The sequence below is a fragment of the Amycolatopsis sp. NPDC006125 genome (assembly GCF_040614195.1).
GTDB classification, from domain to species: domain Bacteria; phylum Actinomycetota; class Actinomycetes; order Mycobacteriales; family Pseudonocardiaceae; genus Amycolatopsis_E; species Amycolatopsis_E tucumanensis.
In genome coordinates this window covers 1-55,330 of sequence record NZ_JBEXTZ010000007.1, presented here as the reverse complement: position 1 = coordinate 55,330, position 55,330 = coordinate 1, and the positions used below count along the sequence as shown (strand labels likewise).

Below are 55,330 nucleotides of genomic sequence, written 5' to 3'. Positions count from 1 at the left end.
TCGGGCGGCAAGGCCTGCGAGAGTCGATCTTCCTCGGCTTCACGCCGCTGACCACGCACGAGGGCCTGTCCTGGGCGCTGGAGGGCTGCCTCAACGACTTCGGCCTCGCCGCGCTCGCCGAGGAGCTGGGGCACACCGACGACGCCCGCTACTTCCGGCAGCGCGCCGCGCAGTACGTCAACCACTTCGACCCGGCCACCGGGTTCTTCCAGGGCCGTCACCGCGACGGCCGGTGGCGCTTGGCGCCGGAACACCACGACCCGGCCCGGTGGGGCTTCGACCAGCCGGAGACCAACGCCTGGAACACCGCGTTCTCCGTGCCGCACGACGGCGCAGGCCTGGCCGCGCTGCTCGGCGGCCGCGCGGCGCTGGAGTCCAAACTGGACATGTTCTTCGCCACCCCGGAGACGGGCCGCGTCCCGGGGTCCTACGGCGGGATCATCCACGAGATGACCGAGGCGCGGGACGTCCGGCTCGGCCAGTACGGGCACTCGAACCAGCCCAGCCACCACATCCCGTGGATGTACTGCCACGCCGGCGCCGCGGCCAAGACGCAGGCGATCGTCCGGGAGGTGCTGACCCGCTGCTACCTGGGCAGCGAGATCGGGCAGGGCTACCCGGGCGACGAGGACAACGGCGAGATGTCCGCCTGGTACGTGCTCGCCGCGCTGGGCCTGTACCCGCTGGCGCCGGGCAACCCGGGTTACGTGCTGACCGCGCCGCTGTTCGAGCGGGCCCGGCTGCGCCAGGAGAACGGGCGGACGGTGACGATCAGCGCCCCCGGCCGCGGGCCCTACGTGCGGGGCGTGACGATCGACGGCAAGCCGCACCACTCGACCTGGCTGCCGCACGCCGACCTGATCACCGCCGGCCACCTGGAGTTCGACGTCACGGAAACCCCCACCGGCTGGGGTGATCCACCGCCGTCACTGGGCGCGCACCCGCTGGCCGACGTCACCGGCGCCGGCAGCTGCGACGACGGCACCGACGTGACCCCGCTGTTCGCCGACACCACCGCCACCCAAGTCACGTTCCGCTCGCGCACCCCGGTGATCGAGTGCACCGTCGGCGAACCGGCGCGGGTCGAGCTCTACACCCTGACCTCCGCCGCCCGCGGCGGCGACCCGCGCGACTGGGTGCTGGAAGGCACCACCGACGGGGAGTCGTGGGTGCGGCTGGACGAGCGTCGCGGCGAGCGGTTCCGGTGGCGGCGGCAGACCCGCCCGTTCTCCATCGCCGAGCCCGGCACGTACCGTGCCTACCGGCTGCGGATCACCGCGGCGACCGGGCGGCGGACCGCGCTGACCGAATGGGAACTGCTCGGGGGCCGTGCATGAGGGTGTGGAAGGTGGCCCAGGACCGGCTGGTCGCCGCCGATCCGGGGCTGGTGCGGTTGCGGCTGGCCGGGATCGCGGTGGGCGGGATCGTGTTGTCGATCCTGGTGCTGCTCCTGCTCGGCCGCCCGATCCCGACGATCATGGTGGCCAGCATCGCGGCGATGAACTCGGCGTTCAGCGTCAACGACAAGACGCCGAAGGACCAGGCGATCACGCTCGTGCTGGTCATGCTGTGCGGGTCGGCCTCGCTCACCGTCGCCGCGTTCGGCGCCACCGCTCCCCCGCTGGACAGCGTGCTGTTCGTGCTGCTGATCTTCCTCGCGGTCTACGCGCAGCGGTTCGCGCCGCGCGGCACCGCGATGGGCGCGCTGTCGTTCTTCATGTTCTTCTTCGCGATGTTCCTCGCGATCCACCCGCGCCAGCTGCCCGAATACATCCTCGCCCTGGCGATCGGGCTCGCCGCGAACGCCGTGATGCGGTTCGCGGTGCTGCGGCGGCGCCCGGAGGGCGAGCTGCTGCGGGCCCGCCGCGCGTTCCGCGCCCGGATCAGCGCCGTGGTGCGGGCCGCGGCCGCGTGCCTGGCCAGCGGCGGCAGCGAGTGGCGGATCAACCAGCTGCGCAAGGCCGACACCCGCCTGCACGAGGCCGTCCTGATGATCGAGGACACCATCGGCGACCTGTTCGACGAGACCGGCACGCAGCTGCTGCGCCGCCGCCTGCTCGCCGTGGAGCTGGCCTGCCAGTGGCTCGCGATCACCGTGCGCCGCGCCGCCGAGGAGGGCGCGCTGCCGGAGGCGGTCCGCGACGACCTGATCGCGAGCCTGCTGCGGCTGGACTCTCTGATCGAGCGCGATCCCCGCGATCTGCCGGTGATCAGCGACACCGAGGAGTTCAGCAAGATGCTGGTCGCCGGCAGCCGGCTCGCCGAGCGCACCGAACCCGGCGACGAGGTGCGCCGCGCGATCGCCGAGCTGGCGCTGGCCGACGTCAACGCGCAGCGCGTCGCCGAGAAGGACTACTCGGCCGAGACCGAACTGCCCGAGGAGGAGACCGAAGAGGAGCCCAAGAAGGTCCTCGCCTACGACAACCGCACCCGCAGCGCGATCCAGGCGATGGTCGGCGGCGGGCTCGCCGTGCTCGGTGGCGAGTTCATCTCCGACTCCCGCTGGTACTGGGCGGTGCTGACGGTGTTCGTGGTGTTCCTCAACACCAGCACCGCGGGCGCGACGTTCGTGAAGGGGTTCCGCCGCGTCACCGGCACCCTGGGCGGGATCTTCGGCGGGATGCTGCTGGCGCTGCTGGTCACCGGCAACACGGTCGCCACGGTGGTGCTGATCCTGGTGTGCGTGTTCTGCCTGGTCTACGTGGCGCGGGTGTCGCAGCTGCTGATGGCCTTCTTCATCACCTGCATGCTGGGCCTGCTCTACAGCCTGCTCGGCACGTTCAGCGTCGAGGTGCTGTGGGTGCGGGTGGCCGAGACCGCGATCGGCGCGGCCGCGGGCCTGATCGCGGCGGTCCTGGTGGTGCCGGTGCGCACCCGCACCGTGATGGTGTCCGACATCGACGACGCCCTGACGGACCTGTGCGAGTTCCTGGCCGGCGCGGAGGCGCTGCTGTCCGGGCGGGAGAACGTGAACGTGATCGAACTCTCGCGCGAGCTGGACCGCTCGGTGGAGAAGGTGCGCACCACGATCGAGCCGCTGACCCACCCGATCAGCCTCGCCAGCCGCCGCGACTACGGCTGGTACGTGATGAGCACGCTGGAACGGCTGGCGTTCCGGGCGCGGCAGATCGCGGCCCGCTCCGAACCGGGCCTGCTGCCCGCCGACGACCGGCTGACCGCGGTGATCGAGCGGATCAGCCGCAACGTCGACGTGCTGCGCGACGCCCTCGACGGCGACGAGCGCGGGAAGCTGGTGCGCAACACCGCCGCGCCGGAGACCCGTGAGACGGACAACGCCCAGGCACGCTCCGTGCTCACCAGCCTGGGCCGCCTGGAGGCCGGGATCGTCGCGCTGGGCAGGGCGTTCGAGGTGCCGGTGGCCGATTCGACTCGATCGGTTCAGCAGAACGTGAGGCGACGCACCACGTCAGCGCAGGCAGAGGGCGATAGGGTCACCAGCACAAGCCAAGATTCCGTCCGCAGGAGTACGCAATGACCCAAGCCCCCGTCAACGTCACCGTAACCGGCGCCGCCGGCCAGATCGGCTACGCGCTGCTGTTCCGCATCGCGTCCGGTCAGCTGCTCGGCCCGGACACGCCGGTGAAGCTGCGGCTGCTGGAGATCCCGCAGGCGGTCAAGGCGGCCGAGGGCACGGCGCTCGAGCTGGAGGACGGCGCGTTCCCGCTGCTCGCGGGCATCGACATCTTCGACGACGCGAAGCAGGCTTTCGCCGGCGCCAACGTGGCGCTGCTGGTGGGCGCGCGCCCGCGCACCAAGGGCATGGAGCGGGCCGACCTGCTGGAGGCCAACGGCGGCATCTTCAAGCCGCAGGGTGAGGCGATCAACGCCGGCGCCGCCGACGACATCCGCGTCCTGGTGGTCGGCAACCCCGCTAACACCAACGCCCTCATCGCGCAGTCGCACGCGCCCGACGTCCCGGCCGAGCGGTTCACCGCCATGACCCGCCTGGACCACAACCGCGCCGTCGCCCAGCTGGCGAAGAAGCTGAACGCCCCGGTCAGCGAGATCAAGAAGCTGACGATCTGGGGCAACCACTCCGCCAGCCAGTACCCGGACATCTTCCACGCCGAGGTCGCCGGCAAGAACGCCGCCGAGGCCGTCAACGACGAGAAGTGGCTGGCCGAGGAGTTCATCCCGCGCGTGGCCAAGCGCGGCGCGGAGATCATCGAGGCCCGTGGCGCGTCGTCGGCCGCGTCGGCCGCCAACGCCGCCATCGACCACATCTACAACTGGGTCAACGGCACCCCCGAGGGTGACTGGACCTCGATGGCCGTGCCGTCCGACGGTTCCTACGGTGTGCCGGAGGGCCTGATCTCCTCGTTCCCGGTCGTCTGCAAGGACGGCAAGTACGAGATCGTCCAGGGCCTGGAGATCAACGAGTTCTCCCGCGGCCGCATCGACGCGTCGGTCAACGAGCTGGCCGAGGAGCGCGAGGCCGTGAAGAAGCTCGGTCTCATCTGATTTTCCTGGTGGTGCGCGGAGGGCCGGTTCCCTGACGGGGGCCGGCCCTCCGGCATTAGCGTGGTGATCATGACTGCGATCGATCCGCCGCGCGGGCTCGCCGAGCGGCTGCGCGACACCCGCGCCCGGCTGGAGGCCGACGTCGACCTGTGGGTGGCGACTTCCGGTGAGGCGGGCGTGCACCTGATCCCGCTGTCCTACCTGTGGGACGGCGCCGCGTTGCTCGTCGCCACCCCACGTGGCTCGCTCACCAGCCGGAACCTGCTGGCCGACGGCCGGGTGCGCCTGGGCCTCGGCCCGACGCGGGACGTCGTCCTCGTCGACGGCGTCGCCGAGCCGGTCGAGCCGGACGCGGCGGCGTGCGAGGCGTTCGCCGCGCGGACCGGGTTCGACCCGCGTGCGGAGACCCAGCCGTACCAGTACTTCCGGATCCGGCCGACGCGGGTGCAGGCCTGGCGGGAGGCCAACGAGCTGCCGGGACGCACCCTCATGCGCGACGGGCACTGGCTCGGCTGACCGGGCGGCGCTACCTTGCCCCGATGGGGAAGTTCATCACCATCGGCTACGGGGACAGCGCGGGCTACGAGCGGACCGCCGAGGAGGTGCGGACGGCCGCCCACGAGCACGACTCCCGGTTGCGCGCCGCCGGGGTCGAGATGGGGATCGCGGGCGAGCCGGTGCAGGTGCGCAACCACGACGCGGCCGGCACCCAGGTGACGCCGGGCCCGTTCCTGCGGTCGGACCTGCCGGTCGCCGGGTTCGCGATCATCGAGGCCGACACGCTGGAGGAGGCCACGCGGATGGTGGCCGGGACCCCGTGCGCGGTGGCGCACGGGGTGGTCGAGGTGTGGCCGCTCCAGGGCTGACCTCCGGCTAGTCGATGCCCTCGACGATGCGGAAGTCGCGCTCGACCCCGTCGGCGAGGACGGCCAGCGCCTCCTGGTAGGCCGCGCTCTCGCGCGCCGCGACGGCCTGCTCGAAGCTGTCGAACTCGACCAGGACGGTGCGCTCGGCGATCCCGGCGTCGTGCGCGACGACCCGGCCGCCGAGGATGAGGGGCCGCCCGCCCGCGGCCCGGACGGCCGGACTGGCCAGTTTGTTGTAGGCAGCCAGCTTTTCGGGGTCGGAAATGGTGCGGTACACGCTGACCCAGTAGCCCTTGGGCATGGAACCTCCAGTGTTGTGATGGGTGCTCTGACTTATGAGCGTCGGCGGGCGAGCGCGAGGCTGGTCAGCGTCGTGATCGCCATGGCGCCGATGCCGATCAGCGCCGCGGTGGTGTAAGCGCTGTCGTCGGGGAAGAGGAGGCCGGGGCCGGTGCCCGCGGCGAGGACGAGGCCGCCGAGGGCGCTGCCCAGGGAGTAGCCGACGCTGCGGACGACGTAGTTGAAGCTCATGGCGCTCGACGTCTCGCTCTTGGGGGTGACGGCCAGGATGACGCCCGGCATCGCGGCCGAGAAGCCGCCGACGCCGAAACCGAGCACGCCCATCGCCGCGAACAGTTCGGCCAGGTCCGACCGGGCCGCCGCGAACAGGGCGAACCCGCCGCCGATCACGACGGCGCTGCCGGCCAGGAGCAGGGGGTCGGCGATCCGCGTCCGCAGCCGCGGCGTGAGCTTGCCTGCGACGAACCCCAGCACCGAGAACGGGATGAGGACCAGCCCGGCGACGAAGGTCGTCAGCCCGAAGCCGTAGCCGGCGCCGGGCGGCGTCTGCGCGTACCGGGTGATGAGGGTGAGCAGGAGGTACATGCCGATCCCGCCGACGAACATGGCGAGGTTCGCCCCGGCGACCGCCGGGTGCCGCACCGCCCGCACATCCACCAGGGGCGTCCTGGTGCGCAGCTCGACGACGGCCCAGACGCAGAGCAGCACCACTGCGACGACGGCGAGTCCTGCCGCCACGGCGAGGTGCCGGCTCCACAGGTTCCGTTCGCCGGCCAGGAACAGCACCAGGAGCAGCGCGGCGGCCAGGACGATCGTGCCCGCCACGTCCAGGCGGGCGGAGCGGCCCGCGGGGGCTTCGGGCATGGAGCGCCACGCGGTCAGGAGTGCGGCGGCGGTGACGATCAGGCCGAGGCCGTAGGCGGCCCGCACCCCGCCGAGTTCGGCGAGCAGTGCGGTCAGCGGGTAGCCGACGCCGGCCCCGATGATCGAGACCACCGAGATCAGGGCGATCACGGCCGCGCCGCGCTCCTCGGGGAGGTGGTCCCGGGCCACGCCCATCATCAGCGCCGTGAGCCCGAGGCCGACGCCCTGGGCCGCCCTCCCGGCCAGCAGGCACGCGAACGGCAGCGGCAGCACGGTGAGCGCGCTGCCGGCGACGACGATCGCCAGCGTGGCGAGGATCGTGGCGCGCCGGTGCGGGCCGGCTCCGAGCCGGCCCAGGACGGGCGTGGCGACGGCGCCGCTGAGCAGCGCGACGGTCAGCGTCCACTGCGCGCTGTCGAGCGAGACGTGGAACGAGGTCGCCACGCTGGTGATGAGCGGTGTCCCGAGGCTGCCGACCGCCGCCACGACCAGAGCGATGAACATCAGGGCGGGGACCAGCAGCCGCGGCTCGGAACGCGCCGCCGGGAACGCCTTCACCGCGACCTCGCCCGGCCGATCACTTTTTCGACCCTTCGCGGTCCCGGCTTTCGAGCTCTGCCAGGTGCTTCAGCGCCGGAAGGGCCGCCACCAGCGCCTCGACTTCCTCGCCGGTCAGCTCGCCGATCAACCGCTCGAACGCGTTGACGCCGGCCTGGCGCCGCGTCCGGACGTAGGAGGCGCCGGCCTCGGTCAGGCACACCAGCGTGACCCGCTTGTCGGCCGCGTCGCCCCGCCGCTCGACCAGGCCGGCCTCCTCCATCACCCGGACCAGTGCGGTCATCGCGGGCTGGGTGACGCCCTCGATCGCGGCCAGATCGGTGATGCGCCGCGGGCCGGTCCGGTCCAGGGTGGCCAGGGTGGCGGCGGAGGTCAGGCTCATGTCCCGGGGCAGGCGTCTCACGGCGCTGGTGGCCAGGCCGTAGAGGGCGGCCCCGATGGCGGCAGCCGCGCCGGGAGCGGTGTCTTGACGGCTCACGGCAGAAGCATAGCATCTTTATATACATCGTTTATGTAAGTTGTCGTCCAGCCCACCTTTTCGTTGTGGGAGAAGGGATTTTGTGCCCTCTCCGGCTCGCGGATAGCGTCGGATTCATGGAGTGGAGCTTGAAGCCGGCCGAGGAGCTGGCTGCCGCGTTGCGTGCCGGTGCGGTGTCCTCAGTGGAACTGACCGACGAGGCCATCGACCGCATCGAGCGCGAGGACAAGGCGGTCAACGCGATCTGCGTGCCGGACTTCGACCGCGCGCGAGCCGCCGCGCGCGCCGCGGACCGGGCTCGCGCCCGCGGCGAGGACCGGCCGCTGCTCGGGATTCCGGTGACGGTCAAGGAGTCCTACGACGTGGCCGGGTTGCCGACGACCTGGGGCATGCCGCAACACCGGGAGTTCCGGCCCGCCGAGGACGCGGTGCAGGTTTCGCGGCTCAAGGCCGCGGGCGCGGTGGTGCTGGGCAAGACGAACGTGCCGTTGGGGCTGCAGGACATCCAGACCTTCAACGAGATCTACGGCACCACCGGCAACCCGTGGGACCACGACCGCACGGCGGGCGGGTCCTCCGGCGGATCGGCGGCGGCGCTGGCGTGCGGGTTCGGCGCGTTGTCCATCGGCTCCGACCTCGCCGGTTCGCTGCGCACCCCCGCGCACTTCTGCGGCATTTACGCGCACAAGCCGACGCTCGGGCTGGCGGCGCCGCGCGGCATGGTCGCGCCGCCGGGGCCGGCCTTGCCGGTCGACCTCGACCTCGCCGTCGTCGGTCCGATGGCCCGGACCGCCCGCGACCTCGCGCTCCTGCTCGACGTCATGGCCGGCCCGGACCCGCTGACGGCCGGCAAGGCGCACCAGGTGGCGCTGCCGCCCGCACGTCACGAGCGGCTGAGCGACTTCCGGGTCCTGGTGCTGGACGAACATCCGCTCCTCCCGACTGGGGCCGCGGTGCGGGCGGGCGTGCACCGGGTGGCCGCCGCGCTCACCGGCGGCGGCGCCCGCGTCGAATGGCACAGCGGGCTGCTGCCCGACCTGGCCGAAGCCGCGACGCTCTACATACAGTTGCTGATCTCCGGCGCTGTCGCGCGGTTCCCCATCGACGACGAGCAACTGCGAGCCCGCGTGGCCGGGCTGAGCGAGGACGACCGCAGCCTCGACGCCGTGCGGTTGCGCGCCATGGTGTTCAGCCACCACGACTGGTTGGCGGCGAACCACCGCCGCGAACTCCACCGCCACGGCTGGCGGCAGTTCTTCGCCGAGTTCGACGCCGTGGTCTGCCCGATCACGCCGACGCCCGCGTTCCCGCACGACCACAGCCCGAACCCGATGGAACGCCGCATCGACATCGACGGCGCCGGCTACCCGTACTTCGACCAGCTCGTCTGGGCCGGCGTGGCGACGATGCCCGGCCTGCCCGCGACCGCGATCCCGGCCGGCCGCTCCCCCGAGGGCCTGCCGGTGGGGGTGCAGCTCATCGGCCCGATGTTCGAGGACCGCACCCCGCTGCGCCTGGCCGAACTGCTGGAGCACGAGATCGGCGGCTTCCAAGCGCCGCGGTAGGGCGCCCCACCGGAGGGCCCGCCGCGGACGAGGCGCGCGGGCGGGCCCCCGGTCGGCCCTCCGGTCAAGTGCGCCGGGCGTTGATGAGCCAGTGTGCCGCGCCGTACAGCACGCCCCGGTCGGTGAGGTGGGCGGCGATGTCGGCTCTGAGCGCGTCGATGGCGTGGGCGCGCCGTTCGTTGTCGAGTTGGCGCAGCGCAGCGGCGAAGTTGCCGGTGATGAAGTCGAACGCGTCCTCGACATCGCGGCCGTAGTACATGGGCATGGACAAGTCCGTTATCTCGATGTCGGCGAAGCCTGCCTCGGTGAGCAGCTGACGCACTCGATCAGGGTCACTCAGCGAGAAGGGGGTCGGAGCCTCAGGTGGTGGCGGTGGAAGCTCACGGCCCCCGGACGCGATGGTGCGAAAGGTCCTGATGCCCTCGTTGCGGTCGAGCGCCTGCCACGTCAGCTGCACGAAGCGGCCGCCTGGCTGGATGGCGCGTGCGATGTTGGCGAACGCCGCCTGCCGGTCGCCGAAGAACATGGTGCCGTGCCTGCTGACAGCGACGTCGAAGCGCGACTCACCGAAGTCGTGGAGTTGCGCGTCCGCCTGGACAAAGGCCGCGTTGGTCAGCCGCTCCTCCGCTGCCAGTGCGCGCGCGAGGTCCAGCAGCGTCGACGACAGGTCGACGCCCAGCGCCGAACCTCCACGGGCGATGCGGGCCGCGTCACGAGTGACTTGACCGCTGCCGCATCCGATGTCCAGGATCGTGGAATCCTGCTGGATTTCGGCCGCCTTCAACAGTTCGCCGTGATAGCCGGACATACCCTCGTCGAAGCGTTCGGCGCGCTCGGTCCAGAACGCTCCATTGCCACCGTCCCAGGAGCGGAACTGATCGGTGTTGGACGAGTCGACGGTCGGCGTGTCGGTCACGGTCTCTCCCCCTGGCAGCAGTGACGGGGATCCGGCACGGCGCGGATCGCGAGGAACCCCGTCGGCTCGCGGCTGAGGCGTTCGAAACGTTCAGGGTCGAGCGCCTCAGCCGCGGGTGACGGGCGGGGTTCGAGCAGCCGCTCGACCAGGAACCCGGCCGCGCGCAGCTCCTCGCAGGTCTGCTCCAGCGGGGAGAGCCAGTAGCGGACCCGCCAGCCGCGGCTCCACACCTCCTCGACCACGCGCGGCTCGAAGTAGTTGCCGCCGTGCCGGAGCCAGTCGCCGAACGGGTGCTGCCGGGACAGCACCAGCGCCCCGCCCGGCCGGAGCACGCGGCGCAGCTCCCGCAGCAGCGCCACCCGGTCGTCGACGTACTCCACGGCCAGCGCGAACAGCACCCGGTCCACCGAGGCGTCCGGCAGCCAGTCGAGCGGCTCGGCGAGGTCGTGCACGCGGAACTCCCCGGCCGGGACGCGGCGCCGGGACAGCTCGACCATCTGCGGGCTGATGTCCACGCCGACCACCGCCGCGCCCCGCGCCACCAGCTCCTCCGCGTACAGGCCCGGACCGCACGCGGCGTCGAGCACCCGCAGACCGGCGACGTCCCCGAGCAGGTCCAGGCACGCCGGCCGGTCCAGGTGCGCGTTGTAGAAGCCGTCCCGCGCGTGGTCGAGGAACTCCTCGGCGAAGACGTCGTACTGCGCCTCCCGCCCGACCTCCATCACGCGCCGGTCAGGCCGCGGCGCGCCAGGAGCGGCGCGATCTCCGGGTCCCGGCCGCGGAAGTCGCGGAAGAAGCCCATCGGGTCACCGGCGCCGCCGCGGGAGAGCAGCGTGGCCCGGAAGTGGTCGCCGTTCTCGCGCTTGAGACCGCCGTTCTCCTTGAACCACTCCACGGTGTCGGCGTCGAGCACCTCACTCCAGATGTAGGAGTAGTACCCGGCCGAGTAGCCGCCGCTGAACACGTGCGCGAAGTAGGTGCTGCGGTAGCGCGGCGGGATCGCCGGCACCGCCACCCCGGCCTTCTCCAGCGCGGCGGCCTCGAACGAAGCGACGTCGCCGACCGCGTCCTCGGTGCCCAGCCCGTGCCAGGCCTGGTCCAGCAGCGACGCGGCCAGGTACTCGGTGGTGGCGAAGGGCTGACCGTACTGGGCCGACTCCTCCAGCCGCTCCACCAGGCGCTGCGGCAGCGGCTCACCGGTCTCGTGGTGCTTGGCGTAGTTGGCCAGCACCTCCGGCCACAGCATCCACATCTCGTTGACCTGCGACGGGTACTCCACGAAGTCCCGCGGCACGTTGGTGCCGGAGAACTTCGGGTAGCGCACGTCCGACACCAGCGCGTGCAGCGCGTGCCCGAACTCGTGGAACAGGGTGGTGACCTCGTCGAAGGTGAGCAGCGTCGGCTCACCGGCGGGCGGCTTGGCGATGTTGAGGTTGTTGACCACCACCGGCCGCTCGCCCAGCAGGTGCGACTGGTCGACGAAGGTGTTCATCCACGCGCCGCCGCGCTTGGAGTCGCGCGTGTAGTAGTCGCCGAGGAACAGGCCCAGTGGGCTGCCGTCGGCGTCGAAGACCTCGAACACCCGCACGTCCGGGTGGTAGACGGGCAGGTCGTGGCGTTCGGTGAAGCTCAGCCCGTACAACCGGCTCGCCGCGTGGAGGACGCCGTCGCGCACCACGCGGTCCAGCTCGAAGTAGGGCCGCAGCGTCGCGTCGTCGAGGTCGAACTTCGCCTTGCGGACGCGTTCGGCGTAGAAGGCCCAGTCCCAGGGCTCGAGCGTGGCGCCGGGGTGGTCCTGTTCGAGGTAGGTCTGCAGTTCGGCGGCGTCGCGGCGGGCGTTGGCCACGGCGACGGGCGCGAGCCGCTCCAGCAGCCCGACGGCGGCCTCGGCGGTGCGGGCGGTCTCGTCGGAGATCACGTACGCCGCGTGGTTGGGGTGGCCGAGCAGGGCGGCCTTCTCGGCGCGCAGCTGCACGATCCGCGCCAGCACGGCCGAGTTGTCGTTGTCGTTGCCGCGGTTGCCGCGCGAGATCGACGCGGTGAACAGCCGTTCCCGCAACGCCCGGCTCTCCAGCGAGGACAGCAGCGGCTGCGAGGTGGGCAGGTTCAGCGTGAGCAGGTACCCCTCGACACCGCGCGAGGCGGCGGCCTCACGCGCGGCGGCGATCGTGCCGTCGGACAGCCCGGCCAGCTCCGCCGCGTCGTCGACCAGCACGGCCAGGTCGTTGGTGTCGCGCAGCAGGTTCTCCTGGAACCGGGTGGACAACGTGGACAGTTCCTCGTTGAGCACCCGCAACCTGGCCTGCTGGCTCTCGTCGAGCCCGGCGCCCGCGCGCTGGAAGTCGGTGTAGGTGCGCTCCAGCAGCCACGCCGACTCCTCGTCCAGCCCCAGCTGGTCGCGCCGGTCGTAGAGGTCCTTGACGCGGGCGAACAGCCGCGGGTTCAGGTGGATGGCGTCGGAGTGGGCGGCCAGCTTCGGCGCGATCTCGGCCTGCAGCTCCTGCCGCGCCGGGTTGGTGTCGGAGGAGGTGAGGTTGAAGAACACCGACGAGACGCGCTGCAGCAGGCGGCCCGAGGTGTCCAGCGCCACGATCGTGTTCTCGAACGTCGCCGGCTCCGGGTTGCCTGCGATGGCCTCGATCTCCGCGGCGTGCTCGGCCAGGCCGGCCTCGAACGCCGGGCCGAAGTGCTCGTCGGCGATCCGGTCGAACGGGGGCAGACCGTAGGGCAGGTCGCTCGCCTGCGAGAACGGGTTGTCCGGTGTCATCCAGCGCGGCCCTTCTGTCCTGTCGACCCTCCGATCTCCGCGTCGGAGGACGTCTTCTTCTTCCTACCGCGCTTCGGCGCCGGCGGCACCACCCCGGCCAGATCCGCACTGTGGTCGTTGACGCGCACCACGAACGGCCGCACCTCGGTGTAGCGGACCACGGAGATCGACGCCGGGTCGACCACGATCCGCTGGAACGCGTCCAGGTGCTGCCCCAGCGCGTCGGCCAGGATGGACTTGAGCACGTCGCCGTGGCTGCACAGCAGCCAGACGGCGTGATCGCCGTGCTCGGCGGTGATCCGCGCGTCGTGCTCGCGCACCGCGGCGACCGCACGCGCCTGCATGCCTGCCAGGCCCTCACCACCGGGGAACACCGCGGCCGAGGGGTGGGCCTGCACGACCCGCCACAGCGGTTCCTTGACCAGGTCCTTCAGCTCGCGGCCGGTCCACTCGCCGTAGTCCACTTCGGACAGGCGCGGTTCGACGGTGCGGGTGAGGCCCCGCTCGGCGACGAGCGGGGCCACCGTGTTCTTGCAGCGCAGCATCGGCGAGCACACGACCTCGGCCAGCGGCACGCCGGCCAGCCGCTCCACGAGCGCCTGAGCCTGCGCGCGGCCGGTGTCGTCGAGCCCGACCTTGGGGGTCCGCCCGGCCAGCACGCCCGACCCGTTCGCGGTCGAGCGGCCGTGCCGGAGCAGGATCACGGTAGCCACGCCGCCAACCTACATGGCGGGACCCGCGTTCGGATCAAGGACGCCGGTGGCGACCAGCACGATGAGCAGTACGCCGAGCGCGATCCGGTAGATCACGAACGGCACGTAGCTCTTGGTCTTGATGAAGTTCATCAGCCACGCGATCACCAGGTAGCCGACGCCGAAGGCGACCAGGGTGGCCAGGATCGTCGGCCCCCACTGCGGGCTGTGCTCGCCACCGATGTCGGTGAGCTTGTACAGGCCGGAGGCGAAGACCGCGGGCACGGCCAGCAGGAACGCGTACTCGGTGGCGTCGGCGCGCGTGTAGCCGAGGAACAGGCCCGCGGTGACGGTGCCGCCGGAGCGGGACACGCCGGGGATCAGCGCCATGGCCTGGGCGAAGCCGTAGCCGAGACCATGCGGGACGGTGAGGTGGTCCAGCGTCCGGTACTGGCGGCCCACCCGGTCGGCGATGAGCAGCAGGATGCCGAACCCGATCAGCGTCGTCGCGGTGAGCCGCAGGTCGCGGAACGCGCTGTCGATGGCGTCCTGGAACAGCAGGCCGAGCACCGCGATCGGCAGCGACCCGACGATGATCAGCCAGCCGAGGCGGGCGTCCGGGTCGTGGCGCGCCTCCCGCTGGTAGAGCGAGCGCCACCAGGCGGCCAGGACGCGGCCGATCTTCTTCGAGAAGTAGAGGATGACCGCCAGCTCGGTGCCGATCTGGGTGACCGCGGTGAACGCCGCGCCGGGGTCGTCCCAGCCGGCGAGCGCCGCGGTGATGCGCAGGTGGGCGCTGGAGGAGATGGGGAGGAACTCGGTCAGGCCCTGGACCAGGCCGAGGACGAGTGCTTCGAACCAGCCCATGCTCACCGGGCCTTCGGGGAAATCAGTCGCGTTCGCACGGTGGGAGAGGCTATCGGCGGCGCGGATCACTCGATGAGCCGCCTTCGTCAAGTTCTTTACAGTACTTTCGTTACGCCCACCCGTCTCCCACCGCCACCCTCAACGGTGGCGCTCCGCGCCGCAGCTACGCCCGCCCGTCGCCCGCCGCCACCCTCAACGGTGGCGCTCCGCGCCGCAGCTACCCCCTCCCGTCTCCCACCGCCACCCTCAACGGTGGCGCTCCGCGCCGCAGCTACTCTCTGTGCATGCAGAAGCGACAGCTGGGCAGGTCGGGGTTGCGGGTCTCCCGGATGGCGCTCGGCACGATGTCCTGGGGCGCGGAGACCGACGCCGACGAGGCGGCCAGCCAGCTCGTCGCGTTCGTCGAGGCGGGCGGGACGCTCGTGGACACCGCCGACATCTACTCCGGCGGCGAGAGCGAGCGGATCCTCGGGGGCCTGCTGGGCGACCTGGTGCCGCGTGACGAGATCGTCGTGGCGACCAAGGCCGTCGCCCGGCGCACCGACGGGCCATTCGGCGGGGGCGCCTCCCGCGGCGCGTTGTTGTCCGCGTTGGAGGGGTCGCTGCGGCGGCTGGGCGTGGACCACCTGGACCTGTGGCAGCTGCACGCGTGGGACGACTCGGTGCCGCTGGAAGAGACGCTGTCGGCGCTGGACCACGCGGTGACCTCGGGCAAGGTCCGCTACACCGGGGTGTGCAACTACGCGGGCTGGCAGCTGGCCTCGGCCGCGGCGGCCCGGCCGGCCGGGCTGGTCGCCACGCAGGCCGAGTACTCGCTGGTGGAGCGCGGGGTGGAGCGCGAGCTGGTCCCGGCGGCCCGCCACCACGGGCTCGGCGTGCTGCCGTGGGCGCCGCTGGGCCGCGGGGTGCTGACCGGCAAGTACCGCCACGGCACGCCGGCCGACTCGCGGGGCGCGTCGGCCGAGTACGCCGGCTACGTCGAGCAGCACCGCACCGAGCGGGCGGCGCGGATCGTCGAGGCGGTCGCCACCGCGGCCGACGGGCTGGGGGTGTCGCCGCTGGTGGTGGCGCTGGCGTGGGTGCGGGACCGGCCGGGCGTGGTCGCGCCGGTGGTCGGGGCGCGCGACACCGGGCAGCTGACCGGGTCGCTGGCGGCGGAGGAGATCGCCCTGCCGGTCGCGATCTCCTCGGCGCTGGACGACGTCAGCGCGGTCGAGTTCGGTTACCCCGAGCGGGGCACGAAGTGACCGTGGGGTGGATGGCACGTGACGCGGCGGGGTTTTCAGGGGATGCTGGAGGCAACAGAGGAATGCGATCCGGAGGTCTTGTGCGCTCCTCCGCCACCGTCGGGACCGGTGTCGTGCTGGTCTGCGCCCTGGTGCTGAGCGGGTGCTCGTCGAAGTCCGGTGACTCCACCGACACGCTGCAGGTCGTGGCCGACCCGGTCGCGGCGACGGCGCCCGTGTCGCCCCAGCCTGCCGCCGCCCCCGCGGGCACCGTGATCGGCTCCCCCGAGGTCATCGCGCTGGCCGCCGACCCGGCCACCGGGACGCTGGCCGTCGCCGTGCCGGACGCCGTGCTGCTGTACCAGGCCGCTGACCTGGCGGCCGCGCCGGTGCGGGTGCCGGTCGCCGGGCGGGTCGAGCACCTGCGCGTGTCCGGCGGGGTGCTGCTGGCCACGCTCCCCGCGGCCGGGCAGGTCGCCCGGATCGCCTTGCCCGGCGGCGAGGTGAGCACCCTGGCCGTGGCCGGTCAGCCGGCCGGCGCGGTCGTCGAGGGCGACCGGACGCTGGTCGCGGTGCGGGACCGCAAGGCCGTGGACGTGTTCACCGGCGACCGGCTGACCAAGACGATCGAGGGCCAGCTCTACAGCGCCGACGACGTGCTGCAGGCCGGCGGGAACACCGTCGTGCTGGACGAGTTGCGCACCGCCGTGTTCTCGGTGGACGTGGACGGCGGCACGATCGCCGAGGGCCTGCGCGCCGGGGACGGCGCCACCAACGCGGTCGCGGACTCCTTCGGCCGGGTGCTCGTGGTCGACACCCGCGCCGGTGCCCTCCTGGCGTTCTCCACCGGCCCGCTGTTGCTGCGGCAGCGGTACCCGGTTCCCGGCGGGGCGTACGGCCTCGCCTACGACGCGCAGCGCGCGCTGGCGTGGGTGACGCTCACCGAGCGCAACGAGGTCGTCGGGTTCGACGTGCGCGGCGGCGAACCGGTCGAGAAGTACCGTTTCCCGACGGTCCGGCAGCCGGATTCGGTTACCGTCGAGGAGCGGAGCGGGCGGGTGGTCGTCGGCTCCGCGGCGGGAGAAGGGGTCCAGGTGATCCAGCCATGAAGCACCAGGAGGCGGTGGTCGACGAGGACTGGGAGTACCGCCGGTTGCAGTTGCCACCCGGCGTCTCCCGGCGGGCCGCGGCCACGCAGCTGTCCATCAACGCCGAGTACGGCGGGTGGGAGCTCTCGACGGTCCGGCTCTACTCCGACGGCACCCGGCGGGTGTGGCTGCGTCGCAAGCGGCAGCCGGCCACCGCCCTGCCCGAGGTCCTGATCTGACCCGAGCGGCGCCCGCAGCTGGGCGCCGGGCCCAGAGCCGCCCCCTCGACGGATGCGCTACGCGCGAAGAGCGGTAACGGGTGGGGCCCTCGTGTCGATCTCAGTGCTGCCCCTTGGAAGGAGCAGCATGTCCTCCTCGCCCGTTGTCCGTGTCGTGACCGCCGCCTGCGCCGGGGTCGCGGTGGCCGTGGCGTTGCTGGCGGTCTTCGCCGGGATGGGCGTGGCGCTGGTGGTGCTGCTGGGCATCGTCGCGCTGGTCACATGCGTCCCGGTGTGGTTCGCGCCGGTGTTGCTCGCCCGCCGCCGCGGTGTGGCCGACGTCCGGCCGATCGCGGTGTTCACCCTCCTGGCGGGGTGGTCCCTCATCGGCTGGGTCGCCGCGCTGATCTGGGCCGGCGCGGCGCGCGCGGAAGCCGGGCCCCGCCCGGTCGGGACCTAGCCGGCGAGTGAGCGGCCCGTCTCCGCGAGCGTGTCGCGGAGGATGCGCACGGCTTTGGGGCCCATGCCGTGCAGGGCGAGCAGCTCGGCCTCCGTCATGGCGGCGACCTGGTCGAGCGTGGTGATCCCGGCGTTGCCCAGTGCGCGGGTGGCGGGGCGGCCGATGGCCCGCGGCAGGTCGCCGCTCTCGCCCGCCACCGCCGCGGTGGCCGTGCGCGCGAGGTGTTCCGGGGCGTGCGCCAGCCAGGCGCGCCACACCCAGTGGTTGAGCTGCCGGCCGTCGATGTCGGCCAGCGGCACCCGCACCCCGCCGCTGTCCCGGGCGGCCGTCGGGTGCGCCGCCAGCAGCTCGTCCACCTCGGACGCGGGCAGCCACAGCGTCACCTGCTTGTCCACCAGCGCGGCGAACACCGCGCCGCCCACGGTGAAGGCGCCGCCGTCCTCCGTGGTTTCCGGCAGGGACCGCGCCGTTTTGCGGAGCTGCGCCGCGCTGGTCACGAGGCGCGGAAGAACCGGTCCAGCACGCGGGTGCCGAACTTGAGCGCGTCGACCGGCACCCGCTCGTCCACGCCGTGGAACAGCCCGGAGAAGTCCAGGTCGGCGGGCAGCTGGAGCGGCACGAACCCGAAGTTGCGGATGCCCAGCGTCTGGAAGGACTTGGCGTCGGTGCCGCCGGAGAGCATGTAGGGCAGCACCTTCGCGCCCGGGTCCTCGGCGGTGATCGAGGCGGTCATGGCGTCGACGAGCGCGCCGTCGAAGGTGGTCTCGACCGGCGGCAGCTCCATCCACTCCTTCTCGATGTCCGGGCCGAGGATCTCGTCGAGCTCGCGGTCGAAGGCCTCCATGCGGCCGGGCAGGATGCGGCAGTCCACGGCGGCTTCGGCGACCGAGGGGATGACGTTGGACTTGTAGCCGGCGGTGAGCATCGTCGGGTTGGCGGTGTCGCGCAGGGTCGCGCCGATCATGCGGGAGATGTTGCCGAGCTTGGCGACCGCGCCGTCGATGTCGTCCTCGGGGAAGTCCCAGCCGGTGATCTCGGTGACGCCGGCGAGGAACTCGCGCACGGAGTCGGTGAGCACGAGCGGGAACCGGTGCTGCCCGAGCCGCGCGACGGCGGCGGCGAGCTTGGTGACGGCGTTGTCGTGGTGGATCATCGAGCCGTGCCCGGCGGTGCCGCGCACGCGCAGCTTCATCCAGCGGATGCCCTTCTCCGCGGTCTCCACCACGTAGGTGCGGACGTCGTCCTTGAGGCTGATGGAGAAGCCGCCGACCTCGCTGATCGCCTCGGTGGCGCCTTCGAACAGGTCGGGGCGGTTGTCCACGAGCCACTGGGCGCCGTACTTGCCGCCGGCCTCTTCGTCGGCGAGGAAGGCAAAGATGATGTCGCGCGGCGGGACGATGTTCTCGCGCTTGTAGTGGCGGGCCAGCGCCAGCATGATGCCGAGCATGTCCTTCATGTCGACGGCGCCGCGGCCCCACACGTAGCCGTCCTGGATGGCGCCGGAGAAGGGGTGCACGGACCACTCGGAGGCGTCCGCGGGGACGACGTCGAGGTGGCCGTGGACGAGCAGCGCCCCGCGGCTGGGGTCGGCGCCGGCGAGCCGGGTGATGACGTTGTGGCGGTTGCGGCCGCCGGACTCCACGTACTCGATCTCGTAGCCGACCTCGGTGAGCTTCTCCGCGACGAACTCCGCTGCCGCCTTCTCCCCCACCAGCGTGTCCGGATCGCCGGTGTTGGTGGTGTCGATGCGGATCAGGTCGCTGGTCAGCGTGACGGCTTCATCGGCCGCGGTCTCGATGCTCACGCCGCCATTCCTATCATCAACGCTGTGGGCGATCAGCTGGAGCGCGCCCTCGGGCTCGCCCGCGACGTCTCGGGCCCGGAGCTGCTCGGCGTGTACCTCCACGGCTCGGCGGTGCTCGGGGGTCTCCGCCCGGCCAGCGACCTGGACGTCCTCGCCGTCACGCGGCGGAGCCTGGACCAGCGGCAGCGGCGGGCACTGCTGGCCGGCCTGCTGGAGATCTCCGGCCTGACCACCGCGGTGCGGCCGGTCGAACTGACCGTGGTGGTCCGGTCCGAGGTCAGCCCGTGGCGGTTCCCGCCGGTGGGTGACTTCCTCTACGGCGAGTGGCTGCGGGAGGAAATCCAGGCGAGCGGGCCTCCCCAGCCGGAACCGATGCCCCACCTGGCGCTGGTGCTGGCGATGGTCCTGGCGGGCGACCACCCGCTGGCCGGGCCGCCACCCGCCGGGCTCCTGGACCCGGTGCCGCATTCGGACGTGGTGCGGGCGAGCGTGGCGGGCATCCCCGAACTCGTCGCCGACCTGGACGGCGACACGCGCAACGTCGTGCTGACCCTCGCCCGTGTGTGGGCGACCCTCGCCACCGGGGAGATCAAACCCAAGGACGCCGCGGCGGACTGGGCCCTCGCGCACCTGCCCGCGGCACACCGTCCGGTCCTCGCGCACGCCAGGGACCTGTACCGGACGCGCCACTACGCGGAGGAGACCTGGAGCCCCGACCTGGTGCCGCGGGTGCGCCCTCTCGTCGACGAGGTGCTGGCCCGCATCGACGGGCTGCGGGGCTGAGTCACGGCCGGTTGCCGATGCCGGTGCGCACCTCCTGGATGCGGGTCGGGGCGTTGTCCGGGGTCAGCGGCGGCGTCGCCATGCCCGCGCCGGCGCGCAGCCCGGCGAGGAACTCGCCGATCGCTTCCAGGCCGTCGTGGCGCGGGGTCCAGCCGAGCTCGTCTCGGGCGCGGGTGGTGTCCATGATCGGCAGCCGCAGGACGGTGTCCAGCAGGCCCGGTGAGGCCGGCAACAGGTGGGCGTACCAGCCGGCGGCGACCACGCCGCGGATCGCCCACGTGGGCACCGGGACGGTGCGGGCGCCGAGCAGGCGGGCCAGCGCCTTGGCGTCGACGACCGGGTCGGCGGCGATGTTGAACGCCCCGCGCACGTCCTTCATCGCTGCCAGGCGGAACGCCTCGCCGATGTCGGCGGAGTGCACCGCCTGCACGCGCAGACCCGGGATGTCCGGGACGACCGGGATCAGCGACGGCCGGGCGAGGCTGCCGGGGAGGAACGGGCCCGCGAACAACCGCCGCTGGGCGGAGGCGGCTTCCCATTTGAAGATGAACGCCGGGCGCAGCCGCACCACCCGCACGCCGGGGTTGGCCTTCTCGAACCCGTCGAGGTAGCGCTCCAGGTAGGCCTTCTCCCGCGGGTAGGCGGCCGCGGGCCAGCCGTGGGTGGGCCAGCTCTCGGTGACCGGGCTGTCCTTCGGGCCCGGCGAGTAGGCCCCCACCGACGAGGAGTACACCACGGCGGGCACGTTCTCCCTGGCCACGGCCTCGAACACGCGGATCGCGCCGAGCACGTTGGACCGCCAGGTCAGCGCCGGGTCGTGGGTGGGCTGGAACAGCCACGACAGGTGGATCACCACGTCGGCGCCGCGCACCAGGTGGGCGATCTGGTCCTCGGCCAGGTCGGCGGTGCGCCACTCCAGCTTCGGCACGCGCCACTCCGGTTCGCGGCGGACCACGCCGAGGATCGAGGCCACGGCCGGGGTCACGGCTGAGCGCCTCGACGGTGCTGGTGCCCACGTTGCCGCTGGCGCCGGTGACGACGACGCGCAGGCCCTTGCTCGCTGGCGAGTTCATGCGGACGCGGATACCCGGCGCGCGTGGGCGCGAACCGTCGCGTTTGGTGCCGCCGGGAGCGGGGACACCTCGGGGCAGGTGAGGAAGGAGTGTGCGCATGGGACAGCCACGTCAGCAACAGGAACCGCCCGGCGTGACGGACGAGATGGAGCCGCGGCCGCGGGACCGGATGGCGGACTACACCGGGCGCGGGTTGCTGCGGGACAAGCGGGCGCTGGTGACCGGTGGTGACTCCGGCATCGGGCGCGCGGTCGCGATCGCGTTCGCCAAGGAGGGCGCCGACGTGGCGATCGCCTACCTGGACGAGCACGACGACGCGGAGGAGACCGCGGAACTGGTGCGCAAGGAGGGCCGCCGCTGCCTGCTGCTGCCCGGCGACCTCGGCTCGCGCGAGCAGTGCCGCAAGGTCGTGGACGAGACGGTGCGGGAGTTCGGCGGGCTGGAGGTCCTGGTCAACAACGTGGCCACGCAGCAGGAGCTGGACTCCCCCGAGGACCTGACCGACGAGCAGTGGACGCGCACGTTCGACGTGAACATCCACAGCTACTTCCGGGTGACGCACGCGGCGCTGCCGCACCTGGGCGAGGGCTCGTCGATCGTGAACACCGCGTCGGTGAACGGGTTGCGCGGCAACAAGTCCCTGATCGACTACTCGGCCACCAAGGGCGCGGTGATCGCGTGGACCTACGCGATGGCGCAGGCGCTGGCCGAGAGGGGCGTGCGGATCAACGCGGTCGCGCCGGGTCCGGTGTGGACACCGCTGATCCCGGCGACGATGTCGCCGGAGCACGTGGAGAAGTTCGGGCAGCAGGTGCCGATGGGGCGGGCGGCGCAGCCGGACGAGCTGGCGCCGTCGTTCGTGTTCTTCGCGTCGAACCAGTTGTCGTCGTACTACACCGGTGAGGTGCTCGCCGCGCTCGGCGGCGAGACGATGCCGGGCTGAGGAGGGAACATGCCGCAGGAGCCAGCGTCGGAGCAGCAGGAGAACCTGGAGCTGGACGCCGAGCCGAAGCCGCTGGAGGACCCGGTGAGCTGGCGGGTGCGCGACCCGGACCGGGCGGTCGAGCCGGACTCCGAGGCCGCGGCCGGGCAGGTGTCGGCGCCGGACCGGTCCAACGAGCTGGTCGACGCCGAAGGCACCGAGATCGGTGAGGACCGGGGCCGTCAGCGGCCCGCCGGGGGCGCCGAGCAGCAGGCGATGCGGGTGGAGGACGGCGAAGTTTGACGTACGGCCGTACCGGGAAGCCGTGGGGCAGGCACGAGAGGCGACAGGAGGTGCTCCGATGCCTGGACGTGAAGCCCTGCCCAGCACGCTGAAGCGGTCGTCGAAGAAGGCGCAGGACACGTGGGTGAAGACCCACGACTCGGCGGTGGAGACCTACGGCGAGGGGCGGCGCGCGCACCAGACGGCGTACGCGTCGCTGAAGCACTCGTTCGAGAAGGTCGGCGACCACTGGGAGGAGAAGGGCCGCAAGGGCCCGTCGGACAAGCAGGCCGCCCGGGGCGCGGGGCGCAAGGCGACCAAGACCGCCGGTGGTGTGGACGCCTCGGCCAGCAAGCAGCACCTGTACGACGTGGCCAAGAAGCTGGACATCAAGGGCCGCTCGTCGATGAACAAGAACGAGCTGGTCAAGGCGATCGAGAAGGCCAACAACAGGGAGACCGCGAAGGCTCGCCGGTAGCAGGTACTGGTTGGTGGAGGGCCCGGCGCGCGCCGGGCCCTTCGTCATGTCCGGGGTGGTGGGCCGGCGGCCGCCTGCAGCGGCGGCTAGCCCTCCGTGGAGCCGCGCGTGGCGGGCCGAGCTCGGCGAGATGCCGCCGGGTGGTGCCCGCTGAACCGCTTCCGGCGCGCCGCGCCCCTCTCACGCCGGGGTTGTGGACCTGCAGCCGCCGGGGGACAGCGGGACTTGCCCTCCTTCACGCCGGGGGCCTGCCGAGCGGACCTCGCTGGGCGCGCCTCGCGCCGTGACCTTCCGTCATCCGACCCTGCTGGACCGGAAGCCCCGCCGACCGGCCGGGGGTGCTTCGCGGGCGGAGCCGGGCGTGGCCCTCAGCGAGGGCGGCAGCCTCGTGCGAGGCCGGGGATCTCTTCGGACCGGGCCACATTCATGCCGGGGGCAGGGGCGGCCTGCCGAGCCGGTCGATGGTCTGGCGCGCGGGGCGCGGCACGCGCCAGTCGAGGCGGGTGCCTGCGCTGCGTTCGAGCTTGGCGAGCACCTGCCGCGCAGCGGCGAAGGCGGCTTCCTGCTCCGCGGGGGTGGCCGCGCCCTCGGCGAGTTCGAGCAGTTTGATGCCCTGGTTGATCAGCGCCCGCTCGTCGGTGGTGAACCGGGATGCGCGCAGCTTGTCGGCCGCCTCGCAGGCCGCTGTCCAGGCCTTTTCGGCGGTTTCGGTGGCCTCCACGTACTTGCGGGCCAGGTCGGTGGGCGGGTAGGTCTCGGTGTGCAGGGCCATCGCCTCGTGGAAGGCGTCGATGAACCGGCTGGTCGAGGGCACCGCCGGGTCGGCCAGCGCGGGCCGGCGCAGCACCTGCTTGGGGTCGGACTCGTAGTCGCCGTACTCCCCCGCGATCCGGGCGTACCGCTCGCGCGCGGCGTCCCACAGCACGCGCAGCGACGCGGCCGCGTCGGGGGCGTCGATGGACCGTCCGGGTGGACGGGCGGGTGCGGGGTGGGCGCGGGTCTGCCAGCGGTGGTGCATCGCGGCGCGCGAGTAGGAGGCGGCCAGCACCCAGATCAGCACCATGATGGGCCAGATGAACGCTCCCAGGTCTTGGTAGGGCATCGGCAGCTCCCTCACCACGGCGGCGCCCCGGCGCGAGCGCCCTGACTCCATGATGCGCCTGGTTTCGTGAGCGGTCCGTGTAGTGCGGTGGAATGCGCCACATCCGCCGCGCGCCCGCGCCTGGCACAATCCGGGGCACTTGCACGACGACGAGTGGGGAGCAGTGCCGATGGGGCCGCTGGCGGGGATCAAGGTGCTGGAACTGGCGGGCATCGGCCCTGGACCGCACGCGGCGATGATCCTCGCCGACCTGGGCGCGGACGTGGTGCGCGTCGAGCGGCCATCGGGTGGCCTGCAGGTGCTGCCGCCGGAGGCGCGGGACCACGTGCTGCGCGGCCGCCGCTCGATCGCGGCCGATCTGAAGACCCCCGAGGGCAAGCGGCTGGTGGAGCAGCTGGTCGAGAAGGCGGACGTGCTGCTGGAGGGTTTCCGGCCGGGCGTGGCCGAGCGGCTCGGTGTCGGCCCGGAGGACTGCTTCGCCCGCAACCCGCGCCTGGTCTACGGCCGGATGACCGGCTGGGGCCAGGACGGCCCGATGGCGAAGCGGGCCGGGCACGACATCAACTACATCTCCCTGACCGGCGCGCTGCACGCGGTCCGCGACACCGGCGGCAAGCCGATCCCGGCGCTGAACCTGGTCGGCGACTTCGGCGGCGGCTCGATGTTCCTGGTCACCGGGGTGCTGGCGGCGCTGGTGGAGCGCGCCAGTTCCGGTCGGGGCCAGGTGGTGGACGCGGCGATGGTCGACGGCGCGAGCGTGCTGCTGCAGATGGTGTGGGCGCTGCGGGCACAGGGCGCGTGGGCCGACGAGCCGGGCACGAACCTGCTGGACACCGGCTGCCCGTTCTACGACACCTACCGGTGCGCCGACGGCGGGTACATCGCGGTGGGGGCGCTGGAGTCGCAGTTCTACGCCGAGCTGCTCAAGGGCCTCGGCCTGGACGGTGAGGACCTGCCCGCGCAGGGCGACCGCTCCGGGTGGCCGAAGCTGCGGGAGCGGTTCACCGAGGTCATCGCCTCCCGCACCCGCGACGAGTGGACGGCGGTGTTCGCCGGGACGGACGCGTGCGTGACGCCGGTGCTGTCCTTCGCCGAGGCGGCGGAGAACGAGCACCTGAGCGCGCGCGGCTCCGTGCGGGACATCAACGGCGCGACCCAGGCCGCGCCCGCGCCGCGGTTCTCCCGGACGCCCAGCGGCGAGCCGTCGGCGCCGCCCACGCCGGGCGCGGACACCGAAGCCGTGATCCGCGACTGGGGTCTTCAGGCCTGAGCGGGCCGGGGCAGGCCGACCTGGTCCGGCACCACGCGGACCAGGTCGCGTAGCCAGGTCTCCACGTCGTCGGGCCACCACCGGCCCGACGGCAGCCGGGAGAGCGCTTCCCGCACCGCGGACGCCGTCGGCGCGGCCGGGACGACCCGGCTGGGCGCGGCCCCCGCGAGCACGCCCAGCCACCAGTGCTTCCCCGTGGGCGGCAGGGATTCCGGGTCGAGCACGACGTAGTAGTCAGGCAGCAGCGTGACGCCGCGGCGGAGGTCGGCGACCGCGCTTTCGATCGCGACCTCCAGTGCGCCGGCGGGTGCCTGCCGGTCGAAGAACCCGGCCCACGCCTGCGCGACCCCGGCGAGCGGGTCCCGGTCGTGCACCACGTACGCGGCGTGCGACACCAGGGCGCCCGCGTCCGCCGACGCCGCCACGTGCACGTTGGCCAGCCCGTCGAGCCCGGCCATGACCTTGTCCGCGCCTGCCCCGGCGAGCACGACGACGGTGCTGTTCGGCCTTGCCATGCAACCCAACCTACCGACGGAAGTCGTAGGCCGAACAGAGGTCTGGACCTCCTGCGGAAGTGTGGGCTAGGTTACAGCAGGGCGCTTAAGTTGCCCACGGCAACAAATCCGATGCGTCAAGGAGGACCACGGATGAGACCCCGATCTGTTCGCCGGAAAATCCTCTTCGCCGCGCTCGCCGCCACCGTCGCGCTCGTCTCCGGCGCGACCACGGTGTCGGCGGCGCCCGTCCAGCACCGCCCCGCCTACCTCGACGCGGGCAAACCGGTCCCGGTGCGGGTGGCCGACCTGCTGTCCCGCATGAGCCTGGACGACAAGCTCGGCCAGATGACCCAGGCCGAGCGCGGCGCCATCACCGACCCCGCCGACATCGCGACCCACCGGCTCGGGTCGCTGCTGTCCGGCGGCGGCTCGGTGCCCACGCCGAACACCGCCCAGTCCTGGGCCGACATGTACGACGGGTTCCAGCGCGCCGCGCTGACCTCTCCCCTGCGCATCCCCATCATCTACGGCGTGGACGCGGTGCACGGCCACAACAACGTCTACGGCGCGACGATCTTCCCGCACAACATCGGCCTGGGCGCGACCCGCGACCCGAAGCTGGTGGGCCGCATCGGCGACGCCGTGGCCGAAGAGGTGTCGGGCACCGGCGTGGACTGGGACTTCGCGCCGTGCCTGTGCGTGGCCCGCAACGACCGCTGGGGCCGCACCTACGAGTCCTTCGGCGAGACCCCGGAACTGGCCTCGTCGATGACCACGATCATCGACGGCCTGCAGGGCAGGTCGTTGTCCGACAAGGGATCGGTCCTGGCCACGGCCAAGCACTACGTCGGCGACGGCGGCACGACCGGTGGTGTGGACCAGGGCGACACCGAGCTCACCGAGCAGCAGTTGCGGGCCATCCACCTGGCGCCGTTCCGCGCCGCGGTCCAGCGCGGGGTCGGGTCGGTGATGATCTCCTTCAGCAGCTGGAACGGCGTGAAGATGCACGCCAACCGCTACCTGATCACCGATGTGCTGAAGGGCGAGCTGGGCTTCTCCGGGTTCGTCGTGTCCGACTGGCAGGGCATCGACAAGATCGACGGCCAGGAGGGCTTCACCGCCGAGGAGGTCCGGGCCTCGATCAACGCGGGCGTGGACATGGTGATGGTGCCCTACGACTACGTGAAGTTCATCGACACGCTGCGGGCCGAGGTGCAGGCGGGCCGGGTGCCGATGAGCCGCATCGACGACGCCAACCGCCGCATCCTGACCAAGAAGTTCCAGCTCGGGCTGTTCGAGCGGCCCTTCACCGACCGGCGCTACACCTCGACCGTGGGCAGCGCCGGACACCGGGCGCTGGCGCGGCAGGCGGTGCGCGAGTCGCAGGTGCTGCTCAAGAACGACGGCGGCGTGCTGCCGCTCGGCAAGAACGGGCAGAAGATCTTCGTAGCGGGCAAGAACGCCGACGACATCGGCAACCAGAGCGGCGGCTGGACGATCACCTGGCAGGGCTCGAGCGGGCCGATCACGCCGGGAACCACGATCCTGCAAGGGATCCGCGACAAGGCGCGTTCCAGCGCGGTCACCTACAACCGGGACGGCGTCGGCATCGACGGCAGCTACGACGTCGCGGTCGCGGTGGTCGGCGAGACGCCGTACGCGGAGTTCATGGGCGACCGGCCGGCGGGCATGGGTCTGGACGCGGAGGACCTGGCGACCCTGCAGCGGCTCAAGGATTCCGGGGTGCCGGTGGTGGTCGTGCTGGTGTCCGGCCGTCCGCTGGACATCGCCGCGGAACTGCCCGGCTGGGACGCGCTGCTGGCGTCGTGGCTGCCGGGCACCGAAGGCGGCGGCGTCGCCGACGTGCTGTTCGGCGACTACAACCCGACCGGGAAGCTGCCGGTGACGTGGATGCGCAGCGCCGCGCAGCAGCCGATCAACGTCGGCGACGGGCAGGACCCGCTGTTCCCCTACGGGTACGGGCTGCGCTACCGCCGGGGCTGACCGGTTCCGCCACGATTCCTGAAACCTATTTTCCACTGCTGGAAACCCTTCCCTTGGCGAATGGCCGGTCCTAGGCTCCTGCCATTCGTCAAGGGAAGGACCAGCGCGAAATGGCCTGCACCGACCGGGGCCGCCCGGTCATCGCCGGAGAGGCGCGCTAACCGCCGTGGACATCCCCCGGCTACGGGCGAGCTGGACCACCGTCGCCGAGCGCGGTGACGAGGTCCCGCTCTGGTTCTACGCCACGCTGTTCCTGCTCCGCCCGTCACTGCGGGACCTGTTCCCGGTGTCGCTCGCGTCGCAGCGAAAGCGCTTCGTCTTCGGGCTCGGGCAGATCGTCACCCACGTGGACGACCTTGACGCCGCGGTCCCCTACCTGCGCGGGCTGGGCCGGGCGCACCGCGAGGCTGGGGTGCGCCCGGAGCACTACCCGCTGGTCGGGCAGGCGCTGCTGGCCACGCTCGAGCACTTCCTCGGCGAGCGGTGGACGCCGGAGCTGGCCGCGGACTGGACCAGCGCCTACGCGGTCGTCGCCGAGGTGAGGACCAACGCCGAGGTGCGCGGCCGGGGACGGCAGACCGTGCTGCTCCCGCCGCCGGACACCGGAACCGGTCCGCAGCACGGGCTGACCGCGGACCGCGTGCGGGCCCGCCCGTTCCGGCGCGCGCCCTGGCACCGGCGGGGTTTCGACCGCGGCGACGTGCACGACTTCCAGCGGCGGCTGGCCGACGAGCTGGCCACCCGCGACCGCGAGGCGGCGCGCCTGCGCGCGGAGGTCGCGCGGCTGCGGGCCCGCGACGCGTCCGACGGCGTGCCGACGGTGGACGAGCAGGCGGTCGCGTTGCCGACGCGGGCGCAGCTGCTGGCCGAGGAGATCCTGACGAGCGCCGAGACCCGGCGACGGCGGCTGGCCGCGCAGGCGCACCGCCAGGCCGAAGCCGCCGCGCACGCCGCCGGCGAGGCCTACCGGGCGGCGATGGGCTCGCGGTGCACGGTGCAGGGCGAGGAGATGGAGCGTCGCCTGGCGTGGACGCGCACCTACAGCCACGCGCTCGGCATGCCGCTGCGGGTCGCCGAGGCTGCGTTCCGCATGCGGGAAACCGGCTGATCCTGGAAAGGAGACAGCGCCGGAACGCCAAGGCGCGACGCCCGACGCGACGCGAGTGCGGCCAGGCCGGGGTCCGTTGAGTGGCAGAGCGACCAGCGAAGAACCGCCCGGCGGTGGCCGTGCGCTCAGGATGCCGCTGCGGGCCGCGAAGCCGCCTTCCGCGTGCGGAAACCCGGCTGATCCTCGCGCGCCGCAACATCGGGCGCGCTGCCCGGCGCAACGCGGTCGCAGCGCCACAGCGGAGTCCGTTGAGCGGCGTGCGGAGCACCGCCTAGCGGTGGCCACGCGCTCGGCATGCCGCTGCGGGTCGCCGAGGCTGCGTTCCGCATGCGGGAAACCGGGTGATCCTGGGAAGAGCATGCAGGGATCCGGTTGATCCTGGCGCGCCGGCACCGTGGGCGCGGCGCGGTCGCGGCACCTGGGCAGGGCTCCTCGAGTGGCGAAGCGTTCTGCGGAGCAAGGATCAGCGGCGGCCCGCGCGGCTGCCCTGGTAGGCGGGCTCCCGCAGGCGGGACAGCCACTCCGGGTAGAGCCGCGCGCCGGGTGGGCTGTGCAGCATCGGGTCGAAGCTGGGGCGCTCGCCGTCGCCGAGGGGGGTGTCCAGTGCGATCCGCGCGACCGGGGTGGCCGGGCCGGTGAGCTTCGCCGCCGAGCAGGTGACCGTCACCGCGTCCACGTCGTCGAGCGCGGCGCCGTCCGGGCCGTCCACCTCGGCGAGGATCCACCGCAGCCCGGCGGCCACCCGGTAGGGCACGAGGCTGCTGAACACCGTCCGCCGCCACCCCGTCGCCGGCCTCAGCAGCACCCGCGCGCTCGCGCTGGCCAGGGTCAGGTCCCACGGCCCGTCGTCGGTCGGGATGCGCAGCGCCAGCCCGAGGATGTCGGGCATCCCGCGCGGCAGACCGGCCCCTTTGGACAGTCGCGCCACTACCGGCCCGCTGGGTGGCAGCGGCAGCTCGCCGGGGGTCAGGGTCTCCAGGGTGCCGCGCAGCAGGACACCGCGCGGGTGGAACACGCGCGCGTGCCGCAGCCGGGCCAGCGCGCCGAACACGGGTCGCACGACGGGAGGTGCCATATCGGGCGGCTACCCAGCCGCGGGCGAATCATCCGCCCCGCGGTGGGTAGCCGTACCGGACACCGACCGGAAGGGCCGTTGATGTTCCCCGCCGACTCGCTCACCTTCATCGGCACCGCCACCACCCTGGTGCGGCTGGGGCCGTTCACGGTGCTGACCGACCCGAACTTCCTGCACCGCGGCCAGTGGTCCCACTTCGGGCAGGGCCTGGTGTCCCGGCGCCGCACCGAACCGGCCGCGCAGGTCGCCGACCTGCCCCCGCTGGACGGGGTCGTGCTGTCCCACCTCCACGGCGACCACTTCGACCGGGTCGCCCGCCGGGACCTGCCCGCCGACGTGCCGATCCTGACCACCGAGCACGCCGCCCGCAGGCTGGCCAAACGCGGCTTCCAGGCCACTGTCGCCCTGCCCACCTGGGGCGGCGACACCTTCCGCGACGGCGACGCCCAGCTCACCGTTACCGCCGTCCCCGCACGCCACTCCCGCGGCCCGCTGAACCGGATCCTGCCGCCGGTCATGGGCAGCATCTGGGAGTACACCCCGCACCCGGGCGCGCCCATGCTGCGGATCTACGTCAGCGGCGACACGATCATCCACGACGACCTGACCGGGATCCGCCGCCGCTACCCCGAAATCGACCTGGCCGTGCTGCACCTGGGCGGCACCCGCGTCCTCGGCGTACTGGTCACCATGGACGACCGGCAGGGCGGCCGGATGCTGGAGCTGATGAACCCCACCCACGTGGTGCCGGTGCACTTCGACGACTACGGCAAGTTCACCTCGCCGGTGTCGAACTTCCTCGCCGAGGCCGCACGCCGCCACCCGGCCACCGACGTCCGGCTGCTCGCCCGCGGCGAGTCCTTCTCGCTGGCGAACCTGCTCAGCGCCCGCTCACCCGGTTGATCGCGTCCCGCTGCGGCTCCACCACGTACCGCGGGTCCTTCGTGGACTCCACACCGGCCTCGAACACCCCGAACCGCTGCAACGCGCTGCCGGCCAGCAGCGCCAGCCCGGACACCACCTGCACGACCCGGCTGCGCCGCCCGGCCAGCGCACCGGCCGCGCCGCCCAGCGTCAGGTACTCCGACCACTTCCGCAGCCGGTGCGCCTTGCCGGTGGTGTAGGCCTGCGAAACCAGCCCGAGGCGCTGGTCGACCACCTTCGACGCCACCAGCTCCGCCGCCGCGCCCAACACCGCCAGCCGTCGCGCCGGCCCCGCCTCGGCGACCGGCGCCCACACCATGCCCCACCCGGCACCGCTGGCCGCGGCCGACCCGGTGAACACGAACGGCAGCTGGCGGTGCGCCGAGTGCCAGGCGGGCACCGCGGTCTGCGACAACAGCACCGCCGTGTACGAGGCCACCCCGGGCGCGATCGCCGCCGCCGACAACCCCGCAGGCCGTGCCAGCCGACCCAGCAGACGGCCGGGCAGCGTGGCCCGCCACCGCCGCGGCACCAGCTCCGCCGCCCCGGCCACCCCCGCGCCCGGCCCGTAGGCGACCAGGATCCAGGTGCCCACGCTCATCGGCGAACTGGGCTTGGCCACCCGCAGCATGTGCAGGAACCGCTCCGGCCGCCCCAGATCCGCCACCAGCAGGTACATGCTCGCCACCAGCGCGCCCAGCGCCCCGGCGCGGCTCGCCCGCCGCAGCACCGGACGGCCGGTCAGGTCCGCCCCCGCGCCGAGCATCGCCGACCCGGCCGACAACCCGCCGGTGAACAGGTAGGCCGGGATCTTCCACTCCCACACCGGCGGCTTGAGCACCGGCCGCCCGTAGTAGGACCGGAACTCGGCCTTGGGCACCGCGACCTGCTCCTTCATCCCCTGCCCCGTCCGAAGAACACCGACACCGCGGCGGCCGCCAGCGCGGACGCGGCCATGCCGGCGAACTTCCACATCGACCCCGCGTCCCGCGTCGGCACCACCGGATCCGGCGGCAGACCGTACACCTCGGGCTCGTCCAGCAACAGGAAGAACGCGCCGTCGCCACCCACACCGTCGTCCGGGCTCTCCCCGTACAGCCGCGCCTCGGTCACCCCGGCCTCGTGCAGCGCGTCCACCCGCCGGGCCGCGCGCTCCCGCAGCTCGTCCAGCTGCCCGAACTGGATCGAATCGGTCGGGCACGCCTTCGCGCACGCCGGCTCCAGCCCGTCCCGCAACCGGTCGTAGCACAGCGTGCACTTCCACGCCCTGCCGTCGTCCTCGCGCCGGTCGATCACCCCGTACGGGCAGCCGGACACGCAGTAGCCGCACCCGTTGCAGATGTCCGGCTGCACCACCACCGAACCGAACTCGGTGCGGAACAGCGCCCCGGTCGGGCACACGTCCAGGCACCCGGCGTGCGTGCAGTGCTTGCACACGTCCGAGCTCATCAGCCACCGGAAATCCGTGCGGGCCTCCGCGCCGCTGCCCGCCCCGGGCAGGTCGAACGAGGGCAGCCCCAGGTCCACCGGCTCCGGCGACACCGCACCCGGCCGCTCCTGCTCCACGAACGCCACGTGCCGCCACGAGTTCGCGCCCAGCATCCCGGTGTTGTCGAACGACATGCCCAGCAGGTCGAACCCGTCGTCAGGCACCCCGTTCCACTCCTTGCACGCCACCTCGCAGGCCTTGCAGCCGATGCACACCGAGGTGTCGGTGAAGAACCCCATCCGCGGCGGGTGCCCGGAATAGCCGGCATCGCCCGCCACGTCGTCCAGCGGGCCGTAGAAGCTGTTGCTCATGACCGCTCCTCCGTGTGGGCGCTGTCCGGACGCGCCGTGGCGATCCGCGTCCCGGTCTCCACGGTGATCCCCGCCCGCGTGCGGTACTCCTCCAGGTAGGCCAGCAGCGCCGGGCCGCGCGGACGCCGCCCCGGCCGGATGTCGCAGGTGGCCACCTTGCTCTCCTGGATGAACACGTTCGGATCCACCACCACGCCCAGCAGGTCGTTGACCACGTCGCCGTCCACCAGCCCGGTGTGACCCCAGTGGTAGGGCATCCAGATCTGGTGCACCACCCGGTCCTCGATCCGCAGCGGCCGCATCCGCTCGGTCACGAACACCCGCGCTTCCACCGCCGCCCGGCTCGTCACCACGTGCGCCCAGTCCAGGTGCGCCAGCCCGCGCTCGGCCGCCAGCTCCGGCGAGACCTCCACGAACAACGCCGGCTGCAACTCCGCCAGGTACGGCAGCTGACGGCTCATCCCGCCCGCGGTGTGGTGCTCGGTCAGCCGCGCCGCGGTGAACACGAACGGGAACACCTCACCGTGCGCCTCCGGCGGCGACGGGTTCGACGGGTTGTCCACCCGCCCGTACACCTTGCGCGCCGGGTTGCCCTGCTGCCCGTACAGCGGGTTGCGCACCGGCGACTCGTGCGGCTCGTAGTGCGTGGGCAGCGGCCCGTCCAGCACCCCGTTCGGCGCGAACAGCCACGCCTTGCCGTCGGCCTGCATGATGAACGGGTCGTCCCCGCGCAGCGCGTCCGGACCCGACGCGCCCGGCTCCGGCCGGAAGTCCGGCGGCTTCGTCTTCTCGAAGTCCGGCACGTCGTGCCCGGTCCACTCGCCCTTGTCCGCGTCCCACCACACGAGCTTCTTGCGCTCGCTCCACGGCCGGCCCTGCGGGTCCGCCGAGGCCCGGTTGTAGAGCACCCGCCGGTTGAGCGGCCACGTCCAGCCCCACTCCGACTCGTACGGGCCCTGCTCGTCGTGCGGTTTGCGGCGCGCCGCCTGGTTCACCTCATCGGCGTACACGCCGCTGTAGATCCAGCACCCGCACGCCGTGCTGCCGTCGGCCTTGAGCTCCAGATAGCCGTTCAGCGCTCGGCCGGTGGTCAGGTCGACGCCGTTGATCCGCCGCAGCACGTCCTCGCCGGAGGGCTCGTCGCCGTGCTCCATCCGGTAGTCCCACCACAGCTCCCGCAGCGGCTGGTCCCGCTCGTCGGCCGAGGTCGCCAGCTTCTCCTTCAGGATCCGGCCGAGGTGGTAGAAGAACCACAGCTCGCTGCGCTGGTCGCCCCTCGGCTCGACCGCCTTGTCCCGCCACTGCAGCATCCGCTGCGTCTGGGTGAACGTGCCGGACTTCTCCACGTGCGAGGCCGCCGGGAAGAAGAACACCTCGGTGCGGCACTGCTCCGGCACGATCTCCCCGGTCTCCACCTCCGGCGAGTCCTTCCAGAACGTGGCGCTCTCGATCATCGCCAGGTCCCGCACCACCAGCCAGTCCAGGTTCGCCATGCCCAGCCGCTGCAACCGCCCGTGCGCCGACCCCACCGCCGGGTTCTGCCCCAGCAGGAAGTACCCGAACACCTTCCCGTCGATCATGTCCATGACCGTGCGGTAGGTGCCGTGGTCGCCGTTGATGCGCGGCAGGTAGTCGAAGCACCAGTCGTTGTCCGCCGTGGCGTGGTCGCCCCAGTACTCCTTCAGCAGCGACACCAGGTAGGCGTCGGCGTTGCGCCAGAACCCCTTCTGCCGGTCACCCCGCACCAGGTGCAGGTAGTCGTCGATGCTCTCGTGCGAGGTGTCCGGCATCGGCAGGTAGCCGGGCAGCAGGTTGAACAACGTCGGGATGTCCGTCGACCCCTGGATCGAGGCGTGCCCGCGCAACGCGAACACCCCGCCACCCGGACGGCCGATGTTGCCCAGCAGCAACTGGATGATCGACCCCGCCCGGATGTACTGCGCGCCCATCGAATGCTGCGTCCAGCCCACGCTGTACACCAGCGCCGCGGTCCGCTCCCGCCCCGAGTTCTCCGTCCAGGCCCGGCACACCTCTTCGAACACCTCGGCAGGGACGCCGCAGGTCCGCTCCACCATCTCCGGCGTGTACCGCGCGAAGTGCCGCTTGAGCACCTGGAACACGCACCGCGGGTGCTCCAGCGTCGGATCCGCGGCGATGTCGTCCGCCCCGCCCTCCAGCGGCGGCCCGCCCGAACCGTGCTGGTAGGGCGAGGACTGCTCCTTCGACCGGCTGCCCCGGCCCTCGCGCGGCCGTGCGCTCTCGTAGTGCCAGCTCGCCGGGTCGTAGGACCCCGTCTCCGGGTCGTACCCGCTGAACAACCCGTCCAGGTCCTCGGTGTCCCGGAAGTCCTCCCGCACCAGGAACGACGCGTTCGTGTACGCCCGCACGTACTCCCGGAACTCCAGCCCGTTGGACAGGATGTGGTTGATCACCCCGCCCAGGAACGCGATGTCCGAGCCCGCCCGCAACGGCACGTGCCGGTCGGCCAGCGCGCTCGTCCGCGTGAACCGCGGGTCGATGTGGAACACCTTCGCGCCACGCGCCTTGGCCTCCACCACCCACTGGAACCCGACCGGATGGGCCTCGGCCATGTTCGAGCCCATGATGATCACGCAGTCGGAGTTGACGAGGTCCTGCTGGTAGTCCGTCGCGCCACCGCGACCGAAGGAGGCTCCCAGACCGGGAACCGTGGCGGAGTGTCAAATACGGGCCTGGTTCTCGATCTGGATCGCACCCAGCGCCGTGAACAACTTCTTGATCAGGAAGTTCTCTTCGTTGTCCAGCGTCGCGCCGCCCAGGCTCGCCAGTCCCATCGTCCGCCGCAACGGGTTGCCGTGCTCGTCGGTGTCCTGCCAGCCCCGCCGCCGCGCGTCCAAAACCCGCTCGGCCACCATCTCCATCGCCGACGGCAGGTCCAGCTCCTGCCACTCCGTCGCGTACGGCGCGCGGTAGAGCACCTTCTCCTGCCGCTGCGGGCCGGTCACCAGCTGCTTGCTCGCCGACCCCTTCGGGCACAACCGGCCCCGCGAGATCGGCGAATCCGGGTTGCCCTCGATCTGCACGACGCGCTCGCCGGAGACGTACACCTTCTGCGCGCACCCCACCGCGCAGTACGGGCACACCGAGTGCACCACCCGGTCCGCGGACGCGGTGCGCGGCATCAGGGAGTGCGACCGGGCGGACTGCGCCGCGCTGCCCCGGCCCAGCCGGTCGGCGCCGGTCAGCTGCCGGTAGACCGGCCACGACCGCAACCAGTCACCCACGCCCATCGCTCACCTCCCGGCACGTCCCGCTTTCCCGCCCGCAGGGCGGGACAAACCCACGCGATCAATCTTCGTGCGTCGCGCGCCCCGCGTCCAGCCGGGAGTGGTACCGCTCGTGCGCCTCGCGCACCAGGTCCTCGGAGATCCACGCGATCGGCTCCACGTCCACCAGCAGCGGCTCGTTGTCCGGCCCGAAGTCGACCTCCTTGCCGGTCAGCACCCACGGCCGCGCCCCCTCCGCCTGCTGGTGCGCGTACTGCACGATCCGCCGCGCCAGCCAGTCCTCCACCGGCAACGACCACCAGCCCGGCGCGTTCAACGGGTTCACCGACACCCCGGGCATCTCCAGCCCGCTCTCGTGATCGGTGCTCGGGTGCTCCGCGTCGGCCTCCGGACCGGGCGAGTACCGCACGTAGACGACCGCACCGGGGATCAGCAGCTCCGCCAGATCCGCCAGCCGGCGCAGGGTGGGCAACGAGTCTTCGACCGCCATACCGCACACATGCCCCGCCACGGCCCCGCTTAACCGTGCACCGTGTACCGCGTCACCGCCTCGGCCGGGCGGCGCCGCGTCGCCGGCGCCGCGAACCCGTACCCGAACCGCAGCACCACCTGCGGATTCCCGGGCGCCGACACCAGCCGCGCCACCGCCGCCCGCAACGCCGGGATCTCCACCGGCTGCGACAGGAACGACACGCTCACCCCCGCCGTCGTCGCCCGCAGCAGCACCCGCTGCAACGCCTGCCCCGCCCGCAACTGGGCCAGCCGCGTGTCGGTGTACGACGACAACACCGCCACCAGCGGCTTGCGGTCGAACGGCCACTCCGGACCCGCCCCGGCCGCCGACGCCGGCACCCCGTCGTCCCGCGCCCCGTCCGACGCCGTCCACTGCCGCAGCTCGTCCTGGAACGCCAGGTCCTCCCGCTGCAGCCGCTCGGCCTCCCGCAGCAGCACCCCCAGCTCGTCCAGCTGCCCGGCCCGTCCCACGACCGCCAGGTGCGCGCCCTCCTCGGTCGCCGCCCGCACCAGCGCCTGCCGCACCCACACCGGCACCTCCCGCGCCGTGAACGCCCGCCGGTTGCTCCGCCGGTAGGCGATCGCGCGCGCCAGCGCCACGTCGTCGGGCGTCGGGGTCACCCGCCCCCGCGCCCACACCGTCGCCAGGTGCTCCGGCACGTCCCGCCGCGGCAGCAGGTGCACCACCGGGGTCCGGCCCGCGGCGCGCAAGGCCAGCCGCACGTTCAGCACCGCCGCGCCGCACGCCAGCCGCGCCTCCCGGCCATCCGGGTCGGCTACCTTCAGAATCCGGTCCGGGTCGAGGAACACCCCGATCCGGTCACCGTCCACCTCGAACCGCCACGGCTGGCTGTTGTGCGGCGACGGCGCGCGGACCGCCGCGTCGAGTGCGACCCGCACCGGGTCCTGGGCGAACGACATCTGGGCTCCCTGCCGCGAAGGGTCCAGGATCGCTCCACTCTTCACCGCCGCGCGGCTCCCCCACGAGGGCACGGTGTCCTCACCGATGAGGCCTTTGTGCCCTATCGGCGGTGAAACTCGCCCCGCGCCACCTCGCCTTTTGACTGGTGTTCTCCCAGGTGACATGCGAGTCTGGCTGCTATGCCCGGGACCGACGACTCCGACGAGGCCCCACCCTTGTCCGGGTTACGGGAAACGTTGTCCCAGTTGCGATTGCGGGAACTGCTCCGGGAAGTGCAGGACCGCATCGAGCAGCTGGTGCAGTCGCGCGACCAGATGGACGGCCTGCTCGAGGCGATGCTCGCCGTCGCGGGCGGTCTCGAACTCGACGCCACCCTGCGCCGCATCGTGCACGCCGCCATCAACCTCGTCGACTGCCGCTACGGCGCCCTCGGCGTGCTCAACCAGGACCGCGAAGGCCTCGCCGAATTCGTCTACGAGGGCATCGACGAAGCCACCCGCCGCGAGATCGGCGACCTGCCCACCGGCCACGGCCTGCTCGGACTGCTGATCCAGCAACCGAAACCGATCCGGCTGGACGATCTTTCCCAGCACGTCGCGTCCTCCGGGTTCCCCGCGCACCACCCGCCGATGAAGACCTTCCTCGGCGTCCCGGTGCGCGTGCGCAACGAGGTGTTCGGCAACCTCTACCTCACCGAGAAGAGCAACGGCCAGCCGTTCACCGAAGACGACGAGGTCGTCGTGCAGGCGCTGGCCGCCGCGGCCGGCATCGCCGTGGAGAACGCCCGCCTCTACGAAGAAGCCCAGCTGCGGCAACGCTGGCAGGAAGCCACCAGCGAGATCCGCGCCGAACTGCTCGCCGCCGCCGACCCCACCGACGTCCTCTACCTGATCGCCAACCGCGCCCTCGCCCTCGCCGGCGCCGACTACGCCTTCATCGCCCAGCCCGACGACCCCGACCTCCCGCCCGCCGACGTCACCCACCTGACGGTCACCGTCTCGGCGGGCCTGGACTCCGACCCGCTCATCGGCCGCGAGATTCCGATCGAGGGCTCCAGCTGCGGCGCCGCCTACACCGACGCCCAGCCGCGCCGCGTGGAGAACCTCGCCTACGACCTCACCCACGAGTTCGGGCCCGCGCTGGTCCTGCCGCTGCGCGCGTCCCGCGACTACGTCTCCGGCGTGCTGGTCACCCTGCGCAAGGCGGGCCAGGACCCGTTCGACGGCACCCAGCTCCCGCTCGCCGCCGCGTTCGCCGACCAGGCCGCGCTCGCCCTGCAACTGGCCGAGGACCAGCGCTCCATCAACGAGCTCAAGGTGGTCTCCGACCGCGACCGCATCGCCCGCGACCTGCACGACCACGTCATCCAGCGGCTGTTCGCCCACGGGCTGGCCCTGCAGAGCACCCACATGCGCTCCCGCAACCCGGACATCCAACGGCGGCTGGCCGACATGATCGACGACGTGCAGAGCATCGTCGCGGAGATCCGCACCGCGATCTTCGACCTGCACGGCGGCCTGCACGGCACCACCCAGCTGCGCAAGCGCCTCAACGAGATCATCGCCGAGGTCACCGGCGACACCGGCCTGCGCACCACGGTGCGGATGTCCGGCCCGATCGGCGTCGTCGGCAGCGACCTGGCCGAACACGCCGAGGCGGTGCTCCGGGAGGCGTTGTCCAACGCGGTCCGCCACGCCCGCGCGACCACCCTGACGATCACCGTCTCCGTCGACGACGACCTCGTCATCGACGTCGTCGACAACGGCACCGGCATCCCCGGCAAGGTCGCCCGCAGCGGCCTGCACAACCTCGCCGAACGCGCCACCCAGGCCGGCGGCACGTGCTCGGTGACCGCGCTGGACGGTGGCGGCACCCGGCTGACCTGGTCCGCTCCGGTGACTTAACCGGCGAAGTAGTGCCCCTCCTCGAGATCCGCCATGAGGGCGGGGTGCACCGGCTCCCAGCCGAGCAGGCGGCGGGTGTCCACGTTGGACAACGGGTTGTCGATGCTCATCAGCGGCGCGAAAGGCCCGAAGCGTTCAGCGGCATGCTCGGCCGGGACGCTGCGCACCGGGACCCCCAGGTGGCGGCCGATCGCCTCGGCGATGTCCCGCACCCGCACGCCCTCCTCCGCCGCTGCGATCAGTTGCGCTCCCGCGGGCGCCTGCTCCACCGCCAGCCGGTAGAGGCGGGCCAGGTCCAGCGTGTGCACCGCGGGCCAGCGGTTCGCGCCGTCGCCCAGGTAGCACGAGACACTGCTCGCCCGCGCGAACTTGATCAGCGTCGGCACGAAACCGCTCCGGTCCCGCGTGCTGTGCACCACCTGTGGCACCGCCACGAGCACAGCGCGGACCCCCTGCCCGGCCAGCCCGGCGATCAGCCGCCCGGTCGCGAGCCGCGGGTTCGCCGCGAGAACCTCGTCCGCCACGGCCGGCATCCCGATCCCGACGAGGGCCTTGCCCGTGCCCGCCAGCGCCTCGCCGAACGCCCGCGCCGCAGCCAGGTCGGCCGCTGCCGCCGCGGACCAGTCCCCGGCCAGCGCCGCGGCGTTGTCGAAGGCCAGGTGGACAACCGCGTCCGCGCCGGCCGCGGCCGCACGCAGCCCGTCGGTGTCCGCCAGATCGCCCAAGCGCACCTCGGCGCCCAGCGCCTTCACCGCGGCTGCCGAGGACTCCGAACGGGCCAGGCCCACGACCTCGTGCCCGGCCTGGAGCAGTTCGGTGACGACGGCGGAACCGATGTGGCCGCCGGCACCCGTGACGAAAACCCGCATGTGGAGCCTCCCGCTGAAAGTGATGTGACTGAGTACCGTCACTGTAGCGGAAGTGACGGTACTCAGTCACATCACCTAGGCTGTGCGCATGGGCCGCTGGGAACCGAACGCGCGCATGCGCCTGGTGCGCGCCGCCATCGACCTGTTCGCCGAGCAGGGCTACGACAAGACCACCGTGGCGCAGATCGCCGAACGCGCCGGCCTCACCAAGACCACGTTCTTCCGCCACTTCCCCGACAAGCGCGAAGTGCTCTTCGCCGGACAAGAAGTGCACGCCCGGCTCCTCGCCGACGGCATCGCCGGCGCACCCGCCGGCGCCACCCCGCTGCAAGCCGTCGCCGCCGCCCTCGACGCCGTCACCGCCACCTTCGTGCCGGAACAACGCGAGTTCGGCCCCCGCCTGCACGACGTCATCGCCGCCCACAAGGAACTGCGCGAACGCGAGGTCTTCAAACGCGCCGGTCTCGGCGCGGCGATGACGGAAGCGCTCACCGCGCGCGGCGTGCCGGACCCCGCCGCGAGCCTCGCCGCCGACCTCGGCGTCCGCGCCTTCACCCGCGCGTTCGAGCGGTGGATCGAACCCGCCAACGACCAGCCGTTCCCCGAGCTCGCCCGCCAGGCCCTCGGCGAACTCCGCACCGCGGCCGCCACCCTCGCCTGAACCCGCGCCCACGGGCGCGCCAGGGTCCTTCGGCCCTTACCGGCCGCCCCTGGCTCGGCGAGGCTGGGATCATGCACGCCTGGCGAGTGTTCCGGCCCGGGCCTCCGGGCACCCGCAAGTTCGAACTCCGCAACGAACCGGTGCCCGACGTCGGTGACCGCGAACTGCTGTTGCGCGTGCTCGCGTGCGGGGTGTGCCGCACCGATCTGCACGTCGTCGAGGGGGACCTGCCGGTGCACCGCACCGGGGTGGTGCCCGGGCACGAGGTCGTCGGCGAGGTCGCGGCCCTCGGCCCGCACGTCACCGGCTTCGCGGTCGGCGACCGGGTGGGCGCGGCCTGGCTGCGCGGCACCTGCGGGGAATGCGCTTACTGCCGCCGCGGCGCGGAGAACCTCTGCCCGCGCTCCCGCTACACCGGCTGGGACGCCGACGGCGGCTACGCCCGCTTCACCACCGTCCCCGCCGCCTACGCCCACCGGCTCCCCGGCGGCTACTCGGTCACCGAGCTCGCCCCGCTGCTGTGCGCCGGCATCATCGGCTACCGCGCGCTGCGCCGGGCCGACCTGCCCCACCACGGGCGCCTCGGCGTCTACGGCTTCGGCGCCAGCGCCCACCTGGCGGCCCAGGTCGCCCTCGCCGAGGGCGCCACCGTGCACGTCCTGACCCGCAGCGCCCAGGCCCGGCAACTCGCCCTCGACCTGGGCGCGGCCTCCGCGGGCGACGCCGCCGACCCGCCGCCGGAACCGCTCGACGCGGCGATCCTGTTCGCCCCGGCCGGCGAACTCGTCCCGCCCGCGCTGGCGGCGCTGGACCGCGGCGGCACCCTCGCGATCGCCGGGATCCACCTGACCGACGTCCCGCCCCTGAACTACCAGCACCACCTGTTCCAGGAACGCACCCTGCGCAGCGTCACCGCCAACACCCGCCGCGACGCGCGGGAGTTCCTGGACTTCGCCGGCGAGCACCACCTGCGGATCGTCACCACCGCCTACAGCCTCGACCAGGCCGACCAGGCGCTCGCCGACCTGGCGGCCGACCGGGTCACCGGCGCGGCGGTGCTGGTCCCTTGACGTCCGTCAGGTGACCTTGGTCCCTTGGGATCGGGGACCTAAGCCGTGTCGCGACGGACCGGGCTTCCGTAGCCTGGGAGGGTTCCGTGTGGCGAAGGGATGGCGGAATGATCAAGGTCTTCCTCGTCGACGACCACGAGGTCGTGCGCCGCGGTGTCGCCGACCTGCTCGAGGCGGATCCGGCTTTGACAGTGGTCGGCGAAGCGTCCACCGCCGCGCAGGCGCTGTCCCGGATTCTGGCGCTGCGGCCGGACGTGGCGGTGCTGGACGTCCGCCTGCCCGACGGCAACGGCATCGAGCTGTGCCGCGAGCTGCGTTCCCGGCTGCCCGAGCTGAACGTGCTGATCCTGACCTCCTACACCGATGAGGAGGCGATGCTCAACGCGATCCTGGCCGGTGCCGGCGGGTACGTCATCAAGGACATCCAGGGGCTGCAGCTCATTTCGGCGGTGCGCGACGTCGGCAGTGGACGATCGCTGCTGGACACCCGCGCGGCCGCGACCCTGATGGCGAAGCTGCGCGCGGACGCCGTCGAGACCGGCCCGCTCGTGGCGCTGAGCGACCGCGAGCGGACGCTGCTCGGCCTCATCGGCGAAGGCCTGACCAACCGCCAGATCGCCGAGCGGATGTTCCTCGCGGAGAAGACCGTGAAGAACTACGTCTCCCGCCTGCTGACCAAGCTGGGGCTGGAACGGCGGACCCAGGCCGCCGTCCTTGCGACGAAGCTGCGGGAGGGCAGGCGGGTGACGGGTGAAGAATGAATTCGCGAAAAAGCCGCACCGTATAGGGCGTTATACACCCTTGTGCTGTTCCCGGCGCTCCCGCTCCTCGCGCTCCCGGTAGGCCTCTTCGGCGAAGTACCGCCGCATCGCCGACTCCGCCATCTCCTCCGTCGTGTGCCGGCCCGTCCGGGACGCCGCGGTCACCCGCGCCTCCCGCGCCGCCTTCCGGCTCTCCAGGTCGTTCATCGTCCACTCCTTCCCTGGCCGAGCGTCTCCCATTCGCGCGCCCACGCCGCCGCGCGGACCCGGTCGAGCGCGAGGTGCACCGCCAGCACGACGAGCGTCAGCACCAGCACCACGCCGAGCCACCCGAGCAGGCCGACGCTGAGCGCGATGGTCAGCGCGTTGAACGCCGACAGCGGCGGCGGCACCGGCTCCCCCGCCCCGTCGACCCAGATCGGCAGCCGCGCGCCCTGGTCCGTGCCCGCCGGGACGCTGACCGGGCCGCTGCGCTCGGTCCCGTCCGGCAGCCGCCACAGCGCGGGCACCTCCGCCACCTGCACCGCGGGCCCGCCGGCCACGAAGGACCCGGCGTCGGCCAGCACCACGGCCGTCACCTGGGTCCGGTCGGCCTGCTGCGCCCGCGCCAAATCGGCGTGGCGGACGTACACCTCCGACACGAGGACCCCCGCCACCGGCACGGCGACCACCGCCAGCAGGATCGCCGTCACCAGCAGGCGCGCCTCCCAGCGGTCCCACGGGCGCACCAGCGGACCGCCCGGGTGGATCAGGCGCCAGAACCGGGCGGGCCACGACTCGGGTGCGGGCGTCACCGGCCTGCCCCCGCCCGCACCGCCCCGGTTCCGCCGCACATGTCCCGAGTCCTTCCACCACCCGGCTCAAGCGTGACGTCCGCGCGGCCGGAGGTGAAGGGCCGTTGGTCCCTTGGACGCGGAACCGGCGGCGCGCGGGCAGACTGGGGTGGATGCGCGACACCGGCACCGCTCCCCCGCTGACCCGCCGCACGGCCGTCCTCGGCGCCGTCGCGGTGCTGGCCGCGGCCACGACACTGGCCAACCGCGTGCTGCCCGGCTGGGCCTACCCCCTGTGCGGGGCGGTGACCGCGGGTGTCCTCATCGGACTCGCGCGCCTGTCCGGCCGCGGGTTCGCCGAGCTCGGCCTGTCCCGGCGGCAGTGGCGCCGTTCGGCGGCCACCGGGGGCGTCGCGTGCCTGGTCGTCGCGGCCGGCTTCGGCGTCGCCCTCGCCGTGCCGGCGCTGCGGCCGCTGTTCCAGGACGGCCGCGTCGGGCAGCACCCGCCCGCCGAGCTGGTGTGGCTCGCGCTGGTGCGGATCCCGCTCGGCACCGTGCTCGTGGAAGAGGTCGCCTTCCGCGGCGTGCTGCCCGCCTTGCTGGGCGGCGGCGAACGCTGGCGGTGGCGGCCCGTCCTCGGCGCGTCCGCGTTGTTCGGGCTGTGGCACCTGCTGCCGTCGCTGGCGTTGCGCCGCAACGCGGGCGTCGACGCGGCCGTCGGCGCCCTGCCCCTGCCGGTCCTGTCGGCGCTGGCGATGCTCGGCGCCGCGGTGGCCGGTGTCGCGCTCTGCGCGCTCCGCTACGCCGGGCGCGGGGTGCTGGCCCCCGCGCTGGTGCACCTGGCGCTCAACTCGGGCGGGCTCGTGCTCGCGTGGTTCGCAGGCCGCGCCGGTTAGGGACTTCCGGCCCTTGGGCGGCGACCACGACGACGAGGACAGTGGGGCCAGTCGAACTAGGAGCGTTCATGCGGCACCCCGGCCAGTGGAAGATGGACATCGGACTGGACGAGATCGGGGGTGTGACGCGCGCGGAAGTCCGGCTCGGCGGCACCGACGGCACCCGGTTCACCGGCATCGGCCTCGTCGAGAACGGCCCGCGCGGGCTGCACCTGCCCGGCATCGCGGCGGAGCTGGCCCTCGCGCGGGCCCTGAGCGACCTCACCGAGGAACTGCTCGAGGCGGTCGCCTCGGACATCGACACCCAGTTCACCTTCCCCGGGCCGCGCGTCAACTAGCGCTGTCGAGGACGACCGCAGGCGGGGCTGCCCGCGGCGCCACGCAAGCCACTTCCGAAACACGCTTCAGCCCGGAACGTTGGCCTCCAGCTCGTCGAGCCAGGCCCGCGCGCTGGCGTCGCTCGGGGCGCGCCAGTCGCCGCGCGGGGAGAGCGAACCGCCGGAGCCGACCTTCGGCGCGTTGGGCATCGCGGAGCGCTTGAACTGGCTGGTCTGGATGAACCGCCACAGGAACTCGCGCAGCCACTTCTTGATCGTCGGCAGGTCGTAGCTGTTGCGCTCGGACTCCGGCACCAGGTCCGGCCACCGCCCGGCGTCGACATCGCCCCACGCGTGCTGCGCCAGGTAGGCGATGCGGCTGGGACGGTAGCCGAACCGCAGCAGGTAGTACAGGTGGAAGTCCTGCAGCTCGTACGGCCCGACCTTCGCCTCGGAACTCTGCGACGGCCCCGAGTCCGGCCCGTCGCCGGGCACCAGCTCCGGCGAGATCTCGGTGGCCAGAATCGACCGCAGCACCTCGTCGGCGCCCTCGCCCAGCTGCTCGGTCGCCACCTCCCACGCGATCAGGTACCGGATCAGCGTCTTGGGCACCGAGGCGTTCACGTTGTAGTGCGACATCTGGTCGCCCACCCCGTAGGTCGCCCAGCCCAGCGCCTGCTCGCTCAGGTCGCCGGTGCCGACCACGAGCGCGCCGTGGTGGTTGGCCAGCCGGAACAGGTGCGACGTCCGCTCCCCCGCCTGCACGTTCTCGAACGTCACGTCGTACACCGGCGAGCCGTCGGCGGCCGGGTGTCCCAGGTCGGCCAGCATCTGCCGCGCCGAGGGCCGGATGTCGATCTCGTGCGCGGACGTGCCCAGCGCCTTCATCAGCTTGTGCGCGTTGGTCAGCGTGTGGTTCGTGGTGGCGAACCCGGGCATCGTGTAGGCCAGCACGTTCTCCCGCGGCAGCCCGAGCTTGTCCATGCTCTGCGCGGCGATGATCAGCGCCTGCGTCGAGTCGAGCCCGCCGGACACGCCGATCACGACCTTCTCGATCCCGGTCGCCGCGAGCCGCTGCGTCAGGCCCTGCACCTGGATGTGGTGCACCTCGCGGCAGCGCTCGTTGCGGTCGGCGGTGTTCGCCGGGACGTACGGGAACCGCTGGATCTCCCGGCGCAGCCGCACCGGCCCCGGCGGCAGCTCCAGCTCGAAGTCCACGCGGCGGAAGGACTTGAGCCGCTCCCGGTGGTCGTGCGCGTTGTCGTTGAAGCTGGTCATCCGCAGCCGGTCGGCGGCCAGCCGCTCCAGGTCGACGTCGGCGGTCACCAGCTGGTTCGACTCGAACCGCTCGCCCTCGGCCAGCAGCGACCCGTTCTCCGCGATCACCGCCTGCCCGTCCCAAGCCAGGTCCGTCGTGGACTCCCCCGGCCCCGCCGCCGAGTACAGGTACGCGGCGATGTAGCGGGCCGAGTGGTTGGTGCACAGGTTGCGCCGGTAGCCGGCCTTGCCGATCACGATGTTGCTCGCCGAGAGGTTCAGCAGCACCGTGGCGCCCGCCATCGCGCCGAACCCGCTCGGCGTCACCGGCACCCAGCCGTCCTCGCAGATCTCGACGTGGAACACCAGGCCAGGCACGTTCGGCGCGGCGAACAGCAGGTCACTGCCGAACGGCACGTCCTGGCCCGCCACCAGCACCCGCTCGGACACCGCGTCCCTGGCCGCCACGAACTGGCGCTTCTCGTAGAACTCGCGGTAGCCCGGCAGGTAGCTCTTGGGCACCACGCCCAGGACCTGGCCGCGGTGCACCACGATGCCGCAGTTGAACAGCCGCCCCTCGAACCGCTGCGGCGCGCCGATCGCGAACACGCCCGGCAGGTCCGCCGACTCCTGCACGAACCGCGCCACGGCGTCGTCCACCGCGGCCTGCAGCGCGTTCTGGTGGAACAGGTCGTCGGCGGTGTAGGAGGAGAAGCCCAGCTCGGGGAACACCGTGATCGCGACCCCGTCCGCGGCCGCGCGGCGGGCCAGCGCCAGCGTGGCGTCGCAGTTGAACTCCGGATCCGCGACCCGGAGCTCCGGGACCGCGGAGGCCACCCGCACGAACCCGTGCCGGTAGAGCGAGGTGAAGTCGTGGGCCTGCGCTGATGTCACACTGTCCCCGTTTCCGCGTGCGTGCCGTGCACCGTCGAGCCTAGATCTAGACTCCGACCGTGCCCGACCCCACCACCGCCGTGCGTGATCTCGCGGACTCCCACGTCGCGCAAGCCTGCGCCGCCGACCCCCAGCTGGGCACCATGCTCGGCGTCGCGCCCGGGGAGGACCGGCTCACCGACCTCTCCCCCGCCGGCCAGCGGGAACGGGACGAGCTGGCGACCGCGACGCTGGCCCGGCTGCGCGGCCTGGAGCCCGGCGGCGACGACGAGCGCCGCTGCGCGCGGCTGCTGCGGGAGCGGCTGGAGACCGGGCTGGCGGTCAGCGCGGCAGGCGAGCACCTGCGGATGATCCGCAACATCCTCGGCCCGCTGCAGGGCCTGCGGAACACCTTCCTGATGATGCCCACGGACTCCGCGGAGGACTGGGCGGTGATCGCCCGCCGGGTCGCGCGCGTGCCGGGCGCGCTGGCCGGGTACGCCGAGTCGCTGCGCGAGGGCGTGCGGCGCGGCCTGTTCGCCGCGCCGCGGCAGGTGGAGACGGCGATCGCCCAGCTGGACGCGTGGGAGGGCTGGTTCGCCGGGTTCACCGCCGGGGCCGATGTGCTGCCGGCGTTGCGCGCCGACCTGGACCGGGCGCGCACCGCCGCGCAGGACGCCCTGACCGGGTTGCGCGGCTTCCTCGCCGCCGACTACCTGCCGCGCGCCGAGGGGACCCCCGACGGCGTCGGCGAGGAGCGCTACCTGCTGCACGCCCGCCAGTGGACCGGCGCGCACCTCGACCTCGCCGCGACCACCGAGTGGGCCTGGGCGGAGTACCGCGCCCTGGCCGCTCAGATGCGCGCGGAAGCGGGCCGCGTGCTGCCCGGCGCGCCGGTGCTGGAGGCGATGGCGTACCTGGACCGGGAGGGCCCGGTCGTCGAGGGCGCGGAGGAAGTCCGCCGCTGGCTGGCCGACCTCACGGCGCGCGCGATGGACGACCTGGACGGCAGGCACTTCGACCTGGCGCCGCCGGTACGGGTGCTGGAGACGCGGCTGGCCCCGCCCGGCAGCGCGGCCGCGCCGTACTACACGCGGCCCGCGCGGGACTTCTCCCGGCCCGGCCGCACCTGGCTGCCCACGCTCGGGCAGACCCGCTTTCCACTGTGGACGCTGATCAGCACGTGGTACCACGAGTCCGTGCCGGGCCACCACCTGCAGTTCGGCCACTGGACCACGTTGTCCGGGCGGCTGTCGCTGTTCCAGACCAGCGCCGGTTCGGTCAGCGCCACCACCGAGGGCTGGGCGCTCTACGCCGAGCGCCTGATGGACGAGCTGGGCTACCTCGACGACCCGGCGGCCCGCCTGGGCTACCTCGACTCGCAGATGATGCGGATCATCCGCGTGATCGTCGACATCGGCATGCACCTGGGGCTGCCGGTGCCGGAGGAGGCCGGGCTCGGCCCCGGCCTGCGCTGGACCGCCGAGACCGGCCGCGCGTTCTTCGGCGCTCACACCACGCGTGAGTCCGCGTTCCTGGACAGCGAGATCGTGCGGTACCTGGGCGTGCCGGGCCAGGCGATCAGCTACAAGCTCGGCGAGCGCGCCTGGCTGGCCGGGCGCGCGGCGGCCAGGGCCCGCAACCCGCGGTTCGAGCTGAAGGCCTGGCACATGGCGGCGCTGTCGGTGGGCACGCTCGGCCTGGACGACCTGGAGCCGGAGCTGGCCGCGCTCTGACGAGCGGCGCTCACCCGAACACCGGCACCTCGGCCTCGACCGGGTACTCCGCGACCCGCCCGCCGCGGATCCGGATGCCGGTGCGCCGCGCCCTGGCGACCCGGCGCCACGCGTCGAGGTCCTCGCGGGACTCCCACCGCTCGAAGGTGTTGACGCGCCCGGGGTCGAGCGGGTCGGCGGAGATGGCGAAATCGAGGCAGCCGGGGGTTTCGCGCGCCCGCCGCACCAGATCGGCGTGGGCCGCGACGTAGGTGTCGCGCTTGTCGGCCGCCACGGCCACGTGCCCGGCGATGATGATCGGCATGGGATTCTCCTGTCCGCCGGTCCTTTCCCCACCGACGAACGGGATCCTCCCCCGAGGACAGGCTGTTCAGCCGGCGAGCGGCCCGGAGTACCGGCGGCTGTGGCTGACCACGAGGCTCTTCATCTGGCTGTACTGGTCCAGCACCAGCCGGTGGGACTCCCGGCCCACCCCGGTCGCCGGGGTGCAGGCGTAGGTCGCCGCTGACGAGTAGTTGTGGTAGCAGTTGGTCCAGACCCGGCTGGCCTTGACCGCGCGCCCGACGCGGTAGGCGCGGTCGCCGTCGCGGGTCCACACCCCGGCGCCGGGCCCGTTGCGCGAGTCGTTGGCGATCGCGATCGCCTGCTCCTCGTCGGTGAACGAGGTGACCGCCAGCACCGGCCCGAACAGGTCCTCCCGGAACACGCGCATCCGGTTGTGGCCCTGCAGCACCGTCGGGGCGTAGAAGTAGCCGTCGGTGAACTCGTCGCCCACGGTCACCCGGTGCCCGCCGATCAGGACGGTCGCGCCCTCGCTCCGCCCGGTGTCCACACAGGACTCCAACCGGGCGAGCTGCTCGGGGCCGCCCCGCGGGCCGACGCGGGTGGCGGTGTCCAGCGGGTCGTCGACCACCAGCTCGGCGATCCGCTCCAGGGCCCGCCCCACGAACTCGTCGTAGACCGGCTCCTGGACCAGCGCCCGCGACGGGCAGGTGCACACCAGTCCCTCGTCGGAGGCGGACCGCACCATCGCGTCCACCGCGCGGTCGAGGAAACCGTCCTCGTCGGCCAGCACGTCGGCGAAGAACACGTTGGGCGAGCGGGCTCCCACGTCCAGCCACACCGGCACCAGGTTCGGCGCCGCGCAGGACAGGATCCGCCGCCCGGTGGCGGTTTCGCCGCTGAACACGACCTTCGCGATCCGGCGGCTGCTCGCCAGATCGCGGCCGACGCCCTCGCCCCGGCCGGTGACGATGTTGAACACGCCCGGCGGGATCACCTCGCCGATCACCTCGGCCAGCTTCAGCACCGACCACGACGCGTCCGAGGCCGGCTTGAGGACCGAGCAGTTGCCCGCGGCCAGCGCGGGCGCCAGGTTCCACGCCGCGACGAGCACCGGGAAATGCACCGGAAGGAACTGGGCGACCACGCCGAGCGGTTCCCGGAACTGATACGCCAGCACGTCGTCGTCGATTCCGGAGACGATCCCCTCCTCACCGCGCACGACGTCGGCGAAATAGCGGAAATGGTCGGCGGCGAGCGGAATGTCGACGCCAAGGGCCTCGCGAATCGGGCGCCCGGTCTCCCAGCTTTCACATACCGCCAGCATCTCGGCGTTGTCTTCGATCGCGTCCGCCGCGGCGGTGAGGATCGCGGCCCGGCGGGTGTGCGTGCACTCGCCCCAGGTGTCGCGCGCGACGTGCGCGGCGTCGAGCGCCAGCTCCAGGTCGGCGGCGCTGGAGTCGGCGGTTTCGCAGATCGTGCGCGCGGTCGCCGGGCTGATCACCGGCCGGTACCGGCCCTCGGTCGGGGCCAGCCATTTCCCCCCGATGAAATTGTCATAGCGAGGCAGCACGGGAACGGAACTGCCAGGCAACCCGGGAGGCACGTATCTCATTTCCGAAACTCCTCACCGTGCGCGACGGTCCCACCCAGCGAACGCGGTGCGCGTTGCCGGGGAAAAGGGGCGAAGGTCCCTAATCCAGTGGCGAACGGGCGATCAGCACAGGGCATTCGGAGTGGTGGATCAGCGCCTGCGCCGTGGACCCGAGCAGCATGCCGCGGAATCCGCCGCGGCCCCGGCTGCCCGCCACGAGCAGCTGCGCCCGCGCGCTCCAGTCCAGCAGCCGCGTGCGGGGCTGATCGCGCTCGGCCACGGCCCGCACGGTCACCTCCGGGTACTTGACCCGCCACGGCGCCAGCGACCGGTCCAGCACCTCGCGCTCGGCGTCCTCGCGCGGCGCCGTGCCGAAGGGGTCCCGCACGAACCCGAACGCCTCGGCCAGGTCGAAGTCGTTCCACACGTGCACGGCCACCAGTTCCACGTCCCGCGCGGCGGCTTCCTCGAAGGCCAGGCCGATCGCGGGCTCGGCAGGCGCGTACCCGTCGACGCCGACGACCACCGGCGCGTCGTCCGCGGGTTCCCCGCCCCGGACCACGGTGATCGGCGAGTGCCCGTGCACGGCCAGCGCCAGCGCGGTCGACCCGATCAGCAGGTCGCGCAGCGCGCTCCGCCCGGCCGATCCGAGCACCAGCATCCGCGCCGCGTCGGATTTCTTGACCAGCAACGGGATCGGGCCGTCCAGGCTCGCCTCGACCGTCACTGGGAGGTCCGGGTCGATCCGCCAGGCCTGCCGCCGCGCTCCGGCCAGCAGCCGCTCCGCGTGCAGCTCGTGCGCCGACAGCCAGTCCCCCGGCGGGAACGCCTCGCCGGCGAACGCGTCCGGGATCCCGAAGCCGTGCACCAGGATCAGGGGCAGAGCCATCCGCGACGCCTCGCGCGCGCCCCACCCGACGGCCCGCTGTGAACCGGGCGAGCCGTCCACGCCCACCACCACGCTGTTGCCGGCGCCTGCGAAATCCATGGTCTTCTCCCTGTCCCGGGCGGGCCGATCGCCGCACACCCAGCTTCCCGGCCCGCGGCCACGGGGCGAAGGGCACTTGGTCCTCGGTCGGCGAGGCCGAAGACCCCGCGAAAGTCCCCGCCTCAGGCGGTGGGCCTCAGGCGCTGGGCGCCACGGGCTGGCGCAGGACCGTCCGCAGCTTCTCCGGCGCGGCCCGGCGCGGGTCGCCGAGGTAGATCTCGTGGTGCAGACCGGAGTGCCGCAGCCCGTGCGCGGCGAGGTGGTCGCCGAGCCGCGCCAGCGCCGGGCCCTCGTCGTCGTACGGCCCGATGTGCAGCAGCTGGGCGCAGCGCCCCTCGTGCAGCGTGTGGAAGCGAACTCCGCCGATCGCGGGCAGCTGCTTCTTGGCGAGCGCGTCCTGCCGCGCCTGCTCCACCAGCTCCTCGCCCACCCAGGGCGGCTGGCTGATCAGCATCGTCCAGTGCCAGGCGTCCTTCTCGCGCCGGGTGAACACGCCGTAGTCGTCGGCCCACCACAGCCCTTCCAGCGGCCCCACCACGAACTCCTCGCCCCCGGCGCGGCGGACGGCGAACTTGATCGTGTAGGCCACCGCGTACAGCGCCTGGACCGCCCGCGCGTACTCCGGCGAGGTGTTCGGGTCGCCGCTGCCGTCGATCGCGATGAACCGCTGCTCGGGCACGTCGACGAACGCCCAGTCGGTGTTCTTCGGCGCGTACAGCGCCTTGAGCTCCCGTTTCGGGTCGTAGCCGGGCATCGTCAGGCGTCCCCTTCGAGTGTGGCGCGGTATTCGGTCAGCCACCGCTGCTCGGCGGCGAGCTGGTGGAGCGAGAAGCCGAAGATCGCCCGGACGAAAGCCGGCGCGTCCGATTGGGCGTCGGCGGCGCGGCGGAGGGTGCCGAGGCGTTCGTCCAGCGCGGCGGCGCGCGCGGCCAGCGCCTCGCGCAGACGCTCCGGCGGGATGAGCGGCTGGCTGGCCAGTCCGACCAGGACCGGCGGGAACACCGGCCGCAGCTCGGCGACGGCCGCCTCCGCCTCGGCCGCGCAGACCCGGCGGCCCTCCGGCGTCGGCCCGAACACCTTGCGTGCCTTGGCCCGTCCGGTGCCCGCGCTCGCGACCTCGGTGATCAGCCCGCGGTCACGCAGACGCCCCAGCAGGTAGTAGATCGAGCTGAACCCGATCTCGGTCCACTCCCGCATGCCGCGGGCGGTGATGACCTCGTCCAGCTCGTAGCCGTGCCGGGGCCGCTCGACGAGCAGGCCGAGCAGTGTCAGCTCGGCCGGGGTCAGTGCGGGCATGCGGTTACTCTAGCACTAGAACAACTACTCCACGGTGACGCTCTTGGCGAGGTTGCGTGGCTTGTCGATGTCCCGGCCGAGCTTGCGCGCGGTGTGGTAGGCCAGCAGCTGGAGCGGAATCGTGAGCAGGACCGGGTCCAGCTCCGGGCCGGCGGAGGGGATCCGGACCACGTCGTCGGCGCCGGGCACCGCCAGTCCGGTCGTGGTGACCGCGACGACCGGGCCGCCGCGCGCCTTCACCTGCTCGATCGTGCCGAGGTTCTTCGCGGCCAGCTCGTCGTCCGGGATCAGCACCACGCTCGGCATCGCGGGGTCCACCAGCGCCAGCGGGCCGTGCTTGAGCTCCGAGGCCTGGTAGGCCTCCGCGTGCACGTAGGAGATCTCCTTCAGCTTCTGGGCGCCCTCCCGCGCCACCGGCCAGCCGCGCACCCGGCCCAGGAAGAACACGTGCTCGGCGTCGGCGAACCGGCCGGCCAGCGACGCGATCCGGTCGGACTCCGCGAGCACTTCCCCGATCCGCTCCGGCAGCTCCGCCAGCGCCCCCGCGATCCGCCTGCCCTCGGCCAGCGAGAGGTCGCGGACCCGCCCCAGCGTGAGGGCGAGCAGCGCGAACGCCACGGCCATGTTCGTGAACGCCTTCGTCGAGGCCACCGAGATCTCCGGCCCGGCGTGCAGGAACACGCCGCTGTCGCACTCGCGCGCGATCGCCGAGCCCACGACGTTGACCGCGCCGACCACCCGTCCGCCCTTGCGCTGCAGCTCCTCCACCGTGGCGAGGGTGTCGGCGGTCTCGCCGGACTGGCTCACCGCGACGTAGAGGCAGTCCGGGTCCACCACCGGGTTGCGGTAGCGGAACTCGGCGGCCGGTTCCGCGTCGGCGGGCACCCGCGCCAGCTCCTCGACGAGCCCAGCGCCCACCTGCCCCGCGTAGTAGGCCGATCCGCAGCCGAGGAACTTGACCCGCCGGATGCCGCGCAGCTCGCGGGCGGTGAACCGGAGGCCGTCCAGACGCGCGGTGCCCAGCCGCTCGTCGAGCCGGCCGCGCAGCACCCGCTGCGCCGCCTCGGGCTGCTCCGCGATCTCCTTCGCCATGTAGTCCGGGAACCCACCCAGCTCGTAGTCCCCCGGCACCTCCTCCACGACCGTGGGCTGCCGGTCGGCGCCGCTGCTGGTCTCGAACCCGTCCGCGCGGATCGTGGCCAGCTCGCCGTCCTCGAGGTAGACGACCTGCTGGGTGTGCCGGACCAGCGCGGCCAGGTCGGAGGCCACGTACATCTCGTGGTCGCCGAGCCCGAGCACGAGCGGGCTGCCGTGCCGGGCGGCGACCAGCACGTCCGGGCGCTCGGCGTCGAGCACGAGGAGCCCGTAGGTGCCCTCGACGTCGGCCAGCGCCGTGCGCACCGCTTCGGTGAGCGTGCCGCCGCGTTCGGCCGCGGCGGCGATCAGGTGGGCGAGGACCTCGCTGTCGGTGTCGGACACCAGCCGCACCCCGGAGGCGCTCAGCGCGGTGCGCAACGCGGTCGCGTTCTCGATGATCCCGTTGTGCACCACCGCGATCCGCCGTCCGGCGTCGGTGTGCGGGTGGGCGTTCGTCGCGGTCGCGGGGCCGTGCGTGGCCCACCGGGTGTGCGCGATGCCGGTGGTGCTGCCGGCCAGGTTCGCGGTGAGCCGGGTCAGCTCCGCCACGCGCACGGCCGCCTTGCGCACCAGCAGCCTGCCGTCCCTGGCGAGCGCGACGCCTGCCGAGTCGTAGCCGCGGTATTCCAGCCGCCGCAGGCCTTCCAGCAGGATCGGCAACGCGGGCCGACGGCCCAGGTAACCCACGATTCCGCACATGGCGCGCCTTCCCTTCCGCGGCCGGGATGCTGTCGAAGTCGCCCGTCCGGCGACCGCCGTTACCGGGGTTCCCGCGGCGGGCGCGTCGTGCCCGGGTCCGTTTTCCGCTGCGGCAGGATGGCGGCATGAGCGACGAGGACTTGTTCGGCGCGGTCGGGCCGCGGCTGCGGGCGCTGCGCAAGCAGCGGCGCGTCACGCTGGCGCAGCTGGCCGAGGCGACCGGGATCTCGGTGAGCACGCTGTCGCGGCTGGAGTCCGGCGGGCGGAAGCCGACGCTGGAGCTGCTGCTGCCGCTGGCCCGCGTCCACCAGGTCACCCTCGACGAGCTGGTCGGCGCGCCGGAGACCGGGGATCCGCGGGTGCACGCCAAGCCGGTCGTGCGGTTCGGCGTGACGATCGTGCCGCTGACCCGGCGGCCGGGCGGGCTGCAGGCGTTCAAGATGATCTACCCGCCCGGGAAGCCCTCGCGCGAGCCCGAGCAGAAGGTGCACGAGGGCTACGAGTGGATGTACGTGCTCTCCGGGCGGCTGCGGCTCGTCCTCGGCGACCACGACGTGATCCTGACGCCCGGCGAGGCCGCGGAGTTCGACACCCGCACGCCGCACTGGTTCGGCAACCCCGGCCCGGAGCCTGCCGAGATCCTCAGCCTGTTCGGCCCGCAGGGGGAACGGCTGCACGTCCGGGCACGACCGAAAGGCGAGTCATGAGCGGCTTCGACGCCGGCGCGATCCGGGTGATCGCGTGCGACATCTTCGGCACCACCGTCGACTGGTACAGCAGCGTGCGCGACCAGGTCGCGCCGGTCTTCGCCGAGGCCGGGATCGACGTGGACGCGGGCGAGTTCACCTCCGCGTGGCGGGACAGGTACCTGCCCTCGATGCGCCGCGTGCAGGACGGCTCACGGGAGTGGGCCGTCCTGGACACGCTGCACCGCGAGTCGCTGGACGCGCTGCTCGACGAGCACGGCGTGTCCCTCGGCGAAGACGCCCGGCGCCGGCTGGTGCGCGCCTGGCACCGGCTGCCCGCGTGGCCGGACGCCGCGGCGGG

At 72.8% G+C, this 55,330-nt stretch carries 54 protein-coding genes and 2 pseudogenes (1 of these 56 cut by a window edge); 27 read left to right on the top strand and 29 right to left on the bottom strand.

All coding sequences use genetic code 11. The features are described 5' to 3' along the window. The 5 genes from ABZ193_RS05810 to ABZ193_RS05790 form a co-directional block, all read left to right on the top strand. A protein-coding gene (locus tag ABZ193_RS05810; protein ID WP_354709063.1) for a GH92 family glycosyl hydrolase crosses the window boundary here: on the top strand, positions 1–1,337 show its end. Its footprint begins 1,759 nt before the window's first position; only the last 1,337 of its 3,096 coding nucleotides appear in the window; the start codon falls outside the window, past its left edge; it ends in the stop codon at positions 1,335–1,337. Beyond that, positions 1,334–3,496: an FUSC family protein gene (locus ABZ193_RS05805; protein ID WP_354709062.1), complete on the top strand. Its 2,163-nt coding sequence runs from the start codon at positions 1,334–1,336 to the stop codon at positions 3,494–3,496. The genes ABZ193_RS05810 and ABZ193_RS05805 overlap by 4 nt, the downstream gene beginning before the upstream one ends. Next, complete coding sequence (locus tag ABZ193_RS05800) at positions 3,493–4,482, top strand: malate dehydrogenase (protein ID WP_237334841.1); 990 nt, start codon at positions 3,493–3,495, stop codon at positions 4,480–4,482. Before ABZ193_RS05805 ends, ABZ193_RS05800 begins: the two co-directional genes overlap by 4 nt. Before the next feature lie 69 nt (positions 4,483–4,551). Continuing rightward, positions 4,552–4,998: a pyridoxamine 5'-phosphate oxidase family protein gene (locus ABZ193_RS05795; RefSeq protein WP_354709061.1), complete on the top strand. Its 447-nt coding sequence runs from the start codon at positions 4,552–4,554 to the stop codon at positions 4,996–4,998. 23 nt (positions 4,999–5,021) lie between these two features. Then, positions 5,022–5,348: a YciI family protein gene (locus ABZ193_RS05790; RefSeq protein WP_354709059.1), complete on the top strand. Its 327-nt coding sequence runs from the start codon at positions 5,022–5,024 to the stop codon at positions 5,346–5,348. Between the two features lie 7 nt (positions 5,349–5,355). On the opposite strand, the gene ABZ193_RS05785 is transcribed toward ABZ193_RS05790, so the two are convergent. The 3 genes from ABZ193_RS05785 to ABZ193_RS05775 are packed head-to-tail and all read right to left on the bottom strand — an operon-like array spanning position 5,356 to position 7,548. Beyond that, a complete protein-coding gene (locus tag ABZ193_RS05785; RefSeq protein WP_020417960.1) occupies positions 5,356–5,649 on the bottom strand; it encodes a DUF1330 domain-containing protein in 294 nt (97 codons plus the stop codon). A gap of 32 nt (positions 5,650–5,681) precedes the next feature. Next, on the bottom strand, positions 5,682–7,070 hold the full coding sequence (locus ABZ193_RS05780) for an MFS transporter (protein ID WP_354709058.1): 1,389 nt from the start codon (positions 7,068–7,070) through the stop codon (positions 5,682–5,684). A 19-nt stretch (positions 7,071–7,089) separates the two neighbouring features. Further along, on the bottom strand, positions 7,090–7,548 hold the full coding sequence (locus ABZ193_RS05775; protein WP_020417962.1) for a MarR family transcriptional regulator: 459 nt from the start codon (positions 7,546–7,548) through the stop codon (positions 7,090–7,092). 116 nt (positions 7,549–7,664) lie between these two features. On the opposite strand from ABZ193_RS05775, the gene ABZ193_RS05770 reads away from it, so the two are divergent. Then, a complete protein-coding gene (locus ABZ193_RS05770; RefSeq protein ID WP_354709057.1) occupies positions 7,665–9,113 on the top strand; it encodes an amidase in 1,449 nt (482 codons plus the stop codon). Between the two features lie 64 nt (positions 9,114–9,177). Here the strand turns inward: ABZ193_RS05770 and ABZ193_RS05765 are convergent, their stop codons facing one another. Genes ABZ193_RS05765 through ABZ193_RS05745 form a run of 5 tightly spaced genes read right to left on the bottom strand, consistent with a single transcriptional unit; the run spans position 9,178 to position 14,355 of the window. After that, positions 9,178–10,029, bottom strand: coding sequence for a methyltransferase domain-containing protein (locus tag ABZ193_RS05765; RefSeq protein WP_354709055.1), 852 nt, complete (start codon positions 10,027–10,029; stop codon positions 9,178–9,180). Then, positions 10,026–10,751, bottom strand: a complete 726-nt coding sequence (locus tag ABZ193_RS05760; RefSeq protein ID WP_354709054.1) for a methyltransferase domain-containing protein — start codon at positions 10,749–10,751, stop codon at positions 10,026–10,028. Before ABZ193_RS05760 ends, ABZ193_RS05765 begins: the two co-directional genes overlap by 4 nt. Continuing rightward, positions 10,751–12,796: a M3 family metallopeptidase gene (locus tag ABZ193_RS05755; RefSeq protein ID WP_354709053.1), complete on the bottom strand. Its 2,046-nt coding sequence runs from the start codon at positions 12,794–12,796 to the stop codon at positions 10,751–10,753. Before ABZ193_RS05755 ends, ABZ193_RS05760 begins: the two co-directional genes overlap by 1 nt. After that, complete coding sequence (locus tag ABZ193_RS05750) at positions 12,793–13,509, bottom strand: histidine phosphatase family protein (RefSeq protein WP_027935851.1); 717 nt, start codon at positions 13,507–13,509, stop codon at positions 12,793–12,795. The genes ABZ193_RS05755 and ABZ193_RS05750 overlap by 4 nt, the downstream gene beginning before the upstream one ends. A 9-nt stretch (positions 13,510–13,518) precedes the next feature. Then, entirely contained in the window at positions 13,519–14,355 is an 837-nt protein-coding gene (locus ABZ193_RS05745) for an undecaprenyl-diphosphate phosphatase (protein WP_020417968.1), read from the bottom strand. A 284-nt stretch (positions 14,356–14,639) separates the two neighbouring features. On the opposite strand from ABZ193_RS05745, the gene ABZ193_RS05740 reads away from it, so the two are divergent. From ABZ193_RS05740 to ABZ193_RS05725, 4 genes are all read left to right on the top strand, one after another. Next, positions 14,640–15,602, top strand: coding sequence for an aldo/keto reductase (locus ABZ193_RS05740; RefSeq protein WP_027935852.1), 963 nt, complete (start codon positions 14,640–14,642; stop codon positions 15,600–15,602). An 80-nt stretch (positions 15,603–15,682) separates the two neighbouring features. After that, entirely contained in the window at positions 15,683–16,690 is a 1,008-nt protein-coding gene (locus ABZ193_RS05735) for a hypothetical protein (RefSeq protein WP_354709052.1), read from the top strand. After that, on the top strand, positions 16,687–16,908 hold the full coding sequence (locus ABZ193_RS05730) for a DUF5703 family protein (RefSeq protein ID WP_017982338.1): 222 nt from the start codon (positions 16,687–16,689) through the stop codon (positions 16,906–16,908). Before ABZ193_RS05735 ends, ABZ193_RS05730 begins: the two co-directional genes overlap by 4 nt. Positions 16,909–17,035: 127 nt before the next feature. Then, on the top strand, positions 17,036–17,347 hold the full coding sequence (locus ABZ193_RS05725; protein ID WP_051123519.1) for a superinfection immunity protein: 312 nt from the start codon (positions 17,036–17,038) through the stop codon (positions 17,345–17,347). On the opposite strand, the gene ABZ193_RS05720 is transcribed toward ABZ193_RS05725, so the two are convergent. Together ABZ193_RS05720 and ABZ193_RS05715 are read right to left on the bottom strand one after the other, a co-directional pair. Next, on the bottom strand, positions 17,344–17,844 hold the full coding sequence (locus ABZ193_RS05720) for a hypothetical protein (RefSeq protein ID WP_354709051.1): 501 nt from the start codon (positions 17,842–17,844) through the stop codon (positions 17,344–17,346). The genes ABZ193_RS05725 and ABZ193_RS05720 overlap by 4 nt on opposite strands. Next, complete coding sequence (locus ABZ193_RS05715) at positions 17,841–19,151, bottom strand: M20/M25/M40 family metallo-hydrolase (RefSeq protein WP_020417973.1); 1,311 nt, start codon at positions 19,149–19,151, stop codon at positions 17,841–17,843. The genes ABZ193_RS05720 and ABZ193_RS05715 overlap by 4 nt, the downstream gene beginning before the upstream one ends. A 24-nt stretch (positions 19,152–19,175) precedes the next feature. Here ABZ193_RS05715 and ABZ193_RS05710 point away from each other — a divergent pair, with 24 nt between their 5' ends. Continuing rightward, positions 19,176–19,934 (top strand): aminoglycoside adenylyltransferase family protein, encoded by a 759-nt coding sequence (locus ABZ193_RS05710; RefSeq protein ID WP_354709050.1) that lies wholly within the window; start codon positions 19,176–19,178, stop codon positions 19,932–19,934. Between the two features lies 1 nt (position 19,935). Here the strand turns inward: ABZ193_RS05710 and ABZ193_RS05705 are convergent. Then, positions 19,936–21,007, bottom strand: a pseudogene (locus ABZ193_RS05705) (NAD-dependent epimerase/dehydratase family protein). Positions 21,008–21,104: 97 nt separating this feature from the next. On the opposite strand from ABZ193_RS05705, the gene ABZ193_RS05700 reads away from it, so the two are divergent. From ABZ193_RS05700 to ABZ193_RS05690, 3 genes are read left to right on the top strand one after another with little or no spacing between them, the layout of a single operon-like run. Then, positions 21,105–21,950 carry an SDR family oxidoreductase gene (locus ABZ193_RS05700; protein ID WP_354709049.1) on the top strand — a complete coding sequence of 282 codons (846 nt, stop codon included), beginning with the start codon at positions 21,105–21,107 and terminating at the stop codon, positions 21,948–21,950. Between the two features lie 9 nt (positions 21,951–21,959). After that, positions 21,960–22,232, top strand: coding sequence for a hypothetical protein (locus ABZ193_RS05695; protein WP_020417977.1), 273 nt, complete (start codon positions 21,960–21,962; stop codon positions 22,230–22,232). A gap of 58 nt (positions 22,233–22,290) precedes the next feature. Next, positions 22,291–22,689, top strand: coding sequence for a ChaB family protein (locus ABZ193_RS05690; RefSeq protein WP_020417978.1), 399 nt, complete (start codon positions 22,291–22,293; stop codon positions 22,687–22,689). A 424-nt stretch (positions 22,690–23,113) separates the two neighbouring features. Here ABZ193_RS05690 and ABZ193_RS05685 read toward each other — a convergent pair whose 3' ends face one another. Then, positions 23,114–23,791 (bottom strand): hypothetical protein, encoded by a 678-nt coding sequence (locus tag ABZ193_RS05685; RefSeq protein WP_157358525.1) that lies wholly within the window; start codon positions 23,789–23,791, stop codon positions 23,114–23,116. 169 nt (positions 23,792–23,960) lie between these two features. Here ABZ193_RS05685 and ABZ193_RS05680 point away from each other — a divergent pair, with 169 nt between their 5' ends. Then, positions 23,961–25,061, top strand: a complete 1,101-nt coding sequence (locus ABZ193_RS05680; RefSeq protein WP_354709137.1) for a CaiB/BaiF CoA-transferase family protein — start codon at positions 23,961–23,963, stop codon at positions 25,059–25,061. Here ABZ193_RS05680 and ABZ193_RS05675 read toward each other — a convergent pair. Continuing rightward, positions 25,052–25,576 (bottom strand): hypothetical protein, encoded by a 525-nt coding sequence (locus tag ABZ193_RS05675; RefSeq protein ID WP_020417980.1) that lies wholly within the window; start codon positions 25,574–25,576, stop codon positions 25,052–25,054. The genes ABZ193_RS05680 and ABZ193_RS05675 overlap by 10 nt on opposite strands. 132 nt (positions 25,577–25,708) lie before the next feature. On the opposite strand from ABZ193_RS05675, the gene ABZ193_RS05670 reads away from it, so the two are divergent. Then, positions 25,709–27,562 (top strand): glycoside hydrolase family 3 N-terminal domain-containing protein, encoded by a 1,854-nt coding sequence (locus ABZ193_RS05670; RefSeq protein WP_354709048.1) that lies wholly within the window; start codon positions 25,709–25,711, stop codon positions 27,560–27,562. Positions 27,563–27,728: 166 nt separating this feature from the next. Beyond that, positions 27,729–28,670, top strand: a complete 942-nt coding sequence (locus ABZ193_RS05665) for a globin domain-containing protein (protein ID WP_354709047.1) — start codon at positions 27,729–27,731, stop codon at positions 28,668–28,670. A gap of 463 nt (positions 28,671–29,133) precedes the next feature. Here ABZ193_RS05665 and ABZ193_RS05660 read toward each other — a convergent pair whose 3' ends face one another. Continuing rightward, on the bottom strand, positions 29,134–29,745 hold the full coding sequence (locus ABZ193_RS05660) for a hypothetical protein (protein WP_354709046.1): 612 nt from the start codon (positions 29,743–29,745) through the stop codon (positions 29,134–29,136). Positions 29,746–29,826: 81 nt separating this feature from the next. Here ABZ193_RS05660 and ABZ193_RS05655 point away from each other — a divergent pair, with 81 nt between their 5' ends. After that, positions 29,827–30,648, top strand: a complete 822-nt coding sequence (locus ABZ193_RS05655) for an MBL fold metallo-hydrolase (protein WP_354709045.1) — start codon at positions 29,827–29,829, stop codon at positions 30,646–30,648. Here the strand turns inward: ABZ193_RS05655 and nrfD are convergent. Genes nrfD through ABZ193_RS05630 form a run of 5 tightly spaced genes read right to left on the bottom strand, consistent with a single transcriptional unit; the run spans position 30,626 to position 37,169 of the window. Further along, positions 30,626–31,567, bottom strand: a complete 942-nt coding sequence (gene nrfD / locus ABZ193_RS05650) for an NrfD/PsrC family molybdoenzyme membrane anchor subunit (RefSeq protein ID WP_354709044.1) — start codon at positions 31,565–31,567, stop codon at positions 30,626–30,628. The two genes, ABZ193_RS05655 and nrfD, sit on opposite strands and share 23 nt — an antisense overlap. Further along, positions 31,564–32,469 (bottom strand): 4Fe-4S dicluster domain-containing protein, encoded by a 906-nt coding sequence (locus tag ABZ193_RS05645; RefSeq protein WP_237334820.1) that lies wholly within the window; start codon positions 32,467–32,469, stop codon positions 31,564–31,566. Before ABZ193_RS05645 ends, nrfD begins: the two co-directional genes overlap by 4 nt. Next, positions 32,466–35,738, bottom strand: a complete 3,273-nt coding sequence (fdh, locus tag ABZ193_RS05640) for a formate dehydrogenase (protein ID WP_354709042.1) — start codon at positions 35,736–35,738, stop codon at positions 32,466–32,468. Before fdh ends, ABZ193_RS05645 begins: the two co-directional genes overlap by 4 nt. 58 nt (positions 35,739–35,796) lie before the next feature. Continuing rightward, a complete protein-coding gene (locus ABZ193_RS05635; RefSeq protein WP_020417988.1) occupies positions 35,797–36,225 on the bottom strand; it encodes a DUF6098 family protein in 429 nt (142 codons plus the stop codon). Between the two features lie 29 nt (positions 36,226–36,254). Further along, the gene (locus ABZ193_RS05630; protein ID WP_354709041.1) at positions 36,255–37,169 is read right to left on the bottom strand and encodes a nitroreductase family protein; all 915 of its coding nucleotides are present in this window, start codon (positions 37,167–37,169) and stop codon (positions 36,255–36,257) included. A 252-nt stretch (positions 37,170–37,421) separates the two neighbouring features. Between ABZ193_RS05630 and ABZ193_RS05625 the strand changes: the two genes are divergently transcribed. After that, positions 37,422–39,074, top strand: a complete 1,653-nt coding sequence (locus ABZ193_RS05625) for a GAF domain-containing protein (RefSeq protein ID WP_354709136.1) — start codon at positions 37,422–37,424, stop codon at positions 39,072–39,074. Here the strand turns inward: ABZ193_RS05625 and ABZ193_RS05620 are convergent. Then, the gene (locus ABZ193_RS05620; protein ID WP_354709040.1) at positions 39,071–39,943 is read right to left on the bottom strand and encodes an NAD-dependent epimerase/dehydratase family protein; all 873 of its coding nucleotides are present in this window, start codon (positions 39,941–39,943) and stop codon (positions 39,071–39,073) included. The genes ABZ193_RS05625 and ABZ193_RS05620 overlap by 4 nt on opposite strands. A gap of 88 nt (positions 39,944–40,031) precedes the next feature. On the opposite strand from ABZ193_RS05620, the gene ABZ193_RS05615 reads away from it, so the two are divergent. From ABZ193_RS05615 to ABZ193_RS05605, 3 genes are all read left to right on the top strand, one after another. Beyond that, positions 40,032–40,604, top strand: coding sequence for a helix-turn-helix domain-containing protein (locus tag ABZ193_RS05615; RefSeq protein WP_354709039.1), 573 nt, complete (start codon positions 40,032–40,034; stop codon positions 40,602–40,604). 71 nt (positions 40,605–40,675) lie between these two features. Next, positions 40,676–41,674, top strand: coding sequence for a zinc-binding alcohol dehydrogenase family protein (locus ABZ193_RS05610; protein WP_354709038.1), 999 nt, complete (start codon positions 40,676–40,678; stop codon positions 41,672–41,674). 107 nt (positions 41,675–41,781) lie between these two features. Next, positions 41,782–42,435, top strand: coding sequence for a response regulator transcription factor (locus tag ABZ193_RS05605; RefSeq protein ID WP_354709036.1), 654 nt, complete (start codon positions 41,782–41,784; stop codon positions 42,433–42,435). A 30-nt stretch (positions 42,436–42,465) separates the two neighbouring features. Here ABZ193_RS05605 and ABZ193_RS05600 read toward each other — a convergent pair whose 3' ends face one another. Both ABZ193_RS05600 and ABZ193_RS05595 read right to left on the bottom strand, forming a co-directional pair. Further along, on the bottom strand, positions 42,466–42,642 hold the full coding sequence (locus ABZ193_RS05600) for a hypothetical protein (protein WP_354709035.1): 177 nt from the start codon (positions 42,640–42,642) through the stop codon (positions 42,466–42,468). Beyond that, positions 42,639–43,229: a hypothetical protein gene (locus ABZ193_RS05595; protein ID WP_354709034.1), complete on the bottom strand. Its 591-nt coding sequence runs from the start codon at positions 43,227–43,229 to the stop codon at positions 42,639–42,641. The genes ABZ193_RS05600 and ABZ193_RS05595 overlap by 4 nt, the downstream gene beginning before the upstream one ends. 152 nt (positions 43,230–43,381) lie before the next feature. Here ABZ193_RS05595 and ABZ193_RS05590 point away from each other — a divergent pair, with 152 nt between their 5' ends. Together ABZ193_RS05590 and ABZ193_RS05585 are read left to right on the top strand one after the other, a co-directional pair. Continuing rightward, entirely contained in the window at positions 43,382–44,104 is a 723-nt protein-coding gene (locus ABZ193_RS05590; protein ID WP_237334813.1) for a CPBP family intramembrane glutamic endopeptidase, read from the top strand. A 68-nt stretch (positions 44,105–44,172) separates the two neighbouring features. Then, complete coding sequence (locus ABZ193_RS05585) at positions 44,173–44,442, top strand: dsRBD fold-containing protein (protein WP_020417998.1); 270 nt, start codon at positions 44,173–44,175, stop codon at positions 44,440–44,442. A 66-nt stretch (positions 44,443–44,508) separates the two neighbouring features. On the opposite strand, the gene ABZ193_RS05580 is transcribed toward ABZ193_RS05585, so the two are convergent. After that, positions 44,509–46,572, bottom strand: a complete 2,064-nt coding sequence (locus ABZ193_RS05580; RefSeq protein WP_237334812.1) for an NAD(+) synthase — start codon at positions 46,570–46,572, stop codon at positions 44,509–44,511. A 59-nt stretch (positions 46,573–46,631) separates the two neighbouring features. Between ABZ193_RS05580 and ABZ193_RS05575 the strand changes: the two genes are divergently transcribed. Further along, positions 46,632–48,287 carry a DUF885 domain-containing protein gene (locus tag ABZ193_RS05575; RefSeq protein ID WP_354709032.1) on the top strand — a complete coding sequence of 552 codons (1,656 nt, stop codon included), beginning with the start codon at positions 46,632–46,634 and terminating at the stop codon, positions 48,285–48,287. A 10-nt stretch (positions 48,288–48,297) separates the two neighbouring features. On the opposite strand, the gene ABZ193_RS05570 is transcribed toward ABZ193_RS05575, so the two are convergent. From ABZ193_RS05570 to glmS, 6 genes are all read right to left on the bottom strand, one after another. Then, positions 48,298–48,591, bottom strand: a complete 294-nt coding sequence (locus ABZ193_RS05570; RefSeq protein WP_354709031.1) for an antibiotic biosynthesis monooxygenase family protein — start codon at positions 48,589–48,591, stop codon at positions 48,298–48,300. Positions 48,592–48,657: 66 nt separating this feature from the next. Further along, positions 48,658–50,184, bottom strand: a complete 1,527-nt coding sequence (locus tag ABZ193_RS05565; RefSeq protein WP_051123520.1) for an aldehyde dehydrogenase family protein — start codon at positions 50,182–50,184, stop codon at positions 48,658–48,660. A gap of 79 nt (positions 50,185–50,263) precedes the next feature. Then, positions 50,264–51,151: a universal stress protein gene (locus ABZ193_RS05560; protein ID WP_354709030.1), complete on the bottom strand. Its 888-nt coding sequence runs from the start codon at positions 51,149–51,151 to the stop codon at positions 50,264–50,266. Between the two features lie 136 nt (positions 51,152–51,287). Then, the gene (locus ABZ193_RS05555; protein WP_020418004.1) at positions 51,288–51,905 is read right to left on the bottom strand and encodes a GyrI-like domain-containing protein; all 618 of its coding nucleotides are present in this window, start codon (positions 51,903–51,905) and stop codon (positions 51,288–51,290) included. A gap of 2 nt (positions 51,906–51,907) precedes the next feature. Then, positions 51,908–52,447 (bottom strand): PadR family transcriptional regulator, encoded by a 540-nt coding sequence (locus ABZ193_RS05550; protein ID WP_020418005.1) that lies wholly within the window; start codon positions 52,445–52,447, stop codon positions 51,908–51,910. A 24-nt stretch (positions 52,448–52,471) separates the two neighbouring features. Continuing rightward, on the bottom strand, positions 52,472–54,283 hold the full coding sequence (glmS, locus tag ABZ193_RS05545; RefSeq protein WP_354709029.1) for a glutamine--fructose-6-phosphate transaminase (isomerizing): 1,812 nt from the start codon (positions 54,281–54,283) through the stop codon (positions 52,472–52,474). Between the two features lie 125 nt (positions 54,284–54,408). Here glmS and ABZ193_RS05540 point away from each other — a divergent pair, with 125 nt between their 5' ends. Together ABZ193_RS05540 and ABZ193_RS05535 are read left to right on the top strand one after the other, a co-directional pair. After that, positions 54,409–54,990 (top strand): XRE family transcriptional regulator, encoded by a 582-nt coding sequence (locus tag ABZ193_RS05540; RefSeq protein ID WP_020418007.1) that lies wholly within the window; start codon positions 54,409–54,411, stop codon positions 54,988–54,990. Beyond that, a pseudogene (locus ABZ193_RS05535) lies at positions 54,987–55,330 on the top strand (haloacid dehalogenase type II); the annotation flags it as partial. The gene ABZ193_RS05540 and the pseudogene ABZ193_RS05535, both read left to right, overlap by 4 nt.

Bases quoted from the DNA above. Each gene is read 5' to 3' on its own strand.
- ABZ193_RS05805 (WP_354709062.1), top strand. From the start codon at position 1,334: ATGAGGGTGTGGAAGGTGGCCCAGGACCGGCTGGTCGCCGCCGATCCG.
- ABZ193_RS05800 (WP_237334841.1), top strand. From the start codon at position 3,493: ATGACCCAAGCCCCCGTCAACGTCACCGTAACCGGCGCCGCCGGCCAG.
- ABZ193_RS05795 (WP_354709061.1), top strand. From the start codon at position 4,552: ATGACTGCGATCGATCCGCCGCGCGGGCTCGCCGAGCGGCTGCGCGAC.
- ABZ193_RS05790 (WP_354709059.1), top strand. From the start codon at position 5,022: ATGGGGAAGTTCATCACCATCGGCTACGGGGACAGCGCGGGCTACGAG.
- ABZ193_RS05785 (WP_020417960.1), bottom strand. From the start codon at position 5,649: ATGCCCAAGGGCTACTGGGTCAGCGTGTACCGCACCATTTCCGACCCC.
- ABZ193_RS05770 (WP_354709057.1), top strand. From the start codon at position 7,665: ATGGAGTGGAGCTTGAAGCCGGCCGAGGAGCTGGCTGCCGCGTTGCGT.
- ABZ193_RS05760 (WP_354709054.1), bottom strand. From the start codon at position 10,751: ATGGAGGTCGGGCGGGAGGCGCAGTACGACGTCTTCGCCGAGGAGTTC.
- ABZ193_RS05755 (WP_354709053.1), bottom strand. From the start codon at position 12,796: ATGACACCGGACAACCCGTTCTCGCAGGCGAGCGACCTGCCCTACGGT.
- ABZ193_RS05745 (WP_020417968.1), bottom strand. From the start codon at position 14,355: ATGGGCTGGTTCGAAGCACTCGTCCTCGGCCTGGTCCAGGGCCTGACC.
- ABZ193_RS05740 (WP_027935852.1), top strand. From the start codon at position 14,640: ATGCAGAAGCGACAGCTGGGCAGGTCGGGGTTGCGGGTCTCCCGGATG.
- ABZ193_RS05730 (WP_017982338.1), top strand. From the start codon at position 16,687: ATGAAGCACCAGGAGGCGGTGGTCGACGAGGACTGGGAGTACCGCCGG.
- ABZ193_RS05725 (WP_051123519.1), top strand. From the start codon at position 17,036: ATGTCCTCCTCGCCCGTTGTCCGTGTCGTGACCGCCGCCTGCGCCGGG.
- ABZ193_RS05700 (WP_354709049.1), top strand. From the start codon at position 21,105: ATGGGACAGCCACGTCAGCAACAGGAACCGCCCGGCGTGACGGACGAG.
- ABZ193_RS05695 (WP_020417977.1), top strand. From the start codon at position 21,960: ATGCCGCAGGAGCCAGCGTCGGAGCAGCAGGAGAACCTGGAGCTGGAC.
- ABZ193_RS05690 (WP_020417978.1), top strand. From the start codon at position 22,291: ATGCCTGGACGTGAAGCCCTGCCCAGCACGCTGAAGCGGTCGTCGAAG.
- ABZ193_RS05685 (WP_157358525.1), bottom strand. From the start codon at position 23,791: ATGCCCTACCAAGACCTGGGAGCGTTCATCTGGCCCATCATGGTGCTG.
- ABZ193_RS05680 (WP_354709137.1), top strand. From the start codon at position 23,961: ATGGGGCCGCTGGCGGGGATCAAGGTGCTGGAACTGGCGGGCATCGGC.
- ABZ193_RS05675 (WP_020417980.1), bottom strand. From the start codon at position 25,576: ATGGCAAGGCCGAACAGCACCGTCGTCGTGCTCGCCGGGGCAGGCGCG.
- ABZ193_RS05670 (WP_354709048.1), top strand. From the start codon at position 25,709: ATGAGACCCCGATCTGTTCGCCGGAAAATCCTCTTCGCCGCGCTCGCC.
- ABZ193_RS05660 (WP_354709046.1), bottom strand. From the start codon at position 29,745: ATGGCACCTCCCGTCGTGCGACCCGTGTTCGGCGCGCTGGCCCGGCTG.
- ABZ193_RS05655 (WP_354709045.1), top strand. From the start codon at position 29,827: ATGTTCCCCGCCGACTCGCTCACCTTCATCGGCACCGCCACCACCCTG.
- nrfD (WP_354709044.1), bottom strand. From the start codon at position 31,567: ATGAAGGAGCAGGTCGCGGTGCCCAAGGCCGAGTTCCGGTCCTACTAC.
- ABZ193_RS05645 (WP_237334820.1), bottom strand. From the start codon at position 32,469: ATGAGCAACAGCTTCTACGGCCCGCTGGACGACGTGGCGGGCGATGCC.
- ABZ193_RS05635 (WP_020417988.1), bottom strand. From the start codon at position 36,225: ATGGCGGTCGAAGACTCGTTGCCCACCCTGCGCCGGCTGGCGGATCTG.
- ABZ193_RS05630 (WP_354709041.1), bottom strand. From the start codon at position 37,169: ATGTCGTTCGCCCAGGACCCGGTGCGGGTCGCACTCGACGCGGCGGTC.
- ABZ193_RS05620 (WP_354709040.1), bottom strand. From the start codon at position 39,943: ATGCGGGTTTTCGTCACGGGTGCCGGCGGCCACATCGGTTCCGCCGTC.
- ABZ193_RS05615 (WP_354709039.1), top strand. From the start codon at position 40,032: ATGGGCCGCTGGGAACCGAACGCGCGCATGCGCCTGGTGCGCGCCGCC.
- ABZ193_RS05610 (WP_354709038.1), top strand. From the start codon at position 40,676: ATGCACGCCTGGCGAGTGTTCCGGCCCGGGCCTCCGGGCACCCGCAAG.
- ABZ193_RS05605 (WP_354709036.1), top strand. From the start codon at position 41,782: ATGATCAAGGTCTTCCTCGTCGACGACCACGAGGTCGTGCGCCGCGGT.
- ABZ193_RS05600 (WP_354709035.1), bottom strand. From the start codon at position 42,642: ATGAACGACCTGGAGAGCCGGAAGGCGGCGCGGGAGGCGCGGGTGACC.
- ABZ193_RS05590 (WP_237334813.1), top strand. From the start codon at position 43,382: ATGCGCGACACCGGCACCGCTCCCCCGCTGACCCGCCGCACGGCCGTC.
- ABZ193_RS05585 (WP_020417998.1), top strand. From the start codon at position 44,173: ATGCGGCACCCCGGCCAGTGGAAGATGGACATCGGACTGGACGAGATC.
- ABZ193_RS05570 (WP_354709031.1), bottom strand. From the start codon at position 48,591: ATGCCGATCATCATCGCCGGGCACGTGGCCGTGGCGGCCGACAAGCGC.
- ABZ193_RS05565 (WP_051123520.1), bottom strand. From the start codon at position 50,184: ATGAGATACGTGCCTCCCGGGTTGCCTGGCAGTTCCGTTCCCGTGCTG.
- ABZ193_RS05560 (WP_354709030.1), bottom strand. From the start codon at position 51,151: ATGGATTTCGCAGGCGCCGGCAACAGCGTGGTGGTGGGCGTGGACGGC.
- ABZ193_RS05555 (WP_020418004.1), bottom strand. From the start codon at position 51,905: ATGCCCGGCTACGACCCGAAACGGGAGCTCAAGGCGCTGTACGCGCCG.
- ABZ193_RS05550 (WP_020418005.1), bottom strand. From the start codon at position 52,447: ATGCCCGCACTGACCCCGGCCGAGCTGACACTGCTCGGCCTGCTCGTC.
- glmS (WP_354709029.1), bottom strand. From the start codon at position 54,283: ATGTGCGGAATCGTGGGTTACCTGGGCCGTCGGCCCGCGTTGCCGATC.
- ABZ193_RS05540 (WP_020418007.1), top strand. From the start codon at position 54,409: ATGAGCGACGAGGACTTGTTCGGCGCGGTCGGGCCGCGGCTGCGGGCG.